The sequence below is a fragment of the Kitasatospora sp. NPDC023385 genome (assembly GCF_055664045.1).
This window is the reverse complement of the sequence record NZ_JBVOOL010000013.1, coordinates 112,468-167,849: the sequence shown is the minus strand read 5'-3', so window position 1 is coordinate 167,849 and position 55,382 is coordinate 112,468. Positions and strand designations below refer to the sequence as shown.

General features: G+C 73.9%; 53 protein-coding genes and 3 pseudogenes (2 of these 56 only partly in view). 19 read left to right on the top strand and 37 right to left on the bottom strand.

From position 1 onward, the window contains the following. A protein-coding gene (locus AC0B61_RS21625) for a carbohydrate ABC transporter permease (RefSeq protein WP_471742337.1) crosses the window boundary here: on the top strand, positions 1-568 show its 3' portion. 293 nt of this gene lie to the left of the window's left edge; 568 of the gene's 861 nt are visible here — the last part of the coding sequence; the start codon falls outside the window, past its left edge; it ends in the stop codon at positions 566-568. 53 nt (positions 569-621) lie between these two features. Here the strand turns inward: AC0B61_RS21625 and AC0B61_RS21620 are convergent, their stop codons facing one another. Together AC0B61_RS21620 and AC0B61_RS21615 are read right to left on the bottom strand one after the other, a co-directional pair. After that, a complete protein-coding gene (locus AC0B61_RS21620; protein WP_471742336.1) occupies positions 622-1,233 on the bottom strand; it encodes a DUF7691 family protein in 612 nt (203 codons plus the stop codon). Between the two features lie 43 nt (positions 1,234-1,276). Continuing rightward, positions 1,277-1,918, bottom strand: coding sequence for an alpha-ketoglutarate-dependent dioxygenase AlkB (locus AC0B61_RS21615; RefSeq protein WP_471742335.1), 642 nt, complete (start codon positions 1,916-1,918; stop codon positions 1,277-1,279). 213 nt (positions 1,919-2,131) lie between these two features. Here AC0B61_RS21615 and AC0B61_RS21610 point away from each other — a divergent pair, with 213 nt between their 5' ends. After that, the gene (locus tag AC0B61_RS21610) at positions 2,132-2,650 is read left to right on the top strand and encodes a universal stress protein (RefSeq protein ID WP_471742334.1); all 519 of its coding nucleotides are present in this window, start codon (positions 2,132-2,134) and stop codon (positions 2,648-2,650) included. A gap of 7 nt (positions 2,651-2,657) precedes the next feature. Here AC0B61_RS21610 and AC0B61_RS21605 read toward each other — a convergent pair whose 3' ends face one another. The 9 genes and pseudogenes from AC0B61_RS21605 to AC0B61_RS21565 all read right to left on the bottom strand — a co-directional run. After that, positions 2,658-4,277, bottom strand: coding sequence for an amidohydrolase (locus tag AC0B61_RS21605; RefSeq protein WP_471742333.1), 1,620 nt, complete (start codon positions 4,275-4,277; stop codon positions 2,658-2,660). Next, entirely contained in the window at positions 4,274-5,116 is an 843-nt protein-coding gene (locus tag AC0B61_RS21600; RefSeq protein ID WP_471742332.1) for a PaaX family transcriptional regulator, read from the bottom strand. Before AC0B61_RS21600 ends, AC0B61_RS21605 begins: the two co-directional genes overlap by 4 nt. A 73-nt stretch (positions 5,117-5,189) precedes the next feature. Continuing rightward, complete coding sequence (locus tag AC0B61_RS21595) at positions 5,190-5,948, bottom strand: maleate cis-trans isomerase family protein (RefSeq protein WP_471742331.1); 759 nt, start codon at positions 5,946-5,948, stop codon at positions 5,190-5,192. Between the two features lie 15 nt (positions 5,949-5,963). Beyond that, the gene (locus tag AC0B61_RS21590; protein ID WP_471742330.1) at positions 5,964-6,857 is read right to left on the bottom strand and encodes a fumarylacetoacetate hydrolase family protein; all 894 of its coding nucleotides are present in this window, start codon (positions 6,855-6,857) and stop codon (positions 5,964-5,966) included. Between the two features lie 29 nt (positions 6,858-6,886). Continuing rightward, positions 6,887-8,008 carry a cupin domain-containing protein gene (locus tag AC0B61_RS21585; RefSeq protein WP_471742329.1) on the bottom strand — a complete coding sequence of 374 codons (1,122 nt, stop codon included), beginning with the start codon at positions 8,006-8,008 and terminating at the stop codon, positions 6,887-6,889. Then, the gene (locus AC0B61_RS21580) at positions 8,005-8,976 is read right to left on the bottom strand and encodes a carbon-nitrogen hydrolase family protein (RefSeq protein ID WP_471742328.1); all 972 of its coding nucleotides are present in this window, start codon (positions 8,974-8,976) and stop codon (positions 8,005-8,007) included. Before AC0B61_RS21580 ends, AC0B61_RS21585 begins: the two co-directional genes overlap by 4 nt. Positions 8,977-8,984: 8 nt before the next feature. Further along, positions 8,985-11,351 (bottom strand): oxidoreductase, encoded by a 2,367-nt coding sequence (locus AC0B61_RS21575; RefSeq protein ID WP_471742327.1) that lies wholly within the window; start codon positions 11,349-11,351, stop codon positions 8,985-8,987. Beyond that, positions 11,348-11,692, bottom strand: a pseudogene (locus AC0B61_RS21570) (acyl-CoA thioesterase); the annotation flags it as partial. The gene AC0B61_RS21575 and the pseudogene AC0B61_RS21570, both read right to left, overlap by 4 nt. Positions 11,693-11,770: 78 nt before the next feature. Next, a pseudogene (locus AC0B61_RS21565) lies at positions 11,771-13,375 on the bottom strand (AMP-binding protein); the annotation flags it as partial. Between the two features lie 161 nt (positions 13,376-13,536). Here AC0B61_RS21565 and AC0B61_RS21560 point away from each other — a divergent pair. Continuing rightward, positions 13,537-13,797 (top strand): helix-turn-helix domain-containing protein, encoded by a 261-nt coding sequence (locus tag AC0B61_RS21560; protein WP_471742326.1) that lies wholly within the window; start codon positions 13,537-13,539, stop codon positions 13,795-13,797. A gap of 3 nt (positions 13,798-13,800) precedes the next feature. On the opposite strand, the gene AC0B61_RS21555 is transcribed toward AC0B61_RS21560, so the two are convergent. From AC0B61_RS21555 to AC0B61_RS21545, 3 genes are all read right to left on the bottom strand, one after another. Next, positions 13,801-14,826, bottom strand: coding sequence for a hypothetical protein (locus tag AC0B61_RS21555; RefSeq protein ID WP_471742325.1), 1,026 nt, complete (start codon positions 14,824-14,826; stop codon positions 13,801-13,803). Between the two features lie 241 nt (positions 14,827-15,067). After that, a complete protein-coding gene (locus AC0B61_RS21550) occupies positions 15,068-15,565 on the bottom strand; it encodes a GNAT family N-acetyltransferase (RefSeq protein ID WP_471742324.1) in 498 nt (165 codons plus the stop codon). After that, complete coding sequence (locus AC0B61_RS21545) at positions 15,562-16,929, bottom strand: DUF6271 family protein (RefSeq protein ID WP_471742323.1); 1,368 nt, start codon at positions 16,927-16,929, stop codon at positions 15,562-15,564. The genes AC0B61_RS21550 and AC0B61_RS21545 overlap by 4 nt, the downstream gene beginning before the upstream one ends. Positions 16,930-17,303: 374 nt before the next feature. Here AC0B61_RS21545 and AC0B61_RS21540 point away from each other — a divergent pair, with 374 nt between their 5' ends. The 7 genes from AC0B61_RS21540 (at position 17,304) to AC0B61_RS21510 (ending at position 23,689) form a co-directional block, all read left to right on the top strand. Further along, positions 17,304-18,503: a peptidoglycan-binding protein gene (locus tag AC0B61_RS21540; protein ID WP_471742322.1), complete on the top strand. Its 1,200-nt coding sequence runs from the start codon at positions 17,304-17,306 to the stop codon at positions 18,501-18,503. 274 nt (positions 18,504-18,777) lie between these two features. Beyond that, positions 18,778-19,308 carry a DUF2269 domain-containing protein gene (locus AC0B61_RS21535; RefSeq protein ID WP_471742321.1) on the top strand — a complete coding sequence of 177 codons (531 nt, stop codon included), beginning with the start codon at positions 18,778-18,780 and terminating at the stop codon, positions 19,306-19,308. 52 nt (positions 19,309-19,360) lie between these two features. Next, positions 19,361-20,374, top strand: a complete 1,014-nt coding sequence (locus AC0B61_RS21530) for an LLM class flavin-dependent oxidoreductase (RefSeq protein WP_471742412.1) — start codon at positions 19,361-19,363, stop codon at positions 20,372-20,374. Positions 20,375-21,190: 816 nt separating this feature from the next. Further along, positions 21,191-21,574: a hypothetical protein gene (locus AC0B61_RS21525; RefSeq protein WP_471742320.1), complete on the top strand. Its 384-nt coding sequence runs from the start codon at positions 21,191-21,193 to the stop codon at positions 21,572-21,574. A 103-nt stretch (positions 21,575-21,677) separates the two neighbouring features. Further along, on the top strand, positions 21,678-22,739 hold the full coding sequence (locus tag AC0B61_RS21520) for a transcriptional regulator (RefSeq protein ID WP_471742319.1): 1,062 nt from the start codon (positions 21,678-21,680) through the stop codon (positions 22,737-22,739). Between the two features lie 82 nt (positions 22,740-22,821). Further along, a complete protein-coding gene (locus AC0B61_RS21515) occupies positions 22,822-23,217 on the top strand; it encodes a roadblock/LC7 domain-containing protein (protein ID WP_471742318.1) in 396 nt (131 codons plus the stop codon). 97 nt (positions 23,218-23,314) lie between these two features. Next, a complete protein-coding gene (locus tag AC0B61_RS21510; RefSeq protein WP_471742317.1) occupies positions 23,315-23,689 on the top strand; it encodes a hypothetical protein in 375 nt (124 codons plus the stop codon). Between the two features lie 80 nt (positions 23,690-23,769). On the opposite strand, the gene AC0B61_RS21505 is transcribed toward AC0B61_RS21510, so the two are convergent. Together AC0B61_RS21505 and AC0B61_RS21500 are read right to left on the bottom strand one after the other, a co-directional pair. Then, positions 23,770-24,195, bottom strand: a complete 426-nt coding sequence (locus tag AC0B61_RS21505; protein ID WP_471742316.1) for a DUF6188 family protein — start codon at positions 24,193-24,195, stop codon at positions 23,770-23,772. A 192-nt stretch (positions 24,196-24,387) separates the two neighbouring features. Continuing rightward, positions 24,388-25,242 (bottom strand): LysR family transcriptional regulator, encoded by an 855-nt coding sequence (locus AC0B61_RS21500; protein ID WP_471742315.1) that lies wholly within the window; start codon positions 25,240-25,242, stop codon positions 24,388-24,390. A 72-nt stretch (positions 25,243-25,314) separates the two neighbouring features. On the opposite strand from AC0B61_RS21500, the gene AC0B61_RS21495 reads away from it, so the two are divergent. Both AC0B61_RS21495 and AC0B61_RS21490 read left to right on the top strand, forming a co-directional pair. After that, on the top strand, positions 25,315-26,190 hold the full coding sequence (locus AC0B61_RS21495; protein WP_471742314.1) for a PhzF family phenazine biosynthesis protein: 876 nt from the start codon (positions 25,315-25,317) through the stop codon (positions 26,188-26,190). Further along, a complete protein-coding gene (locus tag AC0B61_RS21490; protein ID WP_471742313.1) occupies positions 26,187-27,323 on the top strand; it encodes an ornithine cyclodeaminase family protein in 1,137 nt (378 codons plus the stop codon). The genes AC0B61_RS21495 and AC0B61_RS21490 overlap by 4 nt, the downstream gene beginning before the upstream one ends. A 70-nt stretch (positions 27,324-27,393) precedes the next feature. Here the strand turns inward: AC0B61_RS21490 and AC0B61_RS21485 are convergent, their stop codons facing one another. The 6 genes and pseudogenes from AC0B61_RS21485 to AC0B61_RS21460 form a co-directional block, all read right to left on the bottom strand. Continuing rightward, complete coding sequence (locus AC0B61_RS21485; RefSeq protein WP_471742312.1) at positions 27,394-28,545, bottom strand: NUDIX domain-containing protein; 1,152 nt, start codon at positions 28,543-28,545, stop codon at positions 27,394-27,396. 183 nt (positions 28,546-28,728) lie between these two features. Further along, positions 28,729-29,151: pseudogene (locus AC0B61_RS21480) on the bottom strand (GDSL-type esterase/lipase family protein); the annotation flags it as partial. Next, on the bottom strand, positions 29,126-30,322 hold the full coding sequence (locus tag AC0B61_RS21475; protein ID WP_471742311.1) for a glycosyltransferase: 1,197 nt from the start codon (positions 30,320-30,322) through the stop codon (positions 29,126-29,128). The gene AC0B61_RS21475 and the pseudogene AC0B61_RS21480, both read right to left, overlap by 26 nt. Further along, a complete protein-coding gene (locus AC0B61_RS21470; protein ID WP_471742310.1) occupies positions 30,319-31,566 on the bottom strand; it encodes a glycosyltransferase family 4 protein in 1,248 nt (415 codons plus the stop codon). The genes AC0B61_RS21475 and AC0B61_RS21470 overlap by 4 nt, the downstream gene beginning before the upstream one ends. Before the next feature lie 117 nt (positions 31,567-31,683). Continuing rightward, positions 31,684-31,872, bottom strand: coding sequence for a YegP family protein (locus AC0B61_RS21465; RefSeq protein WP_471742309.1), 189 nt, complete (start codon positions 31,870-31,872; stop codon positions 31,684-31,686). Positions 31,873-32,060: 188 nt separating this feature from the next. Beyond that, positions 32,061-33,443 (bottom strand): amino acid permease, encoded by a 1,383-nt coding sequence (locus tag AC0B61_RS21460; RefSeq protein ID WP_471742411.1) that lies wholly within the window; start codon positions 33,441-33,443, stop codon positions 32,061-32,063. 446 nt (positions 33,444-33,889) lie between these two features. On the opposite strand from AC0B61_RS21460, the gene AC0B61_RS21455 reads away from it, so the two are divergent. Further along, positions 33,890-34,108: a hypothetical protein gene (locus AC0B61_RS21455; protein WP_471742308.1), complete on the top strand. Its 219-nt coding sequence runs from the start codon at positions 33,890-33,892 to the stop codon at positions 34,106-34,108. A gap of 97 nt (positions 34,109-34,205) precedes the next feature. Here the strand turns inward: AC0B61_RS21455 and AC0B61_RS21450 are convergent, their stop codons facing one another. Beyond that, entirely contained in the window at positions 34,206-36,302 is a 2,097-nt protein-coding gene (locus AC0B61_RS21450; protein WP_471742307.1) for an MMPL family transporter, read from the bottom strand. Between the two features lie 150 nt (positions 36,303-36,452). Then, entirely contained in the window at positions 36,453-37,394 is a 942-nt protein-coding gene (locus AC0B61_RS21445; protein ID WP_471742306.1) for a deoxyribonuclease IV, read from the bottom strand. Between the two features lie 198 nt (positions 37,395-37,592). Between AC0B61_RS21445 and AC0B61_RS21440 the strand changes: the two genes are divergently transcribed. The 3 genes from AC0B61_RS21440 to AC0B61_RS21430 all read left to right on the top strand — a co-directional run bounded on the left by AC0B61_RS21440 (position 37,593) and on the right by AC0B61_RS21430 (position 41,556). Continuing rightward, on the top strand, positions 37,593-39,017 hold the full coding sequence (locus AC0B61_RS21440) for a cytochrome P450 family protein (protein WP_471742305.1): 1,425 nt from the start codon (positions 37,593-37,595) through the stop codon (positions 39,015-39,017). A 343-nt stretch (positions 39,018-39,360) separates the two neighbouring features. Beyond that, positions 39,361-40,458 carry a right-handed parallel beta-helix repeat-containing protein gene (locus AC0B61_RS21435; RefSeq protein ID WP_471742304.1) on the top strand — a complete coding sequence of 366 codons (1,098 nt, stop codon included), beginning with the start codon at positions 39,361-39,363 and terminating at the stop codon, positions 40,456-40,458. 63 nt (positions 40,459-40,521) lie between these two features. Next, positions 40,522-41,556 carry a methyltransferase gene (locus AC0B61_RS21430; protein WP_471742303.1) on the top strand — a complete coding sequence of 345 codons (1,035 nt, stop codon included), beginning with the start codon at positions 40,522-40,524 and terminating at the stop codon, positions 41,554-41,556. An 85-nt stretch (positions 41,557-41,641) separates the two neighbouring features. Here the strand turns inward: AC0B61_RS21430 and AC0B61_RS21425 are convergent, their stop codons facing one another. The 9 genes from AC0B61_RS21425 to AC0B61_RS21385 form a co-directional block, all read right to left on the bottom strand. Next, positions 41,642-42,340: a class F sortase gene (locus tag AC0B61_RS21425; RefSeq protein WP_471742301.1), complete on the bottom strand. Its 699-nt coding sequence runs from the start codon at positions 42,338-42,340 to the stop codon at positions 41,642-41,644. Between the two features lie 118 nt (positions 42,341-42,458). After that, on the bottom strand, positions 42,459-42,911 hold the full coding sequence (locus AC0B61_RS21420; RefSeq protein ID WP_471742300.1) for a hypothetical protein: 453 nt from the start codon (positions 42,909-42,911) through the stop codon (positions 42,459-42,461). A 328-nt stretch (positions 42,912-43,239) separates the two neighbouring features. Beyond that, positions 43,240-43,560 carry a TcmI family type II polyketide cyclase gene (locus AC0B61_RS21415; RefSeq protein WP_471742410.1) on the bottom strand — a complete coding sequence of 107 codons (321 nt, stop codon included), beginning with the start codon at positions 43,558-43,560 and terminating at the stop codon, positions 43,240-43,242. Positions 43,561-43,565: 5 nt separating this feature from the next. Next, positions 43,566-44,021 (bottom strand): SRPBCC family protein, encoded by a 456-nt coding sequence (locus tag AC0B61_RS21410; protein WP_471742299.1) that lies wholly within the window; start codon positions 44,019-44,021, stop codon positions 43,566-43,568. 1 nt (position 44,022) lies between these two features. Continuing rightward, complete coding sequence (locus tag AC0B61_RS21405) at positions 44,023-44,283, bottom strand: acyl carrier protein (RefSeq protein ID WP_471742298.1); 261 nt, start codon at positions 44,281-44,283, stop codon at positions 44,023-44,025. A gap of 90 nt (positions 44,284-44,373) precedes the next feature. Beyond that, positions 44,374-45,615, bottom strand: coding sequence for a beta-ketoacyl synthase N-terminal-like domain-containing protein (locus AC0B61_RS21400; protein WP_471742297.1), 1,242 nt, complete (start codon positions 45,613-45,615; stop codon positions 44,374-44,376). 5 nt (positions 45,616-45,620) lie between these two features. Further along, positions 45,621-46,877 carry a beta-ketoacyl-[acyl-carrier-protein] synthase family protein gene (locus AC0B61_RS21395; RefSeq protein ID WP_471742296.1) on the bottom strand — a complete coding sequence of 419 codons (1,257 nt, stop codon included), beginning with the start codon at positions 46,875-46,877 and terminating at the stop codon, positions 45,621-45,623. Continuing rightward, entirely contained in the window at positions 46,874-47,299 is a 426-nt protein-coding gene (locus AC0B61_RS21390; RefSeq protein ID WP_030239732.1) for a cupin domain-containing protein, read from the bottom strand. The genes AC0B61_RS21395 and AC0B61_RS21390 overlap by 4 nt, the downstream gene beginning before the upstream one ends. A 42-nt stretch (positions 47,300-47,341) precedes the next feature. Then, the gene (locus AC0B61_RS21385; protein WP_471742295.1) at positions 47,342-48,517 is read right to left on the bottom strand and encodes a SchA/CurD-like domain-containing protein; all 1,176 of its coding nucleotides are present in this window, start codon (positions 48,515-48,517) and stop codon (positions 47,342-47,344) included. A 301-nt stretch (positions 48,518-48,818) separates the two neighbouring features. On the opposite strand from AC0B61_RS21385, the gene AC0B61_RS21380 reads away from it, so the two are divergent. Then, the gene (locus tag AC0B61_RS21380; RefSeq protein WP_471742294.1) at positions 48,819-50,444 is read left to right on the top strand and encodes an FAD-dependent oxidoreductase; all 1,626 of its coding nucleotides are present in this window, start codon (positions 48,819-48,821) and stop codon (positions 50,442-50,444) included. Between the two features lie 52 nt (positions 50,445-50,496). On the opposite strand, the gene AC0B61_RS21375 is transcribed toward AC0B61_RS21380, so the two are convergent. After that, entirely contained in the window at positions 50,497-52,155 is a 1,659-nt protein-coding gene (locus AC0B61_RS21375) for an APC family permease (RefSeq protein ID WP_471742293.1), read from the bottom strand. 309 nt (positions 52,156-52,464) lie between these two features. After that, positions 52,465-53,385 carry a serine/threonine dehydratase gene (locus AC0B61_RS21370; protein ID WP_471742292.1) on the bottom strand — a complete coding sequence of 307 codons (921 nt, stop codon included), beginning with the start codon at positions 53,383-53,385 and terminating at the stop codon, positions 52,465-52,467. 266 nt (positions 53,386-53,651) lie between these two features. Between AC0B61_RS21370 and AC0B61_RS21365 the strand changes: the two genes are divergently transcribed. Both AC0B61_RS21365 and AC0B61_RS21360 read left to right on the top strand, forming a co-directional pair. Further along, positions 53,652-54,533 carry an EamA family transporter gene (locus AC0B61_RS21365; RefSeq protein WP_471742291.1) on the top strand — a complete coding sequence of 294 codons (882 nt, stop codon included), beginning with the start codon at positions 53,652-53,654 and terminating at the stop codon, positions 54,531-54,533. An 81-nt stretch (positions 54,534-54,614) separates the two neighbouring features. Beyond that, entirely contained in the window at positions 54,615-54,878 is a 264-nt protein-coding gene (locus AC0B61_RS21360; RefSeq protein ID WP_471742290.1) for a hypothetical protein, read from the top strand. Between the two features lie 42 nt (positions 54,879-54,920). On the opposite strand, the gene AC0B61_RS21355 is transcribed toward AC0B61_RS21360, so the two are convergent. After that, positions 54,921-55,247, bottom strand: coding sequence for a hypothetical protein (locus tag AC0B61_RS21355; protein WP_471742289.1), 327 nt, complete (start codon positions 55,245-55,247; stop codon positions 54,921-54,923). Then, positions 55,244-55,382, bottom strand: the 3' portion of a protein-coding gene (locus tag AC0B61_RS21350; protein WP_471742288.1) for an SAV_915 family protein. 227 nt of this gene lie beyond the right edge of the window; only the last 139 of its 366 coding nucleotides appear in the window; its start codon lies beyond the right edge, outside the window; it ends in the stop codon at positions 55,244-55,246. The genes AC0B61_RS21355 and AC0B61_RS21350 overlap by 4 nt, the downstream gene beginning before the upstream one ends.

Sequence of the window (55,382 nt, the reverse complement as noted above, 5' to 3'; positions counted from 1 at the left end):
CGTGACCAGGTTCCGGTTCAGGTTCCGCACCACCGTCATGGTGATGTTCCTGATCGCCCAGATGATCCCGGTCGAGGCGCTGACGATCCCGCTGTTCTTCCTGTTCCGCGACGCCGGGCAGTTCGCCCCGGGCATCGGGCTGAACACCCTGGCCTCGCTGGTGTTGGTGCAGTTGGCGTTCTCGCTGCCGTTCGGGATCTGGATGATGCGCGGTTTCGTCGCCGCCGTGCCGGTCTCGATCGAGGAGGCCGCGCAGATCGACGGCGCGAGCCGCACCCGCATCCTGTGGCGGATCCTGCTGCCGCTGGTGGCGCCGGGCCTCGCCGCGACCAGCGTGTTCTCCTTCATCGCGGCGTGGAACGACTTCGTCTTCGCCAAGACCTTCATCATCAGCGCCACCCAGAACCAGACGCTGCCCTCAGCGCTGCTGGTGTTCTTCAAGCCGGACGAGAACGACTGGGGCGGCATCATGGCGGCGTCCACGCTGATGACCGTGCCGGTGCTGGTCTTCTTCATCGCGGTGCAGCGCAAGCTGGTGTCCGGACTGGCGGGCGCGGTGAAGGAGTGAGGGCCGGCACGGTCAAGGACCAACGGCACGGCCGGCCCGGGTGCCCCGGGTCGTCAGGAGACGAATCCGATGACACCGGATCCCGGGTACCGCCCCGCCGTGCGGAGCCATTCCACGACCTCCTCGACGGCCCGAGCCACCTCGCGCTCCGGCGACGGGGCGCGGCCCTCGCTCTCGGCCTGCTCGACCTGTCGCAGCGCCTGCCGGCACTGCTCGGGCGACCACTCCGCGCAGGAGGGCACGTACGTGTGCGGGAGGCCGTCGGGCAGACCGCCACCGTAGGAGAAGCCCGCGACCGAGACGGCGGTGACCCCGTAGGCCCGCAGGCCCTCGTCGACCACGTCCAGCCAGCTGCCCCGGAAGGGGCCGAAGGAGCGGTCGTCGAGGGGCAGTCCGAACGCCGAGCACAGGCGCCGGTACGCGTAGCCGTACTGGGCGGCGTAGTCCTCGTCCTCGCTGAAGGGGCCGCCGTGCACCACCGCGCGCAGCGCCTCCCGGGCGGTGGGGGCGCCGTCCTCGATCAGGTCGGCGAACTCCTCGTCGGAGTGGTCGAGGGAGTCGCCGAGCTGGGCGAGGGCTTCGTCGAGCATCCCGTCGTCCCCGCTGCCGACACGGGCACGCAGCTCTGCGGGATCGACCAGGTACACGGTCAGGAAGGAACTCATGGCAGCACCCTAACGGCCGTGACCGACAGTCAGCCGGGGGGCTTCAGGCGACGCCGTGCGGCCGGAACTGGATGCTGATCCGCGGGCCCACCGGGCGGGCGGTCTTGGGGATCGCGTGCTCCCAGGTGCGCTGGCAGGAGCCGCCCATCACCACCAGGTCGCCGTGGCCGAGCGGGCGGCGGACGACCGTGCCGCCGCCGAACCGCGGCCGCAGCGCCAGGGTGCGCGGCTCGCCGACGGAGAGGATCGCCACCATGGTGTCCTCACGGGCGCCGCGCCCGATCCGGTCGCCGTGCCAGGCCACGCTGTCCCGGCCGTCCCGGTAGTAGCAGAGGCCGAGGGTGCGGAAGGGCTCGCCCAGCTCGTCCGCGTAGTGCCGGCTCAGCGCCGTCCGGGCCTGTCCGAGCACCGGGTGCGGCGGCTCGGCGTCCGCCGGGTACGAGGCCAGCAGACGCGGGACGTCGACCGTCCGCTCGTACATCTCGCGGCGTTCGGCCCGCCAGGGCACGGTGGCGGCCAGCTGTTCGAACAGTTCGTCCGCGCCGTGCAGCCACCCCGGCAGCACGTCCAGCCAGGCGCCGTCGCCGAGCACCTGCCGCCGCAGGCCGTCGAGCGGGCCGAGGCGGATGCCGTCGCGGTCCGCGTCGTCGAACAGCGAGGGCTGGAGCGGGAGGATGCCGTGCATGAGGCCAGCGTACGCCTTCATTCGAACAGATGCTCGAACATTGTGCCCCGGGGTTGCCCTGGGAGCGCCCGTCGGTCGACGGCCCAGGTGGCGGGCGACGTCTGTTGATGCAAGGCGATATTCAGTTAATGCCTTCGATTTGTAGGCCATGCGCGGGATGTGGCAGCATAATCCCAGACATTCAAGCAGCCTGGTATCGGAAAGCGAAGGATCATGTCGGACGGCGCCCGCGTCATCGTCGGAGTCAGCGGCTCACTGCACAGCCTCACCGCCCTGCATCGGGCGGCGGAGGAGGCCAGGGCCCGGCAGGCCGTGCTGGTCCCGGTGCTCGCCTGGACGCCGGTCGGCGGCGAGACCGGCTACCGGGCGCGACCGTGCCCGCCGCTGCTCCGCGCCTGGCAGGACCTCGCCGACGCCCGGATGGCGAGCGCCCTGGAGCAGGCGTTCGGCGGCCTCCCGGTCGGGGTGCCGGTGCGGCCGCTGGTGGTGCGCGGCGAGGCCGGTGCGGTGCTGACCGGGCTCGCCGACCGCCCGGACGACCTGCTGGTGGTCAGCGCCGGGGAGCAGGGCGGTCGGTGCACCGGGCTGCGTCGGCTGATGCGCCGCTCGGTCACCCGGCACTGCCTCGACCGGGCGCGCTGCGGCGTGCTCGTCGTCCCGCAGTCCGCGCTGCACGAGGATCTGCGCGCACTGCACCGCGGCATCGACCTGCGGGAGCTGGTCTCCGCCTGACGAGACGTCAGGCGCGGTGGACGGTACGGCCGTTGACCACCGTCCGCGTCGGCAGGAGCGTGCGCAGCGCGTCCGCCGGGCAGGCCAGCGGGTCGAGCGGCCACATCGTGAGGTCGGCGAACGCCCCCGGCCGCAGGCTGCCGCGGACATCGCTCTCGCCGGTCAGCCGGGCGGCGTTCACGGTGTGCAGCGCGACCGCCTCGGCCCGCTCGATCGCGTGCTCCGGGCCGACCACCCCGGCGGTGGTGCCCCGGGTCGTCATGCCCCACACCGAGACCATCGCGCCGTACGGGCCGACCGGGAAGTCGGAGCCGCCGGTGAGCAGCGCGCCCTCGTCCAGCCAGGCGCGCAGCGGGAAGAGCGCGGCCGTGCGCTCCTCGCCCCAGGCGCGCTGCTGGGCGAGCGCGCCGTCGTGCAGCAGCGGGTGCTGGACGGTCACGGGGATGCCGAGCGCGATCGCCCGGGCCCGCTGGGCGGGGCGGGCCAGGCCGCCGTGCTCGACCACCAGGGTGCCGGGCGGCAGACCGGGGCGGCCCTTGAGCACCTGCTCGAAGACGTCCAGCAGGACGCGCAGGCCGCGGTCGCCCCAGGCGTGCACGCCGACCCGCCAGCCGCGCCCGACCACCCGGTCCACCGCCGCGAGCAGTTCGGCGGGCTCCCAGAGCAGCCGGCCGTGGTAGCACGGCTGCCCCTGGTACGGCTCCTCCAGCGCGCCGGCCTCGAAGCCGCCGTCGATGCCGAACTTGACGCCCCACAGGCGCAGTCGGTCGTCGTCCCGGCCGGCGGTGCGCCATGCGTCCATCCGGTCCAGCAGCGCGTCCACCTGCTCGGGCGTCCGGGCGGCGAAGCCGGAGACCAGCGCCCGGACCCGGACGGCGAGGGCGCCCTCGGCGCGGGCCGCGGCCAGGACGTCGAGGTCCTCGACCGGGACGAGGCAGTCCCGGACGGTGCCGATCCCGGTGGCGGCGTAGTCGGCGGAGGCGGCGCGCAGGCCGTCGATCCGCTCGGCGGGGGTGGGGCGTGGCAGGACCCGCTCGACCAGCTCGACCGCCCGGTTGATCAGCCGGCCGGTGAGCCGCCCGCGCTCGTCGCGCTCGATCACGCCGCCGGACGGCGCCTCGGTCGCCTCGGTGATCCCGGCGAGGCGCAGCGCGGCCGAGTTGAGGACCAGGTTGTACGCGCCGCGGCGCACCAGGACGGGGTGGTCGGTGGTGGCGCCGTCCAACTCCTCGGTGGTGGGCAGCCGTTGCTCGGCCAGCAGCACCTCCTGCCAGTTGACCGTGGTGTGGATCCACTGCCCGGCGGGCGTACGGGCGGCGCGCTCGCGGATCAGGGCGAGGAACCCGGCGAGGTCGCGGGCGCGGTGGACGGGCACGCCGTGGACGCTCTGCGCGGCCAGCACCAGGTGGGTGTGGGTGTCGTCGAAGGCGGGCAGCACGGTCGCGGCCGGGGCGTCCACGACCTCGGTGGCCGGTCCGACCAGGGCGTCCAGGCCGTCCGGGTCGGCGGACAGGGCGGTGATCCGGCCGCCGGTGACGGCGATCGCGCGCTGCGGCGGCTCGCCGGGGACGAGGGTGTGCACGGCGGCGGCCCGGATCAGCAGGTCGGCGGGGACGTGGTCGGTCATTGCGGCTCCTGGGGGTCGGACAGCCCGGTGACCTTCCCGACGTGGCGCAGGCTGGGCTCGGCGAGCAGCCCGTGCAACTCGGTGAAGACCGCGCGGGCCGGGACGGCGTTCCAGTCGGCGGGCAGCAGCTGCGCGGGCAGGCCCGGGTCCAGGTAGGGCAGGCGGCGCCACTGGGTGAGCATCGGCACGTAGGCGCGGAACGCCTCGGCCGGGTCGATCCGGGGCTGCCCGCGCAACTCCTCGGCGGCCGGCCGCCAGGCGTCGGTGAAGGCCGCGTACTGCGCCTCGATCGCCGGGAGGTCCCACCAACTCGCCACCGCCGTCCGCAGATCGGCGAAGCCGGCGTACTCGGCGGAGAGGAACAGGTGGACGTAGGCGCTCAGCCCCAGGCGCTCCAGCAGGCGGCGGGCGTCCGGCAGCAGCCGGGCGGGCGCGAGCCAGACGCCGGGGGCGGCGTTGCCGAAGCCGAGCCAGCTCAGCCGGGAGCGCAGCTGGTGGCGGTGGGCGCGCTCGGACTCGGGCACCGAGAAGACCGCCACCACCCAGCCGTCGGAGAGTTCGGCGGGTTCCAGGCTGTGGAAGATCCGGCGGTCGCCCTCCTCGAAGACCGGCTCCATCGCGGGGGCGAGCCGGTAGCCGGTGCCCCCACGGCGTTCCTGGAGCAGGGTGCCGGCCTTCTTCAGCCGGGACGTCGCCGAGCGGACGGCCGGTCCGTCGACGGCCAGTTCGGCCATCAGCGCGATCAGGTCCGCGATGGATATCCAGCCGCCGAGGCGGCGGACGAACTCGCCGTAGACGGTGTGGATCAGGGAACTCGGCCGGGGCGTGCTCTCCGACATGCGTGGGCGCTCCTCCCCGGCGAATGGTGGCCACCCGGTGACCGGTGGTGATCATAGCGGTGGTCCGGGAGGGTCAGGCCTCCGCGTAGGCGCCGGAGAGCAGGTGCCCAGCCCCGGGCGCGAAGGCGGGCAGGCCGAGGGCGCGGAGCAGCTGGTGGGCGGTGCAGACGGCGGCCGACACCACCGGCTTGCCCAGCTGCTGCTCGGCCTCCTCGACGGCGGACAGCGAGGGCATCTGCACGCACGCGGAGAGCACCACGGCGTCCGCGTCGGCGTGCGCGAGGCCGCGGGCGACGGCGGGCAGCCGGGCCGGGTCGTGGGCGGCCACGTCGAGGTTGTCGGCGATCTCCAGGGCGGCGTGGTCGAGCACGTCGATGCCCTCCTCGGCGAGGTAGTCGACCACCGTCCGGGCCAGGGGCCGCAGGTACGGGGTGACCATCACGACCTTCCTGGCCCCGAGCGCGTGCAGCCCGGCGACCAGGGCGCCGGCGCTGGTGACCACGGGGGCGGGTGCGCCGTTCTCGACGGTGCGCCGGTGCAGCCGCCGCTCGGCCTCGCGGTGGTAGCCGGGGCCGGTGGCCATCACCGCGACCAGGCAGGCGTAGCCGATCACGTCCACCCGGGCGTCCGAGAGCTCGGCGGCGCAGCGGTCGGACTCGCCGTCCATGGCCCGCAGTTGCTCGGGGGTGACCCTGGTCATCCGCATCCGGCTGGAGTGGAAGGTGAACCGTTCGGGGGCGACCGCCTCGCGGGCCCGCAGCAAGGCGGGCACCTCGGTCTCCATGGTGACGTTGGAGCTCGGGACGATCTGGCCGATCCGGTACGTCGGCATCAGCGGGCGCTCCTCTCAGCGGGCGTCGATCACGGGGTTGGCGAGCGTGCCGATCCGCTCGATGGTGGCCTCGACCAGGTCGCCGGGCTGCAGGAACTGCGGCGGCACCATCCCGGCGCCGACACCCGAGGGCGAGCCGGTGGCGATCACGTCGCCCGGCTCCAGGGTGACGCCGGAGGAGATGTCGGCGATCAGCCGGGCGACGCCGAACAGCATGTGGCGGGTGTTGGAGTCCTGCCGCAGCTCGCCGTTGACCTTCAGCGACAGGTCGAGCCGCTGCGGGTCGGGGATCTCGTCGGAGGTCACCACGACCGGGCCGAAGGGCGCGTAGCTGTCCTGGCCCTTGGAGAAGAACCACTGCCCGGCGCGGCGCTGGTCGCGGGCGCTGATGTCGTTGACGATGCTGTAGCCGAACACGTGCCGCAGGGCGTCCCGTTCGGCGACCTGGAAGGCGGGTGCACCGATCACCACGGCGAGTTCGCACTCCCAGTCGAGCTGCTTAGTGAGGTTCGCGTTGTGCCGGATCGGCCGGCCCGGGCCGGTGACGGCGGTGGACGGCTTGCAGAACAGCACCGGCCGGTCGGGCAGTTCGCGCTCGGTGTCCAGGGTGCGGTGCGACTCGGCCACGTGCTCCACGTAGTTGAGGCCGACACCGACGATCTTGCCGGGGCGCAGCGGCGCGCACAGCGAGACCTCGGCGAGCGGGCGGGTGACCGGTGCCCCGGCGAGCAGGTCGCGCGCGGTGGCCAGGGCCGACTCCCCGCCGCGGATCAGCCCGAGGAGGTCGGGCGGCAGTTCGGCCCCGGCGTCGGCCGCCAGGGCGGTGAGGTCGGCGACCCGGTCCCCGGCGAGCAGCGCGCCGAGGTGCGGGGTGTCGTCGCCGTCCGTGCAGTAGGTCAACAGGTGCATGGCAGTGGGCTCCTGGCTGGAGAGGGCGGTCAGGTGGCGGCGGGCTGGTGCCCGTCGTGGTCCGGGTAGGCCTCCTCGCGGTGGAGGCCGAGCGCGTGCATCACCGGGAAGTCGTTGAAGGAGAACAGGACGGCGTCCTCGCCCTGGTGGGGGTTCGCGTGCTCGTGCCAGGCCCAGGACGGGACGACGAAGATGTCTCCCTGCTGCCAGGTGAAGCGCTGCCCGGCGACCACCGAGACGCCTCGCCCCTTGGCCGCCGTGTAGACCACCGACCCGGTGTGCCGGTGGGCGCGGGTGGCCTGGCCGGGGCGCAGCAGTTGCAGGTGGGCGGCCATGGTCGGCATCACCGGGCCGCCGGTGACCGGGTTGGTGTACTCCATGACCACGCCGTCGTAGGGCGAGCCCTCGCCGGCGCGGGCGAGTCGGCACAGCGCGTGGTAGCTGGGCTCCCAGGGCCAGCCGAGCAGCGGCGAGTACGGCCGGGTCCACTTCTCGACGCCGTACGGCAGCAGGTTGCCGCCGTAGCTGAGCAGCGAGGAGTTCACCACCGGGCCGGGGCGCTGGTACAGCTCCGGGTGGACCTCGTAGAAGTTGGCGTCGAGGGTGTTGACCAGCGGGATGTCCAGGCCGTCCTGCCAGATCACCGGGGCGTCGTCGGCCTCGTTGCCGTGCTCGTGCCAGGTGTTGTTCGGCGTGATGGCGAAGTCGCGCGGGCCGACCTTGAGCTTCTGCCCGTCCACGACCGTCCACGCGCCGGTGCCCTCGTGGACGAAGCGCAGGGCGGAGGCCTGGTGGCGGTGCGCGGTCATCGCCTCGCCGGGGCCCATGATCTGCAGGCCGGTGTACAACAGGCCGACGGCGGCGCTCAGTTCGCGGCGGCCGGGGTTGACCAGCATCACCACCCGGCGGCCGGCGTCGTCGGCCTTCACCAGGGGCAGCGCCTTGCGCACCAGCGGGCGCAGGTCCGTGTAGCGCCAGAGCACCGGGACGGACCTGGGCTGCGGGTACCAGGGCTCGATCTCGTTCGCCACCGTCCACAGTGCCCCGGCCTGGTGCTTGGCCAACTCCTCGTAGTAGGCCAGCAGTTCGGGGCTGTCGGTGACCCTCGAGCGGCCGATCCGGCCGTCGTCGTGGTGGCTCTGACCGGTCATGACTCCTCCTCGGGGAACACCAGGGGCCGCAGCGGGCGGTCGTCCACGTGCAGCCGGAACACGTCGAAGCGGTTGTAGTGGCCGACGATGTCGTGCATCTGCTTGGGCTGGATGCAGCGGCCGAGGTCGATCTCGGCGTAGACGATGCCCTCCTCGTCCACCAGCGGCTCGGTGACGGCGCGGCCGTCCGGGCCGAAGATCCCGGACAGGGCGCTGCGCGGGCGGGTGAACTGCTTGCGGACCTGCTGGTCCTCGCCGGCGATCAGGTCCACGATCTCGGGCGAGATGGTGGAGCAGGAGACCACCGTGAACAGCTTGCCCTCGAAGCAGTGGGCGGCGGCGCGCAGCGCGATCGCCTCCGCCATGTCGTAGTCCTCGGGGGCCACCGGCAGCGCGATGTAGGCGGCGGCGTGGACGAGTTCGCCCTGGGCCAGCAGGGTGAAGCGGGCCAGGGTGTTGGTGTTCTCGCCGCAGGCGAGCGCGCCGAGCGGGCCGACGGGGGTGCGGTGCACCTTCAGGGTGCTGCCGTCGCCCTGGGTCCAGGTCAGCTTCTCGGCCCAGGTGGGCACCAACTTGCGGTGCGCGCTGAGCAGTTCGCCGTCCGCGTCGATGATCAGCAGGGTGTTGTACAGCACCCCGAGGCTGTGCCGGCCGCGCTCGTTGACGCCGATCACCAGCACCACGCCGGCCTGCCGGGCGGCGGCGCGCAGGGTGTCGACGTACGGGCCGGGCACGTCCACGGCGGCGCGGTACAGGCGCTCGTACCAGGGCGAGCCCTGCACCGGGTTCATGGTCCAGTTCCAGTACGGGTAGCCGGGGACGAACACCTCGGGGAAGACCACGAGTTCGGCGCCGTGGGCGGCCGCCTCCTGGATCAGCGCGACGGCCTTGTCGACGGTGGCGGCCGGATCCAGGTAAACGGGAGCGGCCTGCACGGCGGCGGCGGTGAATCGGGGCAGGTGGGGCATGGTCCTCGTCACTCCTCGGGCAGGGGCGGCAACCAGCGGCGGTGGACCGGCGCGGGCGGTTCGCGCAGCAGGTGCAGGCGCGGGGCGACCCGGTCGGCGCCCGGGCCGGGCGGTCGGCGGCTGCCCGCCCGCCAGGGCCCGGGCCAGCGGGCGCCAGGCCCGGTGTAGCCCTGCTCGGCGGCGGCGTGCAGCGTCCAGAGCGGGTCGTACAGCTGGGCCCGGCCGACCGCGACCAGGTCGGCCCGCCCGGCGAGCAGGACGGAGTTGGCGTCGTCGGGACCGGAGATCGCACCGACCGCGACGGTCGGCAGGCCGGTGGCGGTGCGGACCAGCTCGGCGAGGGGCGTCTGGTAGCCGCGTCCGTACGGCGGCCGCTGGTGTGCGACGACCTCGCCGGTGGAGACGTCCACCGCGTCGGCGCCGGCCTCGGCGAGAGCGCGGCAGATCGCCACGGCCTCGGCCTCGGTGGTGCCGCCGGGCGCCCAGTCGCTCGCCGAGATCCGCACCAGCAGCGGCCGCCCGGCCGGCCAGGCGGCGCGCACCGCCGTCAGCACCTCCAGCGGCAGCCGCAGCCGGTGGGCGAGCGGGCCGCCGTAGCGGTCGGTGCGGCGGTTGGTGAGCGGGGAGAGGAAGGAGGAGACCAGGTGTCCGTGGCCGAACTGCAGCTCCAGCACGTCGAATCCGGCCCGCGCGGCGCGCCCGGCGGCGGCCGCGAAGTCCGCCGTGACGGCGGCCAGGTCGGCCTCGGCGGCCTCGCGCGGCACCGGGCTGCCGGCGTCCCAGGGGGTCGCCGAGGCGGCGAGCAGCGGCCAGCCCTCGGCGAGCGGGCGGCCGATGCCGTCCGGTCCGGGGGCGGCGGTGGCGCCCCGGCGTCCGGCGTGGGTCAGCTGGATGCCGAGCGGGGTGTCGCTCACCGCCCGGACGGCCCGGACGAGTTCGCGCCAGGCCTGCTCCTGGTGGTCGGTCCACAGGCCCGGGCAGCGGTCGGTGGCCCGGCCCTCGGGGCTGACGGCGGTCATCCCGGCGAGGACCAGGCCCGCGCCGCCGAGCGCGTGCGCGGTCAGCTGGGCCCGGTCGAAGGTGCCGGGCAGCGCGTCGGGGGAGGTGAAGGTCGCGAGTGGCGGCACCACGATGCGGTTGCGCAGCTCCAGCGCGCCCAGTTTGAGCGGCCGGAACATCGGCGGCACGCCGGGCGAGCCGCCGACGACGGTGTCCACGGCGTCCACGAAGGCGGCGTCGCGGGCCCGCAGGTTGCCGTAGGTGACGCGGCGGCTGCGGGTGAGCAGGTTGAAGGCGAACTGGTCGACGCCCTGCCCGGTGCGCCGCCCGACCGTCTCGAACCACTCCAGGCTGGCCTGCGCGGCGCGCTGGGTGGACTCCACCACCGGGCGCCGCTCGGCCTCGTACGCGGCCAACGCCTCGTCCAGGGACGGCTGTTCGCCCAGCGCGGCGGCCAGTGCGAGGGCGTCCTCCAGCGCCAGCTTGGTGCCCGAGCCGATCGAGAAGTGCGCGGAGTGCGCGGCGTCACCGAGCAGCACCACGTTGCGGTGGCGCCAACAGGCGTTGCGCACCGTGGTGAACCGGATCCAGCGGGAGGCGTCGGGGATCAGCCGGTGGCCGTCCAGGTGGCCGGCGAGCAGGTCCGCGCAGCGCCGGACGCTCGCCACGTCGCTCTGCCCGCGCGCCAACTCCTGTGCGGCGAAGGCCTCGAAGCCGGCCCGGCGCCAGGCGTCCTCGCCGATCTCGACGATGAAGGTGGAGCGGGTGGCGCTGTACGGGTAGGCGTGCACCTGCAGCACGCCGAAGTCGAACTGCTCGACGATGAAGGTGAAGGCCTCGAAGACCTTGTCGGTGGCGAGCCAGATGTAGCGGCAGTGCCGCGCGTCCAGCTCGGTGCGGAAGGTGTCCGGGTACGCCGCCCGGGTGCCGGAGTGGATGCCGTCGGCGGCCACCACCAGGTCGTACTCGGCGGCGAGCCGTTCGACGGGCGGGGCGGGCGTGCGGTAGCGCACGTCCACCGCAAGCTCGGCGCAGCGCTGCCGCAGGATGGCGCGTAGCCGGTTGCGGTCCAGGGCGGCGAAGCCGTGGCCGCCGCTGGTGCGCACCCGGCCCGCGTACCGGACGTCGATGTCGCTCCAGCGGGCGAACTCGGCGCCGATCGCGGCGAAGACCCGCGGATCGGCCTGGGCGATGCCGTCCAGGGTCTCGTCGGAGAAGACCACGCCGAAGCCGAACTCGTCCTCCCGGCCGTCCCGTTCGAAGACGGTGACGTCCCGGTCGGGGGCCAGCCGCTTGGCCAGGGCGGCGAAGTAGAGACCGCCGGGGCCGGCGCCGATCACGGCGATCCGGCGCGCCCGGGTGCCGGGGCCCGTCATGCGACCACCTCCGGCTGCTGCGGCCCGGACTCGGTCAGCGTGCGGCGCACCTGCGCGGGCCACGGCTCGGCGCCCTCGGTGTGCGGCGCGGCGTTCACCACCGACATCCGCCCGCTCGCGGCCAGCCCGTGCGGGCCGTGCACCTCGAAGGCGTAGTGCAGCGACGAGCCGCCGACCCGGACCACCCGGAGCTCGGTGCGGACCACGTCCCCGAACCAGAGCCGCTCGCGGTAGTCCGCCTCGAAGTGCACCCGGGGGATCCGCCCGAACAGCTCCGCGAGCCCGAGCCGGCGCAGCAGTGCCGCCTCCGCCGCCTCGGCCCAGCGCTGCACGGCGGAGAAGTGGTAGTGCCCGGCCGCGTCGGTGTCCGACCACTCGACCCGGCGCTCGACGGTGACGCTGGCCGGGCTGAGCGAGGCCAGCCGCCGCAGCTCGGCGCGGTGCAGCTTGCCGGTCGCGGTGCGCGGCAGCCCGGCGACGAACTCGACCACCCGCGGGTACTTGTACGGCGCGATGGTGCGCTTGACGTGGTCCTGGAGCAGGCGCGCCGTGTCCGGCCCGGCGGGCACGCCCGCGCGCAGCACCACGTACGCCTTGACCACGCTGCCGCGCCGCTCGTCCGGCGCGCCGACCACCGCGCAGTCGGCGACGTCCGGGTGGGCCGCGAGCGCCTGCTCCACCTCGGGCCCGGCGATGTTGTAGCCGGCCGAGACGATCATGTCGTCGTTGCGGGCCTGGAACCAGAAGTAGCCGTCCCGGTCGCGGACGTAGGTGTCGCCGGTGAGGTTCCAGCCGTCCCGGACGTAGCCGAGCTGGCGCTCGTCGTCCAGGTAGCGGCAGCCGGTCGGGCCCTTGACCGCGAGCAGCCCGGGCTCGCCGTCCGGCACCGGGCGGCCCTGGCCGTCCAGTATCGCGGCGCGGTAGCCGGGGACTGGCCTGCCGGTGGAGCCGGGGCGGACGTCCCCGTCGGCGGCCGAGATGAACACGTGCAGCAGCTCGGTCGCACCGATGCCGTCGATCAGCCGCTGCCCGGTGGCCGCGTGGAAGGCCCGCCAGACGGCGGCCGGCAGCGGCTCACCCGCCGAGACGCAGCGCCGCACCCCGGCCAGCCGGTCGGCAAACCCGGCGGCCAGGACCGCCCGGTAGGCGGTCGGCGCGGTGAACAGCACGCTCACCCGGTGCTCCCGGACCTGCTCGGCCAGCTGCTCGGGCGTGGCCTGCTCCAGGAGCAGGCTGGCGGCGCCGGCTCGCAGCGGGAAGACCAGCAGGCCGCCGAGGCCGAAGGTGAAGCCGAGCGGCGGGGTGCCGGCGAAGAGGTCGTCGGGGGTGGGGCGGAGCAGGTGGCGGGAGAAGGTGTCGGCGTTGGCGAGGACGTCGCGGTGGAAGTGCAGGGTGGCCTTGGGGCGGCCGGTGGTGCCGGAGGTGAAGGCGATCAGGGCGACGTCGTCGGCGGCGGTCGGGACTGCGGTGAAGCCGGGCGGTTTGGCGGCGCAGCGCACGGTGACGTCCTCGGGGCCGTGGCCGCCGTAGGCGAGGACGCGCAGACCGGGGGTCCGTGCCTGCTGCAATTCGTCCAGGAACCGGTGGTCGCAGAGGGCCAGGACGGGCTGCGCGACGCCGGTCAGCGCCGTCAGCTCGGTGGCGCGCAGGAGCGGCATGGTGGTGACGGCCACCCCGCCGGCCTTCAGGACGGCGAGCCAACAGGCGGCCAGCCAGGGGGTGTTGGGGCCACGCAGCAGCACCCGGTTGCCGGTGGCGAGGCCGAGGTCCTCGGTCAGCAGGCGGGCGATCCGGTCGGTGTGGTCGCGCAGTTCGCCGTACGACCACTGCTCGGTGGGGGTGAGCAGGCAGCGGCGGTCGGGGCCGAGGCGGGCGATGGTGTCGTCGAGCAGGGCGGCCGCGCAGTTCAGGCGGTCGGGATAGGCCAACTCCGGTAGGTCGAAGAGGAGTTCGGGCCACTGCTCAAAGGGCGGGAGGTGGTCTCGACAGAACGTGTCCACGTGCGCTGAGGGGGATAGCTCCATGGGCGGGCACCTCATCGTGCAGGCGGGGAGTCAGGCCAGTATGGCGCTTCGATGACGCCAGTCAAGAGAGCGATACATGCATTCGGGCGACGACCCGCCGCCACCGCGGTGCGGGGCCTGGGCACCGGCGGTGCGGGGCCTGGGCGCACGGGGGCACCGCCATGGACCCGACCGTCATCGCCGTGCTGGTGTCCTCCGCCCCCTCGAACCGTCGGCTCGACCGGCTCGCCGAGCGCGAGTCGGAGGTGTTCGGCCTGATGGCGGAGGAGCTGTCCAGCCAGGCCATCGCGCAGCGGCTGTTCCTCAGCGACAGCGCGATCAGCGAGTACGCCACCTCGATGTTCGGCAAGTTGGGGCTCACCGACGACGAGAACGGCAACCGGCGGGTGCTCGCGGTCCTCGCCTACCTCGACAAGCCCTGACCGTCAGGAGGTCCCGGTGCGCGCGGCGGCGTCGGGGGTACGGCCGTCCTGGGCCTGCTGGGCGCGGTCGGCGACCAGCCGGGCGAACGCGGTGAGCGCCGGTGCGGCGACGGCGGCGCCGGGCCCCGCGTCGCGCACCAGGAGCAGCACGCCGCCGACCCGGACCAGCGCCACCGCCGCCGACGAACCGCTCGTCCGGACGGCGCTCTGGTCGCCGATCCGGGGGAGGGGCACCGCCCCTGAATCCTCGCCGGCGGTGCGGTCGAGCGTGCTGTCGAAGGCCCGGGCGGCCGCCTCGGGCGAGGCGAAGGTGACCACGGTGAACTCCACGGTCTGGAGGCCGGACTCGCCGAACCACACCGTGGCGTAGGCGAGTTGCTGACCACAGGCGTCCGGCAGCAGGCACGGCACCACGCCGTCCGAACCCGGCCCGGACTCCGGCCCGCTCTGCACCTGCCACCCGCCCGGCATCGCCCGCGCGTCGGGCAGCACGCCCTGCACCAGCGCGGGGTCGCGCAGCGGCAGCGCGGCGTGCGCCAGGCCGGGCCCGCCCGGCTTCATCAGCGGACGCGAGCCGAGGTGGATGCCGACGGCCACCAGCGCGGCGATCAGGACCAGGGCGAGCGCCACCACGATCCCGACGCTGCCCCGGCGGGCCGCGAAGGCCTGGGCCCGGGCGTTCACCGGGCCCAACCGCAGCTGGACGGTCGTCGGGCCGGCCGGCGGCGGTTCGGCCCCGGTCCGCAGCTGGACGGTGCTCGGCCCGCTCCGCAGGTGCACGGTCGGCGGATCGGCGGGCCGCCCCAGCCCCGTGGTGGCCAGGTACTGCGCGAACGCCGAGTCGGCGGCCAGCAGTTGAGCGACGGCCGCGGTCAACTGCCCTCGCGCCCATACGTCCTTCGGGCCGGCTTCAGCCTCCGCCAGCGCTCGCGCCCCCTCCGGCACCATCCGCAACCGTGCCCGCACCACGTCCGCCACCGCCTGGTGCGGCCCGCCCACCAGCAGCGCTTCCACGACGTCGGGCACCATCCCCCGGCCGTCCCCCATGGCAAGTCCCCCTACCGCACGAGTCGTTGCCTCCACCATCCCCGATCGGCGGCCACTTCGTACCCCCTCCGACACGGACCGGGAACGCAACCGCAACCACTTCCGGACGAACCCGGCACCGGTGGGGCAGGCGGGGCGACACCCGACGGGACCGGCAGGACCGGCGGCCGGCGAGTCGGACGAGGTCGGACGAGAGAACGTTCGTCCGCGTGCCCCCCTCGGGTCAGCGCACCGGCATCGACATGTAGACCGCGCGCCGCCCGTAGGACGCGGGGACCGCAACCTCCCGGTGCGTGCGGTAGCCGAGCAGCCGCAGGAGGATATCCGCCCCGCGCACCGCGACCATCGAGATCCGCTCGAAGCCCAGCTCCTCCGCCCGCTCCCGGAAGTGCCGCATGAACCCCAGCGCGACGTCCCGGCCGCGCAGTTCCTCGGCGATCACCAGGTCGTGCACGTGCAGGTTGTCCGACTCGTACGCCGTGTCCTCCTGCCGGGCGAGGTCCGGGCAGCTCAGTGGCGGGTACGGCAGGCTCAACAGGTAGCCGCGGACCGTGCCGCCCTGCTCCAGCACGAAGCAGGTCTCCGGTGAGCTGCGGGCGCGGGACTTCAGCGCCTCCCGTCCCTCCGACAGGCCGTCGGCGGCGTAGGCGTCGTGTTCCAGCGCGACCACGGCGTCCCAGTCGCCGTCGGCCAGCCGCCGGATCCGGAGGTCCTCGCTCACCGGGCCGGCACCTCGGCTCCGGCGTCCGTACCCGCCGCGCGAGCGTGCGTTCCCTCCGCGCCGGCGGCCAGCCCCTCCGCGCGGGCGGCGGCGACCAGCGCCGACCAGGCTTCCATCAGTACCGCCCACCGCTCGGCGTCCTCCTGCGCCTCGTCCAGGAGCTGCTGTCGCCGCCCGGCCACGACGTCCGCGAGCTCGGCGTACTTGCCGCCCAGCTTGCGGTAGGAGCGGTCCAGGACGTCCAGGCAGTGCTCGTTCCCGGAGCGGTCCCAGTCGGTGCTGCCCCGTACCAGGTCGAGGATCGGCTCGACCCGCAGCCCGTGCCGGTCGTCCAGCAGCCCGCCGCCGAGGTCGATCATCCCGCCGTAGACCGGGTACAGGTACAGCATCGAGAGCAGGAACTTGACGAACCGCAGCTGGTAGGCGAGGAAGCCGGGGCCGGTACGGCGCTCGGGCGTGTAGTAGTTGACGATGTGGCGGTTGTGGGTGACGCCGGGCAGCCGGGAGTGGACCATGGCGTGCAGCAGGGCGTAGTCGCTGCCGATGGTCTCGATCGACGGCAGCAGCGGCAGCACCTCGTAGGCCCGGTGGTCCAGGGCGATGTTGCACATGTAGACGTCCCAGATGTCGGGCACGCCGAGGACGGAGTCGTCGGCGGTGAACGGCTCGGAGCCGGCGCCCTTGAAGGAGACGTCGACCATCGCGTCCTTCTCCTCCTCCGACCACACCGGCGGGGCCCACAGGCGCACCACGTCACGGTAGACGGCCGGGTCCAGCTCGCGGATCTCGCTGATGTCCACGCAGAGTTCGCCGATGAAGGAGCCGCTGACCAGCATCACCGGCTTGTCCGCGTCGGCCGGGTCGAGCTCGGAGCGGGTCACGCCGGCCACCGCCTCGCCGGCCGGCCGGCCGATCGAGAGCAGCTCGTGGTGGATCGGGAAGACCTTCCGGCCGTCGATGACCTGGAAGTCGGCGTCGTCGTTGCGCAGGTGCGCCGAGGTGCAGCCCAGGGCGGCCGCGCCCAGGAAGAGCCGGTTGACGCAGGAACCGTACGCGACGGCCTTCGGGAGCATCAGGTCTAGCAGCAGTTCGGGGTCGGCGGCGCCGGAGTGCTCGGCCACCCGGCGCAGGAACTGCCGCTGCTGCGCCTCGCCGAGGTGGTGGACGGCCACGCCGGGGGTGGGCTCCAGCGCGGACACGGCGCCGGCGTTCTGCGCGAATTCGGCGGCGTCGGTGGTGTCGACGATGAGGAGGTGCACCTCGACCCCGAAGTTCGCGACGGCGTAGGCCGCCTCCTCGGCGAGTTCCGTGATGGTGTCGGGGCAGGGGCGCATGGTGGGCAGGGCGAGGCAGACTCTTTGCATGGCGCGGGTCTCTCCGTCGGATCGTCAGATGCGTTGCGAAGATGGCTAGTTGGGCGCGCAGGTGCGCCCAGGCGCGGGCCTGGGGCGGTCCGCCGGACCACCGTGGACTAGACCACATGTGAAGTCAACGATTGACAGCGAGGCCCTGACGGGGTGGAATGCGCCCCTCCGCGCGGTCGGCCGGACCGGCGCGGGTGCCGGTTCGCACGCGAGGACGAAATGCCCCTCGCAGAGTCGAACGGCCGGACGAGTAAGGGCGGTTCACCGCCGCTCTCCACGGTTCCCCGCGACTCATCGCGCCCTCGGGGTCAATCCGGGACGCGAACCTGCCGATACCGGAAGTGATGCCCTCACGCCGTTCGGAGGAGATCGCAATGCCCGACCTGTGGCTTCCCGGCGCCGAGGTCCACGACCTCGGCGACCACGCGCCGACCGACCAGCAGTACCCGCCGAAGGCCATCGCACACATCACCTGGGACCGCAACGCCACCGCCGCCGCACCCCAGGACTGGTGCTCCTACGACGACCTGGTGAACTACTTCACCGGAGGCGGCGCCGGCGACGCGCCGCACCTGATCTGGGATCCGTTCAGCGGCCGCACCGCCCAGCTGTTCCCGGCCGACTCCCGCTCGAAGAGCCTGCTCAGCCCGACCCAGAGCCCCACCCGCACCAACCGGGCCGGGCGGGTGGTGATCCAGATCGAGGCGGTGTTCTTCCCCTACTGCCGCTACCAGGGCCGGGTCTACCCCCGCTTGGTCGACACCCCGTGCGCGGGCTGGGGCCGGATCCACGCCTGGATCTCCTCCTGGGGCGTGCCGGACGTGTGGCCGATGGGCCGGCCGACCGACTTCTCCAGCCACCGCGACGAACAGACGTGGGAGACCCGCGGCGGCTGGTACGCGCACGCCCACGTACCGTTCAACGACCACACCGACCCCGGCTCCTGGCCCGACTTCACGGCCGGCCCGGGCACCGGGGACTCCCCGCCCTCGCAGCAGCAACCGGCACCCCCGGCGGACCAGCCGCCGGCCCGCTACCAGGTCAGCATCAACGGCCTGCCGTACGGCTACGGCGCCCACGGCTACCAGGTAACGACGGTCGGGCGGGCACTCGTCTCGCGCGGCTTCGGCTCCCACTACCGCTCCGGCCCCGGCCCCGACTGGACGGACGCGGACACCGAGAACTACGCGGACTACCAGGCGAGTCTCGGCTACTCCGGCCAGGCGGCGGACGGCGTCCCCGGCGAGGGCTCGCTGAACCGGCTGCTCGGCTACCTGCCCGCCCAGCGGACGGTGTCCGTCGCCCACCTGGTGGCGGCCGCCCGGACCGACCCCGGAGCCGAGCAGGGGCACCGGACGTACGGGGCCGAGGCGGCGATCGTGGAGCAGGCACTGGTGGACGAGGGGCTGCTCGACCAGCGCTGGGTGGACGGCTCGTTCGGCAGCCGGACGGTCGCCGCGTACGCGGCCTGGCAGCGGCGCTGCGGCTACGAAGGGGGCGCGGCGGACGGAATCCCCGGGCAGGACTCGCTGCACCGGCTGGGCGCGGCGCGGGGCTTCGCGGTGACCGACTGAGCCCGGGGCCGTTCGCGGTGGCCGACTGAGCTCGGGGCAGTCCTGACGTCCTCCTGGGGGAGGCGTCTCCTACTCGTCTGGGGGAGGTCACGTACTCGCCCGGGAGTAGTCAGGGTTACTTCCGCTGCCAGATGCCGGATGAGTCGCGGGCGGGAGAGTCTAGGGCCGTTCTCATGGCCCTGACTCGAAGGAGGTACCCGTGCGTTCGTCCCCGCGAGCCGTCGTGACACCCAGGGCTGCCGGCGGCGGCAAGCGGCGATCGGCGGATCGTCGCTTGCCGCCGAGGGCGCGCAAGGCCCTCGTCGTGCTGCACGTCGTCGCCTCGGTGAGCTGGCTGGCGCTGATGCTCTGCCTGCTCATCCTGGCGGTGACGGCACTGACGACCGGGGACGCCGACCGGCTGCGCACCGCCTACCAGGCGATGGGCATGCTCGGCGACGCGCTGGTGGTGCCGCTGAGCCTGTTCTCCTTCGTGAGCGGGGTGGTGCTCGGGCTCGGCACGTCCTGGGGCCTGTTCCGGTACTACTGGGTGAGTACCAAGTTCTGGCTGACGCTCGGGGCGATGGCGGCCTCGATCTTCGCCCTCACCGCCCGGCTGCACGACGCGGTGCGCGTCGTGGACGCGCATCCGACGGGGCCGGTCACGGCGGCCGAGCTCGGCTTCGTCCGCTACAACGCGGTCATCGTCCCGGCGATCGCGTTCTCGCTCTACCTGTTCGCCGTCGTCCTGTCGGTGTACAAGCCCTGGGGCCGCCGCCCGGCGGCGGGCGCGCGCCCGGGCCGAATACCGGGGGCCGGCTCTTGAGCCGCATGCCGCCCGGGAATGCCCGTGCGGAAGGCAGGCGTTGTCCTCCCACGTGACCAGCGCCGCACCCACGACGAAGCTCTCCGTGCTCGACCGTTCCCGCACCCGACAGGGCGAGGAGCCCGCCCGGGCCCTGCGGGACACGGTGGCCTTCGCCCGCGAGGTCGAGCGCCTCGGGTACCACCGGTTCTGGGTCTCCGAGCACCACGGGGTGCCGGGGGTGGCCGGCTCGGCGCCCACCGTGCTCGCTTCGGCGGTGGCGGCGGCCACCACGCGGATCCGGGTCGGCACCGGCGGGGTGATGCTGCCCAACCACCAACCCCTGATCGTGGCGGAGCAGTTCGGGGTGCTTGCGGCACTCTTCCCCGGGCGGATCGACATGGGGCTCGGGCGGTCGGTGGGGTTCACCGACGGTGTCCGGCGGGCACTGGGGCGGGAGAAAGGCGCCGTGGAGGACTTCGGCGCCCAGCTGGCAGAGCTGCTCGGCTACTTCGACGGGTCGCAGCAGGTGCACCGGGGCGTGCATGCCCGCCCGGCCGAGGGCCTGCACGTCCCGGCCTTCGTCCTGGCCACCGGCGAGGGCGCGGACCTGGCCGCCGATGCGGGGCTGCCGCTGGTGATCGCCGCCGCGCGCGGCGAGGGCCGGATGCTGGAGGCCATCGACCGCTACCGCACCCGGTTCCGCCCCTCCGCGCAGGCCGCCGAACCGTACGTGGTGGTCTCGGGCACGGTCGCGGTCGCCGAGACCGCCGAGCGGGCCCGCGAACTGCTCGTCCCGGAGGCCTGGTCCGGCGCGTACTCCCGTACCCACGGCGAGTTCCCGCCGCTGGCCCCGGCCGCCGAGATCCGGACCCGGGCGATGACGGAACGGGAGCGGGCCGCCTACGAGCAGTCGCTCAAGGGCCACATCGCCGGCACCCCCGAGCAGGCCGCGGCCGAACTGGCCGCCCTGGTGGAGCGCAGCGGCGCCGACGAGTTCCTGGTCAGCACCAGCACCTACGACCGCACCGCACTGCTCGACTCCTACCGCCTCCTCGCCGAGGCGGTGGGCCAGGACCGGGTCTGACCCGCGCCCTCGGTGGCCCCGAGCCAGGCGTACACCTCCGCCCTGCGGCCCCGTCCGCAGCCGCAGGGCGATGCGGGTTGGACCTGATCGCGGGGCTACCGGGCACTGCTGGACCGACGTGCCCCGGTCGCCCGGGCGTGATTTCTGCGCAGGGGTGATGACCTGCTACTGTTCTTCTCGTCGAGGGGAAATGATCTTCCGAAACGAAGATCCCTCGAGCAGGCGTCAGCGGTGCTACCAGAGCACGCCCTACTTTCAGTAGGGAGAGTCCGTGCAACCCGGGCCTGGCGCTCCTCCCGAAGGGGCCCGTTCCGTCCAACGGAACGGGCCCCTTCGTCATGCGTACCGCTCATCATGTGTCCCGCTCATGGCCAGCGCGCATGAGTTCCCTTCATGTCCGGCGCCACCATGAGCATCTCTCATGAGCCGAGGCCATGAACATCTCTCATGTCCTGCGCCATGAGCGCTGCTCATCTCCAGGCCCCACCTGTTCGCCCCTCGTGCGCGTGTCCCCTTATCGCACTTCTGGGCTCGAAACCCTCCCGCGCAGCCCGCTATCGGCCAAGGTCCCACGCCAGGTGATCGATGAACGCTGTTCCCGAACGATCGACCGGCCAGGGGATTTGCCTATCTGGCAGAGCTGATGTGCCGTCACACCTTGGCCGGAACTGGCCGCTACTGATGTGAATATGCCACTGGAATGGTCGTCATACGGAAACCCCGCAGTAGCCTTCCGTGTCGGATCTGCCACTGCTCGTGGCGGCCCGGTCGGCGCCCTGCGGCGTCCGGCCGCCCAGACCCCGCGAAGGAGCCGGTGTGCCGGGTATCGACGAATGCCTCTCCGGAGCGATGGCGATCACCGGAGCCCGCTCCGCGAGCCTGGTCGACTGGAGCAGCGGTCTCGCCCTCGGCAGTCTGGGGAGCAGTCCGACCGGCGAGCACGAGACGTCCGCCGCCGAGGCAACCGACCTGGTGCGGGCGACCGTTGAGAGTCAGACCTTCACGGTGGCGGAGGATCGGCGATCCCCGCTGGAGGACATCATCGTCACCGCAGGCCGCAGCTACCACCTGATCCGTTTCATCGACACCGTCTTCGACAACCGGCTCGTCCTCCACCTCTGGCTGGACCGGACGGAGGGCAACCTCGCCGCTGCCCGGTTCCGCCTCCAGGCGCTGGCCCAGGAGTTGGTGCTGGGGTGAACACGACGCCCGTGACGCGCGGCCCGTTCCCGTCGACCGTCGCATTCCAGCCGCCGCCCCGCCCCTCGGACGTCTCAGGAGCCGACTCCCGGCGGTGGCCCGCATGACCGCCACTCCCAGCACCGCACTGCCCCCAGCGGAGCGCGCCGCGCCGAGGTCGCCGGCCGAAGCCCTCGCTCTGCTCGCCGACCGCCGTGCCACCGGCGTCCTGCGCGGCCCGGTCGGCAGTCTCCACCTCATGGACGGCGAGGTAGCCGGTGCCGAGTCCTCCCGTGCACCGGGCCTGGCCGATCTCCTGACCGGCAGCGGCCGGATCACCCCCGACGGTTGGACGGAGCTCGTCCGCGTCCACGGCCCGCAGGGCAGCGTCGGCGACGTACTGGTCGAACGACGGTTGCTCACCTGGGGCGAGCTCGAACTGGGCCACCTGGGCACGCTGTTCGACGCCGCCTTCTTCGTCCTCGCCGACCCGGCCGGCGGCCGCTGGTGGTTCGAGTCCGACGTCCGGTACTGGCTGGGACCGGTCGCGACGGTCGACCCGGATCGGCTCCGCCGCGAGGTCGAACGCCGACGCCGGCTCCTCGACCGGATCTGGCCCTGGGCGCAGCTCGACACCGCGCCCGTCCGCCCGGTCCAGCACAGCCGTCGGCCGTCCCACCGCCCGCCCGGCCGACGGCGCCGCGAACTGCTCGACCACGCCGACGGCCGAAGAACCCCGGCGGACCTGGCCCGCCTGCTCGGTCGCTCCGGCTTCGGTGTCACCGCGGACATCCGCCGCCTGGCCGCCGCCGGACTGCTCGACGCTCCGTCAGCGACTGCCCCACCAGTCGATGCCCGGCCGGTGGTCGCCCAGCCGGCTACCGGAGCCCCGCAGGAGTCCGCCCGTGCGGCCGACCACGGGAGGCCGCCCGGCGGCCTGCGCCGGCGGATCCCCGGCGCCACCCTGCGCGGTGTCGCGGAAACGGACGCCGCAGCCCCCGCCACCGCGACGCCCGCCCCCGCACAGCACGCCCCCGCGCAGCCCACCGCAGCCCCACCCGGCGGCGGAAGCACCGCCCGCTCCGAACGCCAGCCCACCCCGGCAGCGGCCCACCCGCTGACCGTCCCCGACCCGGACATCGCCCTGCTGACCCGGGTCCGAGACCTTCTGGAGGCCCGACTTTGACCCACTCCCCGTCCGCGACCCCGTCGTCCCGGCCATGAGGCGGGCGCTCAAGCAGCGTGTCGGCAGGAGACAACTGATCGCCTTGGAGACCGAACTGCTCGCCGAACTGCGGGCCGTCAAGCACCGCGTCCCGCATCTGGCGGGCGGACTGGTGGCGAGTGTGGACGGCCTGCTGGTCGCGCACGACACCCACGGGGCCGAGCCCTCCGGCCTGGCCGCGATGACGGCGGCCTCGCTCTCCCTGGCCCAGCGGCTCGCCGACACCACCGGCCAGGGCGAGTTCCGGGAGTCACTGGTGCGCGGCGAACACGGCTACGTGGCCACCTACGCGGCCGGCGGCAGCTGCGTGCTGACCCTGCTGGCGCACCCGGACGTCAACGTGGGCCGCCTGCACCTGGAGGCACGTCGCAGCGCCCAGCGCATCGTCGGGCTGCTCAACGACACCCTCCTCCCCAAGGACCCGCGCGAGGCCGGCTGACACCCGCGCGCCACCGACCGACCCGGCCCACCCGCACCACCCACAGCCCGACCACCTCGACTACCGACGACCCGATCACCGAACGGGAGTTACCCAGATGACCGACGCACCCGGCGCGCTCAAGCAGGCCATGACCACCATCGAGGGCGCCCTCGGCGCCGCCCTGGTGGACTACAACAGCGGCATGGCGCTCGCCACCCTCGACGGCCCCGGCGGCCTGGACCTCAATGTGGCCGCGGCCGGCAACACCGACGTGGTCCGTGCCAAGATGCGGACGATGGACATGCTCGGCCTGCAGGACGGGATCGAGGACATCCTGATCACCCTGTCCAGCCAGTACCACCTGATCCGCCCGCTCGCCGGCCGCACCGGCAAGGGCCTGTTCCTCTACCTCGCCCTGGACAAGGCACGCGCCAACCTCGCCATGGCCCGTCACCAGCTCACCAGGATCGAGGCGGACCTGGAGGTCTGACGCCCACCCGGCCGGCGGGGAGTCCCGGCGGGCAGTCCCGGCGGAGGAACCCCCGGAGGGCCCCCGCCGGGCTCCCGCCGTCAGTCGGTGGCCGGCGCCGCCCCTCGCCCCGTCGTCGGCTCCGCCCACCGGACTTCGCCGCCCGGCAGCCCCGCGCACACCGCCCCCTCGGCGGTCAGGACGCTCCACGGCGCCAGTTGCGCATGCGGCGGGACGGACAGCGCACCGCCCCCGGCGAAGCCCAGTTCCAGGCCGCCGGCCAGGGTGATCCGGGCGGCGTCGATGCTCCGCCCGACGAGTGCCGACAGGCCGGGAGTCGGCCGGAAGGTCAGCGCCGGGAAGAAGTGCTCGACCCCGTCCGGCGCGGCGAACGACGGTGCGGCGAAGCGGAATTCGTGCGCCACCCGGACGGTCAGCTCGCCGTCCAGCAGCAGGTCCAGCCGGGTACCCCCGCTGAGCGACTCCACCCGACGGCCGGTCAGCACCTCCGTGATCGTGTTCTGCATACCCTCAGTCTGTCCCAACCGGATGCCGGTTCATTCGCGGTCCCAGTAGCAGGCTCGCATTTCGCGTGTCCTCGTGTCGTTGACGGGGGCTTTGTCCGGCCCAGTCGGCGGCGCAGGAGCCGAGGTCGTTCCAGAAGTGGCCGTCGCACCCCGGCAGGTGTGCCCTCTGCCCTCCGGGAGCCGGACAACCGCTCAGGCATGCTGCGGACTCGCCTGGACGAGTTGCTTGAGGACGGCTTCGACGGCGTCGACGAGCGGGTCGCCCTCGGTGCCGGGCCGTCGTACCAGTCCGAGTTCGACCTCGGGCAGCCGGGGCAGGCCCTGTGCGGCGGTGCCCGGTTCGACGGTGGCCGGCAGGAGCGCGGCGGCGCCGAGGCCGGCGCGGACGGCGGCCCGGACGCCGGGCAGGCTGGTGCTCTCGAAGGCGGTGCGCCAGCCGCGCCCGGCGGCTTCGAGGGTGTCGAGCAGCGGTTGGCGCCAGCGGCACGGCTGGGAGAAGAGGACCAGGGGGAGCGGGTCGAGGGCGGTGTCCAGGCTGGGGGCGGCGGCCCAGGCCAGGGGGAGGCGTACGGTCCACCGGGGCGGCTCGGGGAGGTAGGAGGGGTCGCACAGGGCCAGGTGGACGCGTCCTTGGTCGTACGCCTCGCGGAGCGTCGGGCCGGGGCCGCCGATCAGTTCCAGGGTGGCTTCGGGGTTCATCCGGGTGAAGTCGGCCAGGGCCTGGGGCAGCGGTGCCGCGGTGAGGTCCTCGAGCAGGCCCACGCCGCAGTGGCCCTGGACGGCGGGTCCGGCGGTGGTGAGGGCCTGGGCGGAGAGGGCCAGGATGCGTTGGGCGTACGGCAGTAGGGCTTCGCCGGCCTTGGTGAGTGTGACGCCGGTGGCCGCGCGGTGCATCAGCGGCTGCCCGACGGCACGCTCGAGCCTGCGCAGCTGCTGGCTCAGGGCGGGTTGGCTGTGTCCGAGCGCGGTGGCGGCGCGGCTGATGCTGCCGGAGCGGGTGCAGGTGACGAAGACGCGCAGCTGCGCCATGTCGAGATCGGATGGCATAACCAGACGTTATGCAGCACCGCTGAGATTGGCCAGTTCCTTTTGGCCTCGGGGGTTCGTAGCGTCGGTGGCATGCGCTACCACCACGTCGACGTGTTCACCGGCCTGCCCTACAGCGGCAACAGCCTTGCGGTCTTTTCGGACGCCGCCGGCCTCACCGGCACCCAGATGCAGCGGATCACGCAGGAGCTGCGCCATTTCGAGTCGATCTTCCTGGAGCCGGACCAGACGCCGGAAGGGTCCGCCTGGCAGGCGCGGGTCTTCGACCTCGCCGAGGAACTGGACTTCGCCGGACACCCCGTCATCGGGGCGGCCTGCGTGCTGCACGCCCTGCACGGCACCGGCGAGGACGAGACATGGACCCTGCGGCTGAAGGCCCGCACGGTGGAGGTGACCACGCACCGGCGCGGACCCGGCCGGTACGCGAGCGTGCTGGACCAGGGCCGGGCGGCCTTCCTCGGGCGCCCGGATCCCGCGGACGCGAAGGACCTGGCGGCCTGGTTCGGCCTCGACGCGAGCGACCTGGACCCGGAACTGCCTGCGGAGGTGGTCTCGACGGGACTGCGCTATCTGGTGCTCCCGGTCCGCGGGCGTGCCCTGGCCCGCGCCCGCATCACCTCCGACATCACCGCCCGACTGGCCGCGCTCGGGGCCCAGTTCGCCTACCTCGTCGACGCCACCGCCCTGGAGGCGCGGCACTGGAACAACGACGGGCTGACCGAGGACGTGGCCACCGGCAGCGGAGCCGGCTGCGCCGCCGCCTACCTGCGCCGCCACGGCCGTCTCGGCGACGGCGAAACCGTGACCCTGCGCCAGGGCCGCTTCACCGGACGGCCCAGCGAGATGACGATCAGCGCCCACGGGCAAGGCGAGGACATCGACTCCGTGCGGGTCGGCGGCGAGGTCGCCTTCGTCGGTGAGGGACAGCTGGTGGTGCTGCCGCGATGACCACGACGCCGATGCAGGCGATGCAAGTGCGGGCGACGCCGCCGACACAGGAGCTGCCGGCGCCGCAGGCGATTCCGTCGTACGTCGGACCGGACACGATCCGCGCGCTCGTGGGATACGAGGACGTCGTCGAAGAAGTGGCGGCCGCCTTCGCCGACTACAGCCGTGGCCTGGGCGAGTCTCCCGTGGCGGTGTTCGCCCCGGCCGGCCGGGACGGTGACGTGCACGTGAAAGCGGCCTGGCTGCCGGGCCGTTCGGTCTTCACGGTGAAGGTGGCCACCTGGTTCCAGGAACGCGCCCGGCAGGGCGGCACGCCGGGAGCCGGTGTCGTCGCCGTGTTCGACGCCCGGACCGGGGACCTGCGCGCCCTGCTGGAGGACGAGCACCACCTGTCCGACATCCGCACCGCGGCCGCCGGCGCGCTGGCCGTCCGCACCCTGGCCCGGCCGGACTCCACCGTGCTCGGCGTGCTGGGCACCGGAGTCCAGGCGTACCTGCAGGTCCTGGCGGCGGCCGACGAGCTGCCCATCTCGGAGGTACGGATCTGCGGGCGCCGCGCGTCCCGAACGCGGCGCCTGGCCGCGGCCCTGCACGCCCGCCGCCCCGACCTGCGCGTGACACCGGTGGACACCGCGCGCCAGGCGTGCGAGGGCGCCGACGTCCTGGTGACGGCGACGGCGAGCACCGAACCGCTGGTCGACCCGGACTGGCTGTCCCCCGGCCTGCACATCACCGCCGTAGGTGCCGACGACCCGACCAAGGCCGAGCTGTCTGCGGCCTGTCTCCACCGCGCCGACCGGATCGTGGTCGACAGCCGCAGCCTCACCGCCACCCACGGGGATCTCGCCCGGGCGGGGGCGGCCTTCCACGGCCTCACCGAACTCGGTGAGGTCCTCGCCGGCACGGCGCCGGCCCGGGAACGGGCCGACGACATCACCGTCTGCAAACTCGTCGGCCTCGGCGTGCAGGACCTCGCGGCGGCCCAGGTCACCCTGAACCGCCTCCACGACGGCGCTCCGCACCGCCCACAGCCACCGGCGAGCGCCGTCGACCTGCCGGGGGACACGGCCGCGGACGCGAGGCCCGAGATCCGCCGCACCTCCGCCGGGCGGCCGGAAACACCCGCCCCGTGATCCACCACCTGTCCACCTGCCACCCGTCCACCTGACATCTGCCAGCTGCCCGGCACCTTCCAGGCCGCCCTCAACTCACCGTCCCGGTCACCTTCCCGGCGGGCAGGCCGCGCACCAGCTCGACCGGCCCGCCCGCCCGTGCCCGGGCGGCCAGCGCGGCGGCCGTACGCTTCCAGGACGGCTCGGTCAGCAGTGCCCGCCCGTCGGCCGGTGTACAGAACCGCCACTCCACCAGCTCCTCCTCCTGCAGCAGGATCGAATCGAGCATGCCGCCCGTCACCGCGCCTCCGTCGTACACGTACACCAGTACGGCGGTGTCGCGGCCTGTCGCCGGGTCCGCCCCCGGGTCGGCCGCGGCCCCCGGCTGCCAGTCCAGCACCAGCAGCGGCCCGGGTTCGACCTCCCACCCGAGCTCCTCGCGGACCTCCCGTCGAGCCGCCGCCCGGGGCGTCTCCCGGTCCGCCTCGACCCCGCCGCCCGGCAGCGTCCAGTACGGCACCTGCCCGCGGGGCCCGTCCCACGGTCGCAGCCGCACCAGCAGCACCCGTCCGTCCGCGTCGGTGAACAGCGTCCGGGCCTTCGCCCGGATCCGCGGCCGGGTGGCGTAGAAGGTGGCGCGGTCCATCGGCGGCGCCGGCTGCTGCCCGCTCTCCGGGGTCAGCCCCGGGGCGGCGGCCGGTCCCTGGTACTCGGGCACGGGGCCGTCGGCGGGCAGTTCCCGCAGCGTGTGCCCGACCGGCCGGCTGTCCTCCAGCTCCAGGGGCCCGGCCGTACGGGGTGCCCGCAGGCAGGCCGTCACCCGGCGCGACAGCCGGGGCGGTAGGGCGTGGCCCGCCTGTTCGGTGGTCAGCCACGTCCATCCGCCGACTTCCGCCGCGTCCGGGTGGAACTCCGCCGCCTGCTCCGGCGTCAACGGCTCGGCCCAGTACAGGTACGCGACGATCGGCGGCCCGTCGGGCAGGAGCGCCCAGTCCACGCAGGCCAGCGGCCCCAGCCGGGGGGTGAAGCCGAGTTCCTCGCCGATCTCCCGCAGCGCCGTCTCCCGAGGCGACCGGTCCGCGGGCTCCCACCCGCCGCCGGGAATCGCCACCGGATGCTTCCGGTCGTACGGCAGCCGCACCACCAGTACCCGGCCGTCCCGGTCCGCGAACAGCACCCCGGCCGCCGCCAGGATCCCCCGCCCGCCGCCCACACCCGCACTCTCCACCCCTGCACCCTCCACCCCTGCTCCTCCATCACGGTCTCCCGGTGACGACAACCCGGGCAACCCGATGGTTCCCACCCGACCGCCGCCCCGATCACCACCGCCGGGTGACCCGGAGGCATCCGGCGGCAGAACCTGCTCCCGACCTGTACCCGTCCGCCCCCCGTTCCGACCTCCCCCTGCCATCCCCGACCCTCACCCCAGCGACGCCAGCGCCTGCGCCGCCGCCCGCGCCATCTGCTCGTCGGGCCGGTCCCGTGCGCCGCGCAGGCGGGCGGTGGCCTCGGCGGCCGCCAGCGCGAGCAGTCCGGGTAGCAGGAGGGTGTCGTTTCCACCGACGACAACGGCGGCGAGTTGCGGCCGTAACGCCAAAGCCCCAGGTAGCTGACGGCTAGTCAAATCAGCTGCCAGAGCCCCGCTGTGCGCCAGGTTGGTGAACTGGACCGGCCGCCCCTCGGGTGCGAGTGAGTGCGCCAGGACGGCCGCCCAGCCGCGCCACCCCTCGCCGACCGGATCCCCGATCCCTTCCGTCAGTGAGTCACCGAGTGCGACGAACCGCTCCAACCCGCCTGCGGGCAAACGCCCTTCGACCGACGGGTCACGTCCGGTGTCGAGCGCGCTCATCCCGGCCTCCTTCCTCCCGGCCGCCGTTCTGTAGGCCATGTGCCGCCAGGAATGCCGTGACTGCCGCCGGCCACCCGTACCGTTCGGCTTGTGTCCGCGCGGCGGCGCGTCGCGCATCCTCCGGCCGGTCCAGCAACTCCCGTACGGCGAAGGCGAATCCGGCACCGGTGTCGCGTGCCGCTACGCCGGCGGGTCCGGCCAGCCCGGGCAGTGCGGAGGAGCGGCTGACCGCGACCGGGGTGCCACAGGCCAGCGCTTCCAGTGCGGCCAGCCCGAACGTCTCCACCGGTCCGGGCGCGAGCACCACGTCCGCGCAGCCCAGCAGCCGGGCCAGCTCCTCGCGTCCGCTCAGGTGTCCGAGGAAGCGCACCGGGAGCCGTAGCCGGGCCGCCCGGGCGGCCAGCCGTCCCCGCAGTGGGCCGGTCCCGGCGATGACCAGGACGGCGGCCGACCGCTGCGCCCGCAGGGCCGCCAGCGCCTCGATCGCCCGCTCGGGCCGCTTCTCCGCGGAGAGCCGCGAGCAGAGCACCAGCAGCACTTCGTCCGGAGCGGCGTACCGGGCGCGCTCCGCCGTCCGCTCGGCCTGCGGCAGCGGTCGCATCGCCTCCAGGTCCACGCCGAGCGGAGCCCGGACGAGGTTCGGTGTGCCGATCCGCCGGAACTCGGCCGCCGCCCAGTCGGTGGTGCAGAGCACCGAGTCGTAGGCCCGGGCGGTCGCCGCGTTGAGCCGGTCGGCGGCCGCGGCAGCCAACGGGCCGGGTACGCCCCAGGTGCGCAGGATCCCGGTGGCGCTCTCGTGCGAGACCATCGCCGAGCGCACGCCGTGCCGCCGCGCCCAGGCGCCGGTCCAGCGCAGCGTGGTGCGGTCGGAGACCTCCAGCCGGTGGGGGGAGAGCCGGGTGAGCTCGGCGGCGACCGCCCGCCGGTCGGTGAGCAGCCGGTAGCCGCCGCCGGCCGGGAGTGGCGGACCGGGCAGGGTGACCACGAGGCCCTGCTCGGTGTCCTCCTCGGAGCGCCGTTTCCCGGGCACGATCAGCACCGGGCGGTGCCCGGCCTCGCGGTAACCGGCGCCCAGGTGTCGCAGGGCGGTACGCAGTCCGCCGGAGACGGGGGTGACGAAGTTGGCGAGCCGGACGATCGTCAGCGCCTCGCGGTCGGGGGCGGAGGTCATGCCGACAGCCCCTCCGGCAGCGGGCTCCCGGCGGACGGGCTCCCTGCCACCGGCTCCCGGCCCGTCAGCGCGACCTCGACCGTCACCGCCGCCACCGGCGCGCCCGGGTGCTCGGCCAGCACCTCGGCGTAGTGCCGCAGCAGCAGGTCCCCGACCGCCTCCCAGGTGCGCGCGGTCACCTCGGCCCGCCCGGCCTGCCCGTACGCGGCCCGCCGCGCCGGATCGGCGGTCAGTTCGGCGACGGCCCGGGCCACCGCCGGGCCGTCCCGGGGCGGGACCAGCAGGCCGGTGCGGTGGTGCGCGACCAGGTCGAGCGGGCCGCCCGCCGCCGGGCCGATCACCGGAACGCCGCTGGCCATCGCCTCCTGGATGGTCTGACAGAAGGTCTCCAGCGGACCGGTGTGCACGAACACGTCCAGCGTCGCGAAGCAGCGCGCCAGTTCCTCACCCGTCCGGCGGCCCAGGAACACCGCGCCGGGCATCGAGGCCTTCAGCCCGGGCGCGGAGGGCCCGTCCCCGATGATCACGACCCGTACCCCGGGTAGTGCGGAGGCCGCTGCCAGCAGGTCCACCCGCTTCTCCGGGGCCAGTCGTCCGACGTAGCCGACCAGTACCTCCCCGCCCGGCGCGAGCGCCCGGTGCAGTGCCTCGTCCCGGTGCCGGGGGTGGAACCGCACCGAGTCCACCCCGCGCGGCCACAGCTGCACCCGGGGCACCCCGTGTGCCGTCAGGTCCTGCGCGGCCGGGGTGGACGGCGCCAGCGTACGGGCGGCCGCCCGGTGGACGGCCCGGATCCGCCGCCAGGCGGCGGCCTCCCCGAGCCCCCGCCCGGCCCGGTAGGCGTGCGCGTACCCGGCGAGGTCCGTCTGGTAGACGGCGACGGCGGGCACCCCGAGCCGTGCCGCGACCTGCATCCCGCGCGCGCCGAGCACGAACGGGCTGGCCAGGTGCACGATGTCCGGCCGGTGCCCGGCGACGGCGGCCGCCAACTGCCGGCTGGGCAGGGCGATCCGCACCTGCGGGTATCCCGGCAGCGGCATCGAGGGGACGCGCACCACCGGGATCCCGCCCGCCTCGGCACTTCCGAAGGCCTCCGGCGGGCTTTCCGCGCCCCGCGCCGGCGCGGGGGTGACGACAAGCGGCTGGTGGCCGCGGCGGACCAGATGCTCGGCCGTCCGCAGCACGCTGTGGGCGACTCCGTTGACCTCGGGCGGGAAGGATTCCGTGACGATGACGACGCGCATGCCAGTGTTCTGTCCGGGCCCGGCATGCACCCGGCCAAAGGGATCTGTCGTACAAACGAACGCGGGTCGGCGATTTGCACCGCCGACCCGCGTCCCCTGCCTGCAGCCGTCCCGGCCTCACATCGACCCGGCGGCCTCCTTGAGCTCCGCGTACGGCGCGAGCCTGCGGAGCGACTCGATGCTCCGCAGGCAGTCGTCCTTGCTCTCTTCCGGATCCCCGGTCACCACGACCGCCCCGTTGCTCGCCTTGAGCTGGAACCGGTGCATCCCGCTCTCGTCCGTATACAACTCGAACCTACCCGCCATGCCGGTTACTGCCTTCCACTCGGATGACCCCCTGGCACCGCACCGTAGGCGCGGCCCCGCCGTGTCGCCCGTCGGCCACGCCGTTCGAGTGGGCGCGGAACCGAGCGACGCGTGGGCGCCAGCGCGGCCCGGGCGGGGGGCGCCGGCCGGGATCACGGTGGCGGCGAGCGCGGGCGGCCGGGTCGGGTTCAGTCGCGACGGCGGCCGGCCATCCAGACGTAGACCAGGATCCCCGCGAAGAGGAACAGGACGCCCTGGTAGACGGCGCTGTAGCCGGCGCCGGCGAGGAGCCAGAGCGAGAATCCGAAGGCACCGAGTCCGAGGACGGCATCGCGGACGAGCCGGCCGTTGTCGACCCTGTCAGTGGCCCCGCGGACCAGCCAGTACAACTGGGCCGCGGTGGACAGCAGGTACGGGACGGTGGCGGTGAAGGCGGTGACCAGCACCAGGGTGTCGAACGCGCCCTTCGCGCCGCTGGCGAAGTCGAGGACGGTCAGCGCCGAGGCGAGGGCGACGCTCACCAGCACGCCGAAGGTCGGCACGCCGCGCCGCTCCTTGGCGAAGGCGGCCGGGAAGAGGCCGTCCTTGGCGGCCGCGTACGGCGCTTGGGCGGCCAGCAGGGTCCAGCCGTTGAGGGCGCCGGCCATCGAGACCAGGGCGGCGACGGCGATCAGGGTGCCGCCCCAGGTGCCACCGAACATGGCGTCCACGGCGTCCGAGAACGGCGCGGCGGAGTGGACCAGTTGCCCGTGCGCGACGGTGCCGAAGACCGCGAGCGTGCCCAGCAGGTAGACCACCGCGGCACCGGTGGTGCCGAGCACGCTGGCCCGGCCGACGTTGCGCTCCGGGTCGCGGACCTTGCCCGCGCTCATCGCGGCCGACTCCACGCCGAGGTAGCTGAACAGCAGGATCGCCGCGGCGGCGGTCATGCCGCCCGCCCAGCCCTGGCCGTTCCCGTCGAAGGGGCCGAGGTTCTTCGGGTCGAAGAAGAACAGGCCGGCCGTCGAGACCAGCAGTAGCGGGATGAACTTCAGGACGGTGGAGACGAGTTGGACCGCTCCGACGTAGCGGGTGCCGGCCAGGTTCGCGAGCGCGGGCAGCCACTGGAAGGCCAGCGCGACGGCGATGCTGACCGCGGTGGAGTGGCCGACGGGCAGCAGTACGTCGAGGTAGCCGACGGCGGCCACGGCGAGCGCGGCGTTGCTGACCCAGGTGGTGATCCAGTACGACCAGGCGGACAGGAAGCCGGCGAAGTCCCCGAAGGCCTCGCGGGCGTAGACGTACGGCCCGCCGGTGCGCGGGTTGCGGTGCGCCAACTGCCCGAAGACCAGCGCCAGCGCGATCGCGCCCACGGTGAGCACCGCGAAGGAGAGCAGGCTGACCGTCCCGAACGGCGCCACCGCGGCCGGGATCATGAAGATGCCGCCGCCGATGATGTTGCCCATCACCAGGGCGGTGGCGGTCGCCAGCCCGAAGCGCCCGTTCGTCGAAGGGGTGGAGTCGGCCGGGGCCGGGATCGCCGGGCCGCTCGGTCGGGTCGCCTGCCGGGGTGCGGCGGGGCTGGTCTGCATGAGGGTGGTGCGCCTTTCGTGGTCCTGCGTCGTGCTGTGCGGCGCCGCCTGGTCCTGTGGGTCCTGCGGCTCCTGCTCGCGCTCGGTGGAGCGACCGTTCATGCTCGGCCCGCGCGGCACCTTGCACCAAATCGACGTGATTTGTTCAGTTTGCCCGCCGCCCCACCGCAAGTCTTACGGTGGGGCGACGGCCGGACAGGCACTCGTCCGGCGGGTTCGGCAGGGCCGCCACCGGCCCGCCCCGGACGGTCCGGGTTCGTCCAGCCGGGGGAGTTGCCTCACCCGAATAACCCCAGCCCGGTTGCGGCGCGCGCCCGGATGCGGGATTCGTGTGCCAACGTTGGCGCGGCGCCTCCCCGGTGGGGCGCAGCCCAGTCCGCCAGGCGGCCGAACCGGCCGTTCGGGCACGTGGGTTGAGGACCAGAGACGAACCAAAAGGACATCAGATGTCGCTTCGTGGGAAGATCCGCAAGCTCGCCGTGATCGTTGCCGTGGCCGGTGCCGTCGTGGCGGTCCCGACCTCGGCGATGGCGTGGGGCCACGCGCCGGTTCAGTCGTCGTCGGGGGAGCGCCTGGAGTCCGGCTCCGCGGGCGTCGGCCTGTTCGGCCCCCACGCCAGCTGGCTCAACTTCGCCGAGCACAGCCAGAGCGACTGCGACTGCTGATCCCTCCGTCCCCGAGCCCGGAGGCCGCCCGTCGGCCCCCGGGCTCACGGCTGCCCGGCCCCTCGGGCTCACCGTTGCTGGTCCGGCTCACTCCGGCTCAGCGGTGTTCGATCGGCGGAGCCTCCGCGATCCGACCGGGCCGGGAGAGCCGGCCGGGCCACCACATGTGCCGATCCAGGTCCATGGTCAGCGCGGTGACCAGCACCGAGCGCACCACCAGGGTGTCGAGCAGCACGCCCAGGGCCACCGCGAAGCCGATCTCGGCGAAGGCCACCAGCGGCAGGGTGCCGAGCACGGCGAAGGTGCCGGCCAGGATCAGTCCGGCCGAGGTGATCACCCCGCCGGTGGCCGACAGCCCTTTCAACGCCCCTTGCCGGGTGCCGTGTTGGGCGGACTCCTCCCGGACCCGGGTCATCAGGAAGATGTTGTAGTCGATTCCCAGCGCGACCAGGAAGATGAAGACGAACAGCGGGAACGCGTTGTCCTGGCCCTGGAAGTGGAAGACGTTCGCGAAGAAGAACACGCTGATCCCGAGCGCCGCCGCGTACGACAGCACCACGGTCGCGATCAGCACCAGCGGCGCGGTGACGGCCCGCAGCAGGACGGCCAGGATCAGCAGCACCACGCCGAGGACCAGCGGGATGATCGCCCGGTTGTCGCTCCCGGCGGCGCGCCCGGCGTCCAGCACCACGGCGGTGCTGCCGCCGACCTTGGCGTCCGTGCCCGGTACGGCGTGCACGGCGGTCCGCACCCGGTCGACGGTGTCCTTGGCGGCCTGGCTGTCCGGCGGGTCGGTGAGCGTGGCCTGGAACAGCGCCCGCCCGTCGTGGACGACCGGTGGCGTGGTGGCCGCCACTCCGGTCGCAGCCCGGGCGACCTCCCGGACGGCCGGGGCGCCGGCGGCGGTGGAGATGATGGTGAGCGGCGCGCCCGTACCACCGGGGAAGTGCTGTTCCAGCACCTGCTGGCCGGCCACCGAGTCCGGTTTGCCGGTGAAGGTGCCGGCGGTGCCGAGGCCGTTGGCGTCGAGCGAGACCAGCCCGACGCAGCAGGCCGCGAGCGCCAGCGCCGTCCCCGCCCACACCTTGCGCGGCCGTCGGCCGATCCAGGCCCCGATGTGCGCCCAGCGACCGGTCCTGGTCGGTTCCGGGGTGCCGTACCCGGGCCGGACCGGCCAGAACACCCAGCGGCCGAGGATGACCAGCAGCGCGGGCAGCAGGGTGAGCATGGCCAGCAGGGCGACCAGGATGCCGATCGCGCAGACCGGGCCGAGGCCGCGGGTGGAGTTCATCTCGGCGATCAGCAGGCAGAGCATGGACGCGACGACGGTGGCGGACGAGGCGAGGATGGCGGGCCCGGCCCGGTGCAGGGCGAAGGCCATCGCCTCGTGCCGGTCCTGGTGGCGCCGCAGTTCCTCGCGGTAACGGGCGGTGAGCAGCAGCGCGTAGTCCGTCCCCGCGCCGAGCACCAGGACGATCAGGATGCCTGCGCTCTGCGCGTTGACGGTCAGGCCGGCGTGCTTGGCGAGCAGGTAGATGAAGGCCTCGGAGGCGGTCAGCGCGCCGGCCGCCGAGACCAGCGGCAGGAGCCACAGCACCGGGCTGCGGTAGGTGAGCAGCAGCAGGATGACGACGACGCTGACGGTGGCGGCGAGCAGGGAGCTGTCGATGCCCGCGAATGCCTCGGCCTGGTCGGCGCCGACCCCGCCCGGGCCGGTGACGTGGGTGGACATGCCGTGGCTGTCGGCGGCGGCGGTGCGGCGCAACTGGTCGACGGCGGGTTTCAGGTCGTTCCAGCCGTTGCTGCCGATGTCGATCGGCACGACGGTCTGCATCGCCTGGCCGTCGGCGGAGACCACCGGGCCGACCACCGGACCGACGACGTGCGGTACCGCGGCGAACCCGACGGCCTCGCGTCCGGCCTCGGCCCGGTCGGCGGGAGTGATGCCGCCGCTCCGCTGGTACACCACGACGGCCTGGGCGGTGTCCACCGGCTGGAAGGCCCGCTGCTCGTTCAGCACCCGGGTGGACTCGGCGCTGCCGGGCAGCCAGCTGGAGGCCTGGTTGTCCTCGGCGCTCATGAGCTTGCCGGCCAGCGGGCCGACGGCCAGCAGCAGCACCAGCCACACGGCGAGCACCACCCACTTGCTGCGGCGTCCGCACGGCAGCGCGGCGAGTTTCCGGGCGGAAGACATGACGGACCCCCTGGACGGCCAGGCAGCGAACTCGTTCCAGCCTCCCACCGGCCCTGCCATCCGGCAGCTTCAGCCGGGGACGGCTAACCGCTTCCGCTGCCGCACACCCGGGTCGCAGCAGGCAGCCCGCAGCCCTCGGCCCGTACGGCCTCAGGCCGGGACCGCCGCCCGCTCGCGCAGTTCCTTCAGCACCGTGATGTCCAGCGCGTGCCCCGTGCCGTCCCCGCCGTGCTTGCGGTCCGGGGTCTCCACCAGCAGCGGCACGCCGGCCGTCTCCGGGTGTTCGAACAGCTCGCGGAACGGCTCGGCGCCGATCATCCCGGCGCCGATGTTGGCGTGCCGGTCCTTGCGGGCGCCGACGACGTCCTCCGAGTCGTTGGCGTGGATCAGCCGCAGCCGGCCGGGACCGGCGGCGGAGGCCAGGGCGTCAAGTGCGGCCGTCACCCCGCCGGGCTCCGCCAGGTCGTGCCCGGCGGCGAAGGCGTGGCAGGTGTCGAGGCAGATCCCCACCTTCGGGTGGCCGTCCAGCGCCGCCACGTACTCGGCGAGTTCCTCCAGCCGGGAGCAGAGCGAGTTGCCCTGGCCGGCGGTCGGCTCCAGCAGCAGCCAGGGCGCGTCGTCGCCGAGCGCGTCGAGCTCGTCCAGCAGCGGCCGGACGTCCTCGCGGACCTGCGCCATCGCCTCGGCCCGGCGCGAGCCGCCGCCGGGCGCCGCGCCGACCGCCGAGCCGGTGTGCAGCACGACGCCGAGTGCGCCGATGGCGTGGCCGCGGCGCAGCGAGTGCCGCAGCGAGGCGGCCGAGCGCTCGCGGGTGGCCGGGTTGTCCGAGCCGAAGTTGATCAGGTACGGGGCGTGCACCCAGGCCGGGATGCCCCGGTCGGCGCACGCGGTGCGGAACTCCTCGTCCTGCGCCGGGTTGCCCGGGGGAGTGGCCCAGCCGCGCGGGTTGGCCACGAACACCTGCACCGTCTCGGCGCCGACCCGCCGCGCGTACGCCAGGCCCGTCCCGGCCAGTCCCCGGGCGGCCACCGGGACGTGGGCGCCGATCGGGTTGCGGACGGTGGCGAGGAGCGGTGCGGGCGCGGTGGTCATGGCCCCGAGGATGCCACGCGGCCGGCCGGTGGCGCCGAGCGGGCCGCTGCGGGGTCGGGTAGGGGGCCCGCCAGAGCTCTGACGAAACGATCCTCTGTACTCGATCGAGTGAATTCGGAGCTAAAGCCGCGATCTGTGGCACCCGGTTCCGTCACGATCCGTGACCACGTGGACTCCGCGTCCCCTGAGGAGGCAGCCGTGACCACCGCCGATCCCGTCGAGACCGCCGACCCCGTCGACCTGCGCGCCGACCACCTGATCCGCGACCCCTTCACCGCCTTCGCCGAACTGCGCGAACGCACGCCGCTCGCCCGCGCCACCATCCCCGGCGTGGACCCGTTCTGGATCGCCGTCCGCTACCAGGACGTCCGCACCGTGCTGTCCGACCCGCGCTTCGCCAACAACGTGGACACCGTGGACGCAGCGGATGACACCGACCACACCACCGACCACACCACCGACCACGCCGACGCCCCGACAAGCCAGACAGCCCCGACCCCCACCCACCGCACCGAGCAGGTCTGGCGCGCCCGCGGCATGCCGCCCGAGTGCGCGAAGTACCTGCGCGCCGGCGTCTTCGACGCGGACGGTGCCCGGCACCGCCGGATGCGCGGCCTGGTGCACCCCGCCTTCACGGCCGGTGCGGTGGAGCGCTTGCGCCCCCGGATCGAACGGCTCGCCGAGGAGCGCGCCCGGGCGCTGCCCGAGCACGCCGACGCGGACGGCGTGGTCGACCTGGTCGCCCACTTCGCCTACCCGCTGGCCGTCACGGTGATCTGCGAACTGCTGGGCATCCCCGAGCCCGACCGCCCGCGGTGGCGCCGCTGGAGCTCCTACCTCGGCCGGGGCGCCGGACCCGGCCTGGACGAGGCGCTGCGCGCCATGGTGGCCGCCGCCCGCGAGCTGGTCGATCGCCACCGTGCCGAGCCGGCCGAGGGGCTGCTCTCCCAGCTGGCCGCCGCCGAGGGCGACACCCTCGACCCGGTCGAGACCGTCTCGCTGATCCTCAACCTGATCGTGGCCGGCCACGAGACCACGGCCACCCTGATCGGCAACGGCACGGCCGCGCTGCTCGCCCACCCCGAACAGCTGGCGCTGGTCCGCGCCGATCCCGGCCTGCTGCCCGCCGCCGTCGACGAGCTGATGCGCTGGTGCGGGCCGACCATCGGCGGGGTGCCGCGCTACGCCACGGAGGACCTCACCCTGGCGGGCACCCTGATCCGAAGGGGCGAGGCGGTGGTGCCGATCCTTGCCGGGGCCAACCACGACCCGCGGGTCTACCCCGAGCCGGAGCGCCTGGACGTCCGCCGCGCAAGCGCGCCTGACCGTGCCGGACAGCGTGCCGGAGAGCACGGCGAGCAGCACGCCGGACCGCACGGCGGCCACCAGGGCGGCCACCATGACGCGCACCTCGGCTTCGGCCACGGGGCCCACCGCTGCCTCGGTGCGGCGCTGGCCCACGAGGAGGCGGTGGTCGCCTTCGGCGCGCTGCTGCGGACATATCCGCAGCTGGACCTCGCGGTAGGCCCGGAGGCCGTCGAGCGCGGCCCGAACCCGGCGGCCTGGCACCTGGCCGCCCTGCCCGTACGCCTCGGACCGCAGGCGCCCGCCGCCGAGGGCTGAGACGGGCACCGAACCCGTCCGCCACCACCGCGCCCGACCGCACCCGCGGTCGGGCGCGTCGTCGCATCCGGCCGCCGCGCGCCACGCCGGGCCGTCCTGCGCCCGGCCGACGCCCCGTCAGTCCCGCAGCCCAGCCCTGGTGGCGGCCCCACCCGGGCGCCCATACCGTCGACTCGGCCGTACCCACCGGCCGTCACCGCCCGCACACAGTGCGTCAGACCACCTCACCGGCCCCGTGCCGGACGCCACGACACCCGCCCCGCCCACCTCCCCTCCCGCATTCCGCTCCCAGTCCCTCCCACCGCCCCGCACACCGCGCGCGCCGAAAGACAGGTCACCACTCATGCCCACGCGTCGGGTCCACCACCTCGCCGCGGCCACGGCCGCCGCCACCGCCCTGACCACCGCCTTCGCCACCCTCGCCACCGTGGCCGCCATGCCCGCGGCCCAAGCCGTCGACCTCGGCCCGCTGCACGTCGTCCAGCCGGGCGAATCGATTCAGCGGGCGGTCGACTCCGCCCGGCCGGGCGACACCGTCCTGCTGTCCCCCGGCACCTACCGGGGCAGCGTCCGCATCACCACCCGCGGCCTGACCCTGCGGGGAGCCGGCCCGACCACCGTGATCACCCCCGGCGACGGTACGGAGAACGCCTGCGCCACCGCCGGGCACGGAATCTGCGTGGTCGGCACGGAGCAGAACCCGCTGTCCGACGTCACGATCGAGTCCCTGGCCGTCACCGGCTTCCACAAGAACGGCATCGACGCCAGCGGCACCACCGGCCTGACCGTCCGCCGCACCTACGTCCACGACAACGCCCAGCAGGGCATCAGCCAGGAGATGTCCACCCGGGCCGCCATCATCGGCAACCGTTCGACCGACAACGGCCAGTCCGGCGTCTTCCTCGCCAACTACGCCTACCGGGAGGGCGGCGCGCCCGACACCGGGGGCACCGTGGTGGAGGGCAACGAGCTGACCGGGAACCGGGTCGGTGTCACCGTCCGCCGGCTGCGCGGGCTGGCCGTCCAGGGCAACGACGTCAGCGGCAACTGCGGGGGCATCTTCGTGGTCGGCGACGAGGGTGTGCCCCGTGCCGGAGACCTGGACGTCCGGCGCAACTCGGTCGTCGCCAACAACAAGTTCTGCCCGGCCAACCCGCGCCTGGGCGCCATCCAGGGCGCCGGCATCGTGCTCACCGGCACCGAGGACACCCGGGTCACCGACAACGAGGTCCACGACAACGTGGGCACCTCGGACTTCTCCGGCGGCATCGTCCTCTTCAAGAGCGCCGTCGGCGTCTCCAACGCCCGGGCGTCGATCACCGACAACCGCCTGAGCGGCAACGGCCCGGCCGACCTCGCCGACCGCGACACCGGCACCGGTACCGGTACCACCTTCGCCCGCAACACCTGCGAGCGCTCCGAACCGTCCGGCCGCTGCTGACCACCCGGCAAGCACCCCGCAGCACGCCACGCCCGATCCCACGAGGACTCCGAGGACCCGCCCATGACCACCGCACCCGTCCACACCAGTCCGCAGGCCGCGATGCGCCTGCGCGAGCTCGTCTTCGGCGCCGCCTGCGCCGCAGCCGTCCGCGCGGCCGCCCGGCTCGGTGTCGCCGACGCACTCGGCGACACCCCGACCACCGTCACCGACCTCGCCGCCGCCCTCGACACCGAGCCCCGCCAGCTGCGCCGCCTGCTGCGCGCGCTCACCTGCTACGGCATCTTCGCCGAGACCGGCGACGACCGCTTCGAGCACACCGAGATGTCCCGCCTGCTGCGCGAGGACGCGCCCAACTCCCTGCGCTACATCTCCCTCTGGTGCACCGAGCCGTGGACCTGGGAGGCCTGGCCGAAGCTGGACGAGGCAGTCCGCTCCGGCCGCAACGTCTTCCCCGAGCTGTTCGGCAAGGAGTTCTTCGACTACCTGCACAGCGACGGCGGCGACTCGGCGAAGGTCTTCGACAAGGCGATGACGACCTCCAGCCGGCAGTCCGCCCGGGACTTCGCCGACTACCTGGACCTCACCGGCGTCGACTCGGTGGCCGACATCGGCGGCGGTCAGGGCCACGTGCTGGCGAGTCTGCTGGAGAAGCACCCGGCGCTGCACGGCACCCTGCTCGACCTGCCGAGGGTCGTCGCCGGCGCCGACCCCCGGCTGCGGGACGGCGGCTCCTTCTCCGCGCGCGCCCGACTGGTGCCGGGCGACTGCCGGGTGGACATCCCGGTCCGCGCCGACCTCTACATCATCAAGAACATCCTGGAGTGGGACGACGACAGCACCCGCCGCACCCTCGCCAACGTGGTGAAGGCGGCCCGCCCCGGCGCCCGCGTCGTGGTGGTGGAGAACCTGGTCGACAACAGCCCGTCGATGCGTTTCACCACCGCGATGGACCTGATGCTGATGCTCAACGTCGGCGGCGCCAAGCACTCCGAGGAGAGCATGGTCCGGCTGATGGAGGAGGCCGGTCTGACGGTCACCGAGGTCTGCCCGGTCAACCCCTACCTGCACGCCTTCGAGGCCGCCGTGCGCGGCTGACCTCCGTCTACGAGGCGCACCCGACACGACCGCCGGCTCGCTGGGGAACCAGGGAGCCGGCGGTCGTGGTGGTGCGTGCGCCGGGTCAGGCCTTGTGCGAGGACTCCAGGTGCGCGAAGACCACCACGTTGTCCAGGTAGTCCCGCCGCTTCTTGTCGTACGTGCCGCCGCAGGTGATCAGCCGCAGCTGGGCGTCGGGCGTCTTGCCGTACACCTTCTTGTCGGGGAAGGCGTCCTTGGCGAAGGTCTCGACCGCGTCCACCGAGAACACCGCGACGGTGCCGTCCGCGCGGCTCACCTCGACCTTGTTGCCCGGCAGCAGCAGGCTCAGCAGCAGGAACACCGCCGGGCCCTTGGTGGTGTCCACGTGCCCGGCGACGACGGAGCTGCCGCGCTCGCCCGGGGTCACGCCGTCCCGGTACCAGCCGACCAGGTTCTTGTCGTCCGGCGGCGGCGCGTTGAGCTGGCCGGCCGGGTTGAGGGTCAGCTCGGTGAACGGCGCGTCCACGGCGATCTGCGGGATCCGCAGCCGGGTCGGCTTGGAGGGCTTGAGCGGCGGCGCCGCGGGGGCCCCGGGCGCCGCCGCGCCCGCGGCGGGAGCGGCGGCGGGCGACGCCCCGGGGACGGCCGACGCGGTGGCCGCCGGGGGCGCGGCCTGGGTGGCCACCGCGTCCGTGCTCGGCTCGGTGTCCACCGAGTTGTAGATCAGCAGCAGCCCGACCGCTGCCGCGCCCATCCCCGCGCGCAGCAGCCGGGGCATTCCAGAGGCGGGACCGCCCGTCATTCCTGTCCTCCGCTCAACCGGTTCCGCGACGGCCCGCCGCCCCCGGCGCGCCCCGCCCTGGTGGGGGAGCGCCCGGAGGCGGCGGAAGCACGGTGTGGTGCGTTGGTGCGTCGGTGCGTCAGGCGATCGCACCGGAGGTGCGGCGGCCGCGGCGCAGGGCGACGGCACCGGCCCCGAGGCCGCCGAGCAGCAGCACCGCGCCGGAGGCGAGCCCGCCGCCGGACAGCGACAGGCCACCGCCACCGGTGTGCACGCCGCCGTGCGGGGCCTTGGTGTCCTCGTCCTTGGCCTCGGTGCCCTTGTGTTCCCCGGAGCCCTTGTGCTCGTCGGTGCCCTTGTGCTCGTCGGTGCCCTTGTGCTCCTCGGAGGCGGCGCTGCCGCCCTTCTTGTCGTCGTAGCCCTTCGAGGAGGTGTCGGAGGGGCTCTTGCTGTCGGGCTTGTCCTGCTTCTCCTGCCAGGTGAGGTTCTTGCCCTGGTCGGAGGAGGAGCCGTCGGCGAAGGCCATGGGAGTACCGACGGTCAGGACGGCGGCGACGGCCGCCCCGGCGAGCAGCGTGCGTGCAGAACGCATGAGGATGATCCTTCCGGCGCGCGGACTCGCGACTGCCGGCACGGTGCCGGGCAAGGGGACTCGCGAGGAGTGCGCCTGATCCACCGTCAACCACCCTGCGGCCGCCTGCCACCGGAGCGTGGCAGTGCCGGTACGGAGTGTGCGCCCTTCGAGTGGAGTCCCGGGTGTGTTCACCCGGGTGGCCGAGCGGTCCGAGTGAACCGGTAGAACCGGAACGCGCGCTCTCCCCGGCCCGGGGCGCCACCCGGCCCGGGGCAGCACATGGGCCCGCCCCCGGCGCACGGCCGGGGGCGGGCCCAGAAACGGAACCCGGGTGTCCGGGGCGGGATCAGCGGTCCCAGCGGTAGAACTCCCGCGCCATGGCGTCCTTCGGCTCGCGCCAGGTGGCCGGGTCGTAGGCCTGGACGAAGGCGGTCAGGCGGTCGCTGACGGACCGGAACTCGGGGTGCCCGACGACCTTGGCGACGGCCGGCCCCGGCGGGCGGTCGGCCTCGATCAGGTGCAGGTAGACGTCGCCGAACTGGAAGAGGCTGCGGCCGGTCACGCCGATCAGGTGCGGCAGTTCGCCCTGGTCGGACTCGGCGAACACGTCGGCGATGTCCGGCGCCGCCTCGGGCTTCATCCGGGCGACGATCAGGGCCCGGTGCATCCCGCTCACAGCTCCGCCGCCCGCTTCTCGACCTTCTCGCGGATCAGCTGCATCTGGATCCGCGAGTTCCTGTTGATGTGCTCGACCATGCCCTCGTCGTCCACCGGGGCGGTGGGCTTCATGGCGAAGTCCTGGATCCAGCGCATCTTCGTGCCGGCCGGTACTTCCGCGTACTCCCAGCGGATGTCCATGAACTCGAACGGGCCGGGTTCGACCCGGCGGGCGCGCACTGCCAGCGAGGACTTGTCGGTGGTGCGCTCTGAGACCCAGCTCCACACCTGGCCGTTCTCGTCCGGGTGCATGGTGAGCCGGAACTGCACGCAGTCGCCGTCGCGCTCCAGGACCTCGACCGAGGCGTACTCGCTGAAGAGGTCCGGCCAGTTCTCCAGGTCGTTGGTGATCTCCCAGACCAGGTCGAGCGGTGCGGCGATGACGATCTCGTTGTCGGTGTGTCCGGACATCTCAGGCACCAGCCTTCGCGGCGAGGGAAGTGTTGACCAGCTGCAGGAACTCGGCCGGGGACTTGGCGGACTCGGCGCCCGAGGTGACCTTGAGGCTGTGCCGGTTCTCCAACTCGCCGACGACGCCGAGCAGTCCGAGCGAGTCGACGCCGAACTCGTCGAACTGCGCGCCCGGCCGCTCCAGGGCGCTCGGCTCGACGGTGACGCCGGCCCGGGCCTGCAGCAGGGCGGCGAGCTCCGGATAACTGAGGGTGTTGCTCACGGGGGTGTCCCTTCTCGGGGGTGAAACGGGGTGAAATGGGGTGAAACGGGATGGCACGGGTGGACCGGGCGGTGGTGCGCGGAGCGCGGTTCAGGGCCGCTCGCCGCGCCGGAGCACCAGCGCGGAGTTGGAGCCCATCAGCCCGCGGCTGAGCACCAGGGCGGTGCGCAGCTCGGCCGGGCGGGCGCGCCCGGTGACGAGGGCGAGGTCGTGGCAGACCTCGGTGACGTTGGGGGTGGGCGGCAGGACGCCGTCCTCCATGGCCAGGACGGCGGCGGTCGCGTCCAGCAGCGGGGCGCCGCAATAGGCCCGCCCCGTACCGGCCTTGGGCGCGGTGACCGGGACGCGTTCGGCGGCCGGGCCGAGCGCGTCGGCCAGCGCCAGCGCCTCCGCCCGGTCGGCGGCCGGGACGCCCAGCGCGTCCGCGAAGACCACGTCGATCTCCTCGGGCGCGAGCCGGGCCTCGTCCAGCGCGACCCGGATCGCGGCGGCCAGCCCCTCGCGGGACTCCTCCCAGCGGGAGGCGCCGGTGAAGGTGGCGCCGTGCCCGGCCAGGTGGGCCCGGATGGTGGCGCCGCGCCGCCGGGCGGCCTGCTCGTCCTCCATCAGCAGCATCGCGCCGCCCTCGGCGGGGGCGAAGCCGCAGGCCTGCGCGGTGAACGGCAGGTAGGCCTGGTCGGCCCGCTCGGCCAGGCTGAGCTCGGGGTAGCCGAGCTGGCAGACCATCGAGTACGGCGCCAGCGGGGCCTCGGCGGCGCCGACCACCACCGCGTCGGTGCCGCGGGCGATCGAGCGGCCGGCGTGCGCGAGGGCGTCCAGGCCGCCGGCCTCGTCGCTGGCGACCACCCCGCACGGGCCCTTGTAGCCGCCGCGGATCGAGATCTGGCCGGTGCTGGCCGCGTAGAACCAGGCGATGGACTGGTAGGGGCCGACGAACTTCGGTCCCTGGCCCCAGAGTTGCTGGAGCTCGCGCTGGCCGAACTCGCCGCCGCCGGAGCCGGCCGCGGTGACCACGCCGACCGCGAAGGGATGGTCGGCGTCGGGCCGGAAGCCCGCGTCCGCCACCGCCAGGTCGGCGGCGGCCATCGCGTAGTGCGTGAAGCGGTCGGTCTGCACCAGGTAGCGGTTGTCGATCGCCGACTGCGGTTCGAAGTCCTGCACCTGGCCCGCGATCCTGAGCGGAAGCCCGGTGCAGCCCTCGCGGGAGATCCGGTCGAGGACGCTCACGCCCTGCCGGGTGGCCTTCCAGAAGGCGTCGGCCCCGACACCGTTCGGCGCCACCACGCCGAGGCCGGTGATGACCGCCCGGCGGCCCTGCTGACGTGACGTCATGGAACTCACCCCGTTCTGTTGAGCACGACGGCGGACTGGAATCCGCCGAATCCGCTGCCGACCGAGAGGATGTGGCTCAGCGGCAGCTCGCGCGCGGTGCGCGGCACGTAGTCGAGGTCGCACTCCGGGTCCGGAGTCTCGTAGTTGGCGGTCGGCGGCACGACGCCGTGGGCGAGCGCCAGGGTGCAGGCGACCACCTCGATGGCGCCGATGGCGCCGAGCGAGTGCCCGACCATCGACTTGATCGAGCTCATCGGGGTCTCGAAGGCGTGCGCGCCCAGCGAGCGCTTGACCGCGGCGGTCTCGTGGCGGTCGTTCTGCTTGGTGCCCGAGCCGTGCGCGTTGACGTAGTCGACGTCGGTGCGGTCGACCCGGGCGTGGGCGAGCGCGTGGTCGATCGCCCGGGACATCTCCAGCCCCTCCGTGGTGAGGCCGGTCATGTGGTACGCGTTGCCGAAGGTGGCGAAGCCGCCGAGCTCGCCGTAGATCCGGGCTCCGCGGCGGCGGGCGTGCTCCAGTTCCTCGAGCACCAGGACGGCGCCGCCCTCGCCGAGGACGAAGCCGTCGCGGTCGGCGTCGAAGGGCCGGGAGGCGTGCTGCGGGTCGTCGTTGCGCTCGCTGGTGGCCTTGATGGCGTCGAAGCAGGCGACGGTGATCGGCGAGATCGGGGAGTCGGAGGCGCCGGCGATGCAGATGTCGGCGCGGCCCTCCTCGACGGCCTGGAAGCCGTAGCCGATCGCGTCCAGGCCGGAGGTGCAGCCGGTGGAGACGGTCTGCACCGGGCCGTGGGCGCCGGTCCGCTCCGCGACGGCGGAGGCCAGGGTGCTGGGCGCGAAGGCCCGGTGCAGCTGCGGCTCGGCCTGCCGGTGGTCGACGTCCCAGCGGGCGCCGGAGGCGCTGACCAGGGCGTAGTCGTGCTCCAACCGGGTGGTGCCGCCGACGGCGGTGCCCAGCGAGACGGCGATCCGCCACGGGTCCTCGGCGGCGAGGTCCAGGCCGGCGTCGGCGATCGCCTCGTCGGCCGCGACCATCGCGAACTGCACGTAGCGGTCCGCCCGTCGGACGTCCTCCGGGCTCAGGCCGTGGGCCGCCGGGTCGAAGTCGACTTCGGCGGCGATCCGGGAGCGGAACCCGGCGGGGTCGAAGAGCGTGATGCCCCGGGTCGCGGTGCGGCCGGTCGTGAGGAGCTCCCAGAACGCCGGGACGCCGACCCCGCCGGGCGCGACCACACCGATCCCGGTGACGGCGACGCGCCGGGTCACGAGGCCACCTTGGCGTGTTCCGGCGGCCCCGAGGCGGCGGTCTCCTCGGTGTCGACGTGGCCGAGTTCGGGGCGCGGCGCGAGCGGGCCGAGGTGGAAGACCATCCGGGCCTCGGTGTCGCCGACGTTGCGGAAGCGGTGGCGCATGTTGATCGGGATCATCAGGCCCTGGTTGGGTTTGAGCGGGCGGGCCTCCCCGTCCAGGTCCACCTCCAGGTCGCCGCAGACGACGAACACGAACTCCTCGGAGTACGGGTGGTAGTGCTCGCCGATCCGCTCGCCGGGCTGGACGATCGCCAGCCCCATGAAACCGCTGGTCGCCCCGCAGCTGGTCGGGGTGAGCATGGCGCGCAGGTCGCCGCCGCGCCGGCGGTTCTCCGGGGCCTCGTCGACGTTGACGATCCGTGGGTACTGCGTGGTCATGGTGGTCTTCCTCCGGGGAGCTGACGGATGACTGACGTGGCGTCAGTTGGCTTGGGGGTCGCTGGAGCTGCGGTCGGTGACCGGGTTCATGGCGCGGGCGGCGAGGAAGGCGCTGAGCCCGGCGACGCTGCGCAGGTCGCCCTGCGGCCCGAGGTCGAGCAGGCCGGCGAGCGCGGCCGCCTCGCGGTCGTCCGCCACGCCGAGCGCGGCCGCCGGGTCGGCCTCGGCCGGCACCCGCAGGTCGACCAGGCGCACCACCACGTCCTCGCGCTGGAAGACCGTGCCCGCCGCGACCGGACCGGTCGGGTCGGCGGTCGCCAGGTTGTCGAACTGGGCCAGCCGCTCGGCCACCGACTGGCCCTGGCCCGGGCGGACGGGGTAGAGCACCGCGTGCCGGTGCAGCCGGCCGGAAGCCGGGGAGCTGGCGATCGCCTGGTGCTTGGCGGGCAGCGCCGCCTTGGCGAAGAAGGCGCGGGCGGCCTGCGGGTCGCCCAGCTGGCGGGCTTCCTCCAGGTACGGGTTGATCGCCTCCTCGACGGCCCGCACCTCGGGCTGCATCGCCACGTGGCGCAGCGCGTCGCCGAGGTTGCCGACCACCTCGACGGCCCGCACCACCCGGTTGCCGTGCATGAACAGCGAGGTGCGGCGCAGCCGGGTGTGCTCGTCGACGTCGGCCTTCGGGGAGGCGTAGCCGGACAGGATCCGGGCCACCTCGGGCTCGGTGCCGGGCTTGACCGTGAAGGTCAGCGCGTGGCGGACCACGCCGTCCGGGCCCGGCTCGGCCTTCGGCGGGCCCATGTGCCCGGCGGGCGAGGTGCGCGGCAGCCCGGGCGGCACCTCCATCGGGGCGCGGGTGCCGGTGGAGCCGGCCGCCGAGGTCTGGCGCAGCACGGCGTAGCGCAGGGAGCGGAAGTTGTCGCTGACGCAGCCGTGCATCGGCTTGACCATCTCGCGGTGGGCCGGGCTGTCCACCCACTGCAGGAAGGTCTCCTGGTCCTCCCACTCGCTGGTGATCAGCCACTGGCGCGGGTCGTTGATCGACTGGCACAGCTGGTCGCTGACGTGGCCGGGGACCGAGGCCACCTGGTGGCGCAGCTGTTCGTAGACGTCGAGGAAGCGCTGCTGGGCGCCGTCCTGGATCTCCAGCATCAGCACCACGCGCAACCGGGTGTCGGACTCGGCGTGCTGCTTCGGCTGGGGTTCGGACAGAGTTGTCATGATCCACTTTCTGCTCTGGGCCGCACGCTGCGGGCCGTGTCGGCCGTGCCCGGCGGGTGCTCCCCGGCCTGGGAGGAGGTGCGACGGCGGTCGGCCCGGGCAGTCGGCGCCAGGCCTGAGGTCGATCGTGGGCGGCGCAGCGGGCGCGGCGCGAGATTTGCGGGCCATCCGGGCGAAGGGACGGCGCAGGCACCCTCGGGCGGGGGATGGAAGAGCGGGGCCCCGGCTGCGCGGGCCCGTCGAGGGCGGCGCCGATCCCAGTCTCCGGGCCGCGGAATCCCCTTACAGGGTGGAGCGATTGATGAATCCGAAGGTTGACGACCGGGTACCGGTCCTGATCGTGGGCGGCTCGCTGGTGGGGCTGTCGGCCTCACTCTTCCTCGGCCGGCTCGGGGTCAGGCACCTCCTGGTCGAGAAGCACGCCGACACCTCGCGTCACCCGCGCGGCCGAGGGAACAACGTCCGCACGATGGAGCTGTACCGGGCGGCCGGGGTCGAGCCGGCGATCCGCGAGGCCGCCTCGATCCTCGCCCCCAACCACGGCATCCTGCAGGCCCCCTCGCTGACCGGCGCCGAGCAGGAGTGGCTGTTCCGCGAGATCGACCCGGGCGGCCGGCTGGCCCGGTTCAGCCCCAGCGCCTGGTGCCTGTGCAGCCAGAACGACCTGGAGCCGGTGCTGCTGCGCGCGGCCCGCGACCTGGGCGGGGACCTGCGGTTCGGCACCGAGCTGGTCTCCTTCGAACAGGACGCCGACGGCGTGACCTCGGTGCTGCGCAGCCGGGAGACCGACGAGGAGCGGGTGGTGCGCTCGGAGTTCCTGATCGCGGCGGACGGCCCGCGCAGCCCGGTCCGCGAGAGCCTGGGCATCGGCCAGAGCGGCAAGGGCGAGCTGTTCCACAACGTCAGCATCACCTTCCGGGCGAAGCGGCTGGCCGAGGTGGTCGGCGACCGGCACTTCATCGCCTGCTACCTGACCAACCCGGAGGCCGACGGCGCGCTGCTGCCGGTGGACAACCAGGAGGAGTGGGTCTTCCACGCGCCCTGGCACCCGGAGCACGGCGAGCCGCTGGAGGCGTTCACCGACGAGCGCTGCGAGCGGCACATCCGGACCGCTGTCGGCCTGCCCGCACTGGACGTCGAGGTGACCGGCCGGGCGCCCTGGCACGCCGCCGAGCGGGTGGCCGACCGGTACGGCGCCGGAAGGGTCTTCCTCGCCGGGGACTCCGCCCACGAGATGTCGCCGACCGGCGCCTTCGGCTCCAACACCGGCATCCAGGACGCGCACAACCTGGCCTGGAAGCTCGCCGCCGTGCTGTGCGGCTGGGCCGGGCCGCGGCTGCTGGAGACGTACGGGCAGGAGCGCCGCCCGGTCGCCCAGGTGACCGGCGAGCGCGCCTCGGCCCGCTCCGCCGAGCACAGCCACCCGGGCTACGCCGTGGTGCCGGGCGTCGGGCGGCAGGCCGGGGTGCTCGCGGTGGCGCTCGGCTACCGCTACCCGGTGGGCGCGGTGGTCGGGGCGGACCGCTCGGGCCCCGTCGTCCCCGAGACATTCGAGTCGACGGGCGAGCCGGGCAGCCGCGCCCCGCACCAGTGGCTGCTGCGGGCGGGGGTGCGGCTCTCCACGCTGGACCTGTACGAGCAGGCGATGGTGCTGCTCGCCGGGCCCGAGGGCGGCGCCTGGCTCACGGGTGCCCGGCGGGCGGCCGACCGGCTGGCCGTCCCGCTGGACGCGTACCGCATCGGCGACGGTGCCGAGGACGACCTGGCCCCGGAGCCGGGTACGGACTTCGCCGCCCTGCACGGCATCGACCCGGACGGCGCGGTCCTGGTCCGCCCGGACGGTTTCGTCGCCTGGCGCTCGCCCGGCCCGGCGCCGGACCCGGAGGCGGAGATCGGCGCGGCACTGCGGACCGTGCTCGACCTCTGAGACATGCGGAAGGGCCCGCCGAACCGGCGGGCCCTTCTTCGCGTTCCGGGGGTCAGTGGCCGCCCGCGTCGACCACCTCGACGTCGGCGACCTCGCGCTCGATCTCCTCGGCGGGCAGGGCGACCCGGATCGCCCAGTAGTAGATGACCAGCGAGAACGCCGTGACGAGCGCCATGTCGTACCACATCGGTATCCGGCCGGCGCCGTCACCGAAGCCGCCCTGCCAGGAGATCAGACCCAGGCCCAGCAGGTAGACCGGCAGCCACTGGGCGGACTTCCAGTTCAGCCGCGGCGCGTTCGGCAGGCCCTTCCTGATCGCGTACGCCGCGTAGCCGCCGAGCAGCAGGTAGCCCAGCACGATGGCGATGCCCAGGCGGGACAGGGTCTGCCAGCCGGCCCAGTAGATGATCAGGCTGGAGACCGCGAACGCGGCCGGGGAGATCACGCCGCCCAGCGGCAGCCGGTAGGAGCGCTCTCGGCCGGGCAGTCGGCGGCGCAGGGCGCCGAAGGCGAGCGGGGCACCGGCGTACATCAGCACGCTGGCGGAGGTGATGAAGCCGACCAGCTCCTGCCAGCTGGGGAAGGGCAGGAAGCAGATCACGCCGGTCACGAAGGAGATGATCAGGCCGAACCACGGCACGCCGTTCCTGTCCAGCTGCTCGAACTTCTGCGGGGCGTAGCCGTTGCGGCTCAGGCCGTAGGAGATCCGCGAGGTGGAGGTGGTGTAGATCAGGCCGGTGCCGCCGGGGGAGATCACCGCGTCGGCCTTCAGCACGTAGGACAGCCAGCCGAGGCCGACCAGGGTGGCCAGGCCGGCGAACGGGCCGTCGATGCCGGGGAAGTCGAGGTTCGCCCAGCCGTTGGCGAAGGCGCTGACCGGCAGCGCGCCGATGAAGACGACCTGCAGCAGGGTGTAGATCAGGGTGCCGATGGCGACCGAGCCGAGCACCGCGCGGGGGATGTCGCGCTTGGGGTTGCGGCTCTCACCGGCGATCTGGATGGCCTGCTCGAAGCCGAGCAGCGCGAAGATGATGCCGCTGGTGCTGATCGCGGCGAGCACGCCCTTGGCCCCGAACGGGGCGAAGCCGTGCGAGGTGAAGTTGGAGCCGTGGAAGCTGGTGATCGCCAGCATGAAGATCGTGAGCAGCGGAACGAAGATCTTCAGCCAGGTGGCGATGCTGTTGGTCCGGGCGAGGATCTTCACGCCGAGGAAGTTGACCGCGACGAACACGGCCATCAGCAGGGTCGCGACGACGAACCCGCTGGTGGTCAGGGTCTTGTCGGCGTTCTGCAGTCCGCTGGCCCAGGGCGAGTCCTTGGCGTAGCCGATCATGGCCTCGACCTCGATCGGTGCCACGGTGGCCGCCTGGAGCCAGGAGAACCAGCCGAAGGACATGCCGGCCAGGCCGCCGAAGGCGTAGTGCGGGTAGCGCGCGGTGCCGCCGGCGACGGGGAAGAGCCCGCCGAGCTCGGCGTGCACGAGTGCGAGCAGCACGATCGCGACGGCGCCGATGCCCCAGGAGATGACGGCTGCCGGTCCGGCGGCGGTGACGGCGCTCTTCGCGCCGAAAAGCCAGCCGGAGCCGATGATCGAGCCGACCGAGGCCCACATGAGGCCGACGAGTCCGACGTGGCGCTTGAGCGACCGGTGGGCGGTCCCGGTGGTGCCGGAGCTCTGGCCGGGCGGCGAGATCTGGTTGAGGGAAGCCATGGAGGATCTCTCTGTGTGTGGGGGCTCCGGGGTGGGCGGAGTGCGGAGAGTTGCCACACAGTAGGGCTATTCATAGACCTCTGCACAGATTTCATTACTGAATGTTTACTTTCTTTACCTGATATCCCTGCAGGTAGGAGGCATTCTGTTCAGTTGTCTGTTACGTGACTGGTGAGTAGGTCCAGCATCTGAGCGCGAATTGAGCTTCGCCCTTCCGTCCGGCAGTGTTGGTTGCGCCGTCGAATCATAGGAATGGCGGAAATCGCATATCCATCCCGATGGGTGTAAAGGGCAATCGATCGACGGTCCTCAGCTCGCCAGGTCGGACGGGTCGGTGTTGGCGCCGCAGAGCAGCACGGCGACGCGCTCGCCCTCGGCCTGGTCGAGGGCGGCGAGCGCGGTGGAGGCGGCGAACTCGACGGCGATCCGGTGGTCCTCCCAGAGCCGGCGGCGGGCCCGCACGATGGCCTCGTCGTCCACCAGCACCGAGCGGACGCCCTCGTGCGCGGCGGCGCCGACGGCCAGCGCGGTGGCCCGGCGGGCGCCGAGCGCGTCCTGGGCGACGGAGTCGACCGGCACGTCCACCGGGTGGCCGGCGGCCAGGGCGGCGTTCAGGGCGCGGCTGCCGACCGGCTCCACCGCGAGCACCCGGACACCGTGCTCGCGGGCCGCCACCGCCACGCCGGCGAACAGCCCGCCGCCGCCCACCGACACCACCACCGTGTCCAGCCCGGGCACCCGGGCGCGGATCTCGTCCAGGACCGTCCCCGCGCCGGCGGCGATCAGCGGGTGGTCGTACGCGTGCGAGGCCAGCGCCCCGCTGCCCGCCGCGAACTCCTCGCACGCGGCCAGCGCCTCCGCGTACTCCCGGCCCACCAGCCGCACCTCGGCGCCGTACGAGCGCAGCCGCGCCAGCTTCACCGGGGAGGCCGTCGACGGGAGGAACACCGTTGCCCGCACGCCGAGTTCACGCGCCGCCCAGGCGCAGGCCAGCCCGGCGTTGCCGCCCGAGGCGATGGTCACGCCGGTGTCCGGGAGGGTGCCCGCCTCGGCGTGCGCGAGCAGGAAGTTCTGCGCGCCACGGGCCTTGAAGCTGCCGGTGTGCTGCAGGAACTCCAGCGCCAGCCAGACCCGCCCGCCGCCGTCGCCCGGCGCCACCGCCACCGGCCGCACCCGCCCGGCGATCCGCTGCCCGGCGGCCTCGACCTCGTCGTACGTCAGCTGGTCCATCGTGTTCTGCTCCTTCACCGAGACGGCGTTCCGATCAGGGCTGACGGTACGTCGCGCGGCGGGACGCAGAAAAGATCGTGATCGCGTGATCGTCGAAGCCGTACGCTGGCCCCGTGCGTCACGTGATCCTCCCCCCGCCGCCCCGCTAGCGGGCGGCCCACTCCACCCACCCCGGCCCGGCGGACTCCGCCCGGCAGCCGGGGCGATGACCGCCGCCCGCGCACCCAGCGGACCCGAACCGGCATCTCACCGTGGAGTACCGACGCATGACCTCGAACACCGCCGCGCCCTTCCGGCGCGGCCTGTTGTCCATTTCCGCCGCCGCCGTCGCCTGGGGTGCGGGCGGCGCCGTGGCCGCGCTGCTGATGCGCACCAGCGGCCTCGGGCCGGTGGCCGTCTCCTGCTGGCGCTTCGGCGTCGCAGCGCTCTGCCTGGCCCTGCTGCCGGCCGGCGCACCCCGGTCCGCGCGGGCCGGCACCCGGTGGGGCGGCGGGCGGGGCGCCGCCCTGCTGACCGGGCTGGGCCTGGCCGTCAGCCAGTGCGCCTACTTCGGCTCCGTGTACTCCGCGGGCCTGGGGCTCGGCACCCTGGTCACCATCGGCGCCGGGCCGGTGCTCACCAGCCTCGGCGCCCACCTGCTGCTCGGCGAACGGCTCACCCGCCGCGCGCTCGCCGCCGTCGCCCTGGCCCTGGCGGGCCTCGCCCTGCTGGTCGCCGCCCCGGCGGCGGGCCCGCGCCCGGCGCTGGGCGTCGCCCTGGCCGTCCTCGCGGGCTCCGGCCAGAGCGGCCTCACCCTCTGGGCCCGCGGCGGCGGGTCGGCCCGGGCCAGTACTGGGGCCTTCACCACCGGCCTGCTCTGCCTGCTCCCGCTCGCGGCCGCCCAGGGCGTCGTGCCGACGGCCGGGGAGCCGGCGGTGACCGGGGCCGCGCTGCTCTTCCTCGGCACGGTGCCGACCCTGCTCGCCTACCGCTGGTACTTCACCGGCCTGACGGCCGTCCCGGGCACCACGGCCGCCGTGCTGGTGCTGCTGGAGCCGGCGACCGCGGCGGTGATCGGCGTGCTGTTCCTCGGTGAGCCGGTCACGGCCGCCCTGCTGGCGGGCTCGGCGCTGCTGCTCGCGGCGATCGCCGCGCTGACCCGCGGGTAGCTGGGCGGCCGCGTCGTGGCGGCCACCCGGGCGGGCGTCCTGTGGTCGCAGGGCGCCGGTGGCCATGCTGTCGTGGTCCGCATGAACCGCTCACTGCTGGCCCGGGTGGCCGCCACGACCGCGTCCGCCGTCCTGCTCACCACCGCCGCCGGTGCGGCGGTCGCCGCCGCCGCTGTGCCGACGGCGGCGACCGGGCTCCGCGATGTGACCGCCGATCAGTGCCGGGGCGCGGGCGGGCACGTGGAGGGCAGTGGCTACTGCGTCGACGCGGCCGGCGACGACTCCTGGGGCCAGCCCGTCGACGGCCAGGCGATCAACCCGGACCCGCGCCCCGGGCAGGAGTGAGCGCACCTCGCGGCAGGACGTCCACTCCTCCCGGGGCGCACCTCACGGGACCGGTCGCAGGGTCACCGGAGTCGGGGTGAGGGCGCGCAGGACCAGGTCGATGCGGACCCTGGCGGCGCCGGCTCGGTGCAGGGCGGCGGCGACGGCCCGCAACTCCTCGGGCCCGGTGCACGCGAGCCGGAGCTCCAGGTCGGCCTCGCCGGCGAGCGCGAGGCCGCTGCGGACGGCCGGGAACTCGGCGGCGAGCCGGTCGAAGTCGAGCGGCACCGGGCCGTGGCTGACCCGGGCGATCGCGTGCAGGAGCCGGGCCGGCTGCGGGCCGCCCTCGGCCGCCGGGCCGGCCGGGACCAGCCGGAGTGGGGCGGTCACCGGCGCTGGAGCTGTGCGGTCGGGGCCGACGGGAGCGGTGCGGCTGGGGCGCTCGGCACGGCCGGTGCGCTCGACGCGGCCGGGACGGCGGGGAGCCCGGCGGGTGGGGCGACCAGCCTCGGGTCCAGCACCAGG

Coding starts and splice junctions, on each gene's coding strand:
- AC0B61_RS21400 (WP_471742297.1), bottom strand. CDS start 45,615: ATGACGTCACGTCAGCAGGGCCGCCGGGCGGTCATCACCGGCCTCGGC.
- AC0B61_RS21475 (WP_471742311.1), bottom strand. CDS start 30,322: ATGACCTCCGCCCCCGACCGCGAGGCGCTGACGATCGTCCGGCTCGCC.
- AC0B61_RS21555 (WP_471742325.1), bottom strand. CDS start 14,826: ATGGTGCCCGACGTCGTGGAAGCGCTGCTGGTGGGCGGGCCGCACCAG.
- AC0B61_RS21410 (WP_471742299.1), bottom strand. CDS start 44,021: ATGTCCGGACACACCGACAACGAGATCGTCATCGCCGCACCGCTCGAC.
- AC0B61_RS21495 (WP_471742314.1), top strand. CDS start 25,315: ATGCGCTACCACCACGTCGACGTGTTCACCGGCCTGCCCTACAGCGGC.
- AC0B61_RS21490 (WP_471742313.1), top strand. CDS start 26,187: ATGACCACGACGCCGATGCAGGCGATGCAAGTGCGGGCGACGCCGCCG.
- AC0B61_RS21615 (WP_471742335.1), bottom strand. CDS start 1,918: ATGCACGGCATCCTCCCGCTCCAGCCCTCGCTGTTCGACGACGCGGAC.
- AC0B61_RS21560 (WP_471742326.1), top strand. CDS start 13,537: ATGGACCCGACCGTCATCGCCGTGCTGGTGTCCTCCGCCCCCTCGAAC.
- AC0B61_RS21390 (WP_030239732.1), bottom strand. CDS start 47,299: ATGACCACGCAGTACCCACGGATCGTCAACGTCGACGAGGCCCCGGAG.
- AC0B61_RS21620 (WP_471742336.1), bottom strand. CDS start 1,233: ATGAGTTCCTTCCTGACCGTGTACCTGGTCGATCCCGCAGAGCTGCGT.
- AC0B61_RS21430 (WP_471742303.1), top strand. CDS start 40,522: ATGACCACCGCACCCGTCCACACCAGTCCGCAGGCCGCGATGCGCCTG.
- AC0B61_RS21540 (WP_471742322.1), top strand. CDS start 17,304: ATGCCCGACCTGTGGCTTCCCGGCGCCGAGGTCCACGACCTCGGCGAC.
- AC0B61_RS21380 (WP_471742294.1), top strand. CDS start 48,819: ATGAATCCGAAGGTTGACGACCGGGTACCGGTCCTGATCGTGGGCGGC.
- AC0B61_RS21445 (WP_471742306.1), bottom strand. CDS start 37,394: ATGACCACCGCGCCCGCACCGCTCCTCGCCACCGTCCGCAACCCGATC.
- AC0B61_RS21415 (WP_471742410.1), bottom strand. CDS start 43,560: ATGCACCGGGCCCTGATCGTCGCCCGGATGAAGCCCGAGGCGGCGCCG.
- AC0B61_RS21520 (WP_471742319.1), top strand. CDS start 21,678: ATGACCGCCACTCCCAGCACCGCACTGCCCCCAGCGGAGCGCGCCGCG.
- AC0B61_RS21510 (WP_471742317.1), top strand. CDS start 23,315: ATGACCGACGCACCCGGCGCGCTCAAGCAGGCCATGACCACCATCGAG.
- AC0B61_RS21500 (WP_471742315.1), bottom strand. CDS start 25,242: ATGCCATCCGATCTCGACATGGCGCAGCTGCGCGTCTTCGTCACCTGC.
- AC0B61_RS21600 (WP_471742332.1), bottom strand. CDS start 5,116: ATGTCGGAGAGCACGCCCCGGCCGAGTTCCCTGATCCACACCGTCTAC.
- AC0B61_RS21505 (WP_471742316.1), bottom strand. CDS start 24,195: ATGCAGAACACGATCACGGAGGTGCTGACCGGCCGTCGGGTGGAGTCG.
- AC0B61_RS21460 (WP_471742411.1), bottom strand. CDS start 33,443: ATGCAGACCAGCCCCGCCGCACCCCGGCAGGCGACCCGACCGAGCGGC.
- AC0B61_RS21420 (WP_471742300.1), bottom strand. CDS start 42,911: ATGCGTTCTGCACGCACGCTGCTCGCCGGGGCGGCCGTCGCCGCCGTC.
- AC0B61_RS21610 (WP_471742334.1), top strand. CDS start 2,132: ATGTCGGACGGCGCCCGCGTCATCGTCGGAGTCAGCGGCTCACTGCAC.
- AC0B61_RS21470 (WP_471742310.1), bottom strand. CDS start 31,566: ATGCGCGTCGTCATCGTCACGGAATCCTTCCCGCCCGAGGTCAACGGA.
- AC0B61_RS21545 (WP_471742323.1), bottom strand. CDS start 16,929: ATGCAAAGAGTCTGCCTCGCCCTGCCCACCATGCGCCCCTGCCCCGAC.
- AC0B61_RS21575 (WP_471742327.1), bottom strand. CDS start 11,351: ATGACGGGCCCCGGCACCCGGGCGCGCCGGATCGCCGTGATCGGCGCC.
- AC0B61_RS21595 (WP_471742331.1), bottom strand. CDS start 5,948: ATGCCGACGTACCGGATCGGCCAGATCGTCCCGAGCTCCAACGTCACC.
- AC0B61_RS21450 (WP_471742307.1), bottom strand. CDS start 36,302: ATGTCTTCCGCCCGGAAACTCGCCGCGCTGCCGTGCGGACGCCGCAGC.
- AC0B61_RS21590 (WP_471742330.1), bottom strand. CDS start 6,857: ATGCACCTGTTGACCTACTGCACGGACGGCGACGACACCCCGCACCTC.
- AC0B61_RS21365 (WP_471742291.1), top strand. CDS start 53,652: ATGACCTCGAACACCGCCGCGCCCTTCCGGCGCGGCCTGTTGTCCATT.
- AC0B61_RS21370 (WP_471742292.1), bottom strand. CDS start 53,385: ATGGACCAGCTGACGTACGACGAGGTCGAGGCCGCCGGGCAGCGGATC.
- AC0B61_RS21585 (WP_471742329.1), bottom strand. CDS start 8,008: ATGACCGGTCAGAGCCACCACGACGACGGCCGGATCGGCCGCTCGAGG.
- AC0B61_RS21360 (WP_471742290.1), top strand. CDS start 54,615: ATGAACCGCTCACTGCTGGCCCGGGTGGCCGCCACGACCGCGTCCGCC.
- AC0B61_RS21455 (WP_471742308.1), top strand. CDS start 33,890: ATGTCGCTTCGTGGGAAGATCCGCAAGCTCGCCGTGATCGTTGCCGTG.
- AC0B61_RS21435 (WP_471742304.1), top strand. CDS start 39,361: ATGCCCACGCGTCGGGTCCACCACCTCGCCGCGGCCACGGCCGCCGCC.
- AC0B61_RS21465 (WP_471742309.1), bottom strand. CDS start 31,872: ATGGCGGGTAGGTTCGAGTTGTATACGGACGAGAGCGGGATGCACCGG.
- AC0B61_RS21580 (WP_471742328.1), bottom strand. CDS start 8,976: ATGCCCCACCTGCCCCGATTCACCGCCGCCGCCGTGCAGGCCGCTCCC.
- AC0B61_RS21385 (WP_471742295.1), bottom strand. CDS start 48,517: ATGACAACTCTGTCCGAACCCCAGCCGAAGCAGCACGCCGAGTCCGAC.
- AC0B61_RS21375 (WP_471742293.1), bottom strand. CDS start 52,155: ATGGCTTCCCTCAACCAGATCTCGCCGCCCGGCCAGAGCTCCGGCACC.
- AC0B61_RS21605 (WP_471742333.1), bottom strand. CDS start 4,277: ATGACCGACCACGTCCCCGCCGACCTGCTGATCCGGGCCGCCGCCGTG.
- AC0B61_RS21425 (WP_471742301.1), bottom strand. CDS start 42,340: ATGACGGGCGGTCCCGCCTCTGGAATGCCCCGGCTGCTGCGCGCGGGG.